Genomic DNA, 57,671 nt, shown 5'->3' with positions numbered 1-57,671 from the left:
GTTGAGGAGAAGATCGCTCTGGCCCTGCATCTGGAATCTGACATGCTGGCCATGCCCGATGTGAGCGGCGCCCCCTACAACAGCTTCTTCGAAGGGGAGAGCCAGCTCTGGCTCGCCAACAGTCAGGGCACCCTCTGCCAGCACGGCGAGTTCAGCGTCGGCTGCTACACCTCGGCGCTGGTGGAACGGGATGGCCGCCAGTCGATGCACTCGCAGGGGCAGTATGGCCGTCGCTTCGACGAGCTGGACAGTCAGGCCCTGATCGAGCAAATCTACGCCATCGCCGATGGTCTGCTGCCCGGTGAAGCGGTGCCGAGCGGTCGCTACAGCGTCATCTTTAGCACCAACTGCTTCGCCAGCCTGTTTGGCTGCTTTCAGGGTGTGCTGTCGGGCAAGTGGGCCCAACAAGGGATCAACCCCTGGCGCAGCAAAGTCGGCCAGAGCGTAGCGTCACGCTGGCTTACTCTGGAAAGCCGGGTCTATATGCCGGGCGGCATGAACATCAAGGCGTTTGATGGCGAGGGGGCGGCCAGCTCGGATCTGCTGCTGATTGGCGAAGGGGAGCTGAAGACCCTGCTCCACAACAGCGCCACCGCCCGCCACTTTGGCGTCGCCAGCAACGGCTCGGCCGCTCGCGGTGCCCGCAGCGCCCTCGATGTGACCGCTCGCCATCTGGTGTTTGGCGCGGGCCCCCACTGCGAAGCGGAAGTGCAGAGCGGCGACTATCTGGAGCTGGTCAAGCTGGACGGCCTGCATTCGGGTGCCGATGCGGTGAGCGGTGACTTCTCCTTTGGCGCGTCGGGCTTCCTCTGCCGCGATGGAGTTCGCCTGCAGCCGGTGCGCGGCATCACGGTAGCAGGCAACTTCTACCGCCTGCTGGGTGAGCTGGAAGCGGTCGGTGACACCATGCACCACAACGACGGCAAGGGCTTCTACGCCCCGCAGATCCGTTTTGGCGGCCTCTCCGTCGCGGGCAAGTAAACGTCCCGACGAAACCTGCAAGTAAGAAAAAGGCGCCTGATGGCGCCTTTTTGCTCGTTGTCTCGTCCACATTGATGGCATGACTCAGGGCGAAAGCGGCTCGCGGTGATATTCGGCGCAGCCGCACTCGGGGCAAGTATCGAGCTGCTGGGGATGCAGCACGGTATGGCGCCAGCCACACTGGTCGCACACCATGACCCCGAGCCCTACCCAGTCACCCGCTTCGTAAACCCCCTTGTGCTCCAACTCGTCGGCCAGCTCCCGCCACTCCACCTGGGCGCGGTCGGTCACATCCGCCAGCCAGGACCAGGCGGTGTCTTTGAGGGCCAACATAAAGGCAGACTCTTCCACCTGCGCACTATCGTCATGGCGCCCCTCGTCATAGTTGCCCAGATCCCGCTTCACGTACTCGGCGATGAGCGCCAGTTCGTCTTGGGTCAGGTCGCTGGCAGCCTCCAGATAGGCCTGCACCTTGGCAATCATCCGGTTGAGGCGCTCCCCCTGGAACTCTTCAGTCTCTTGCCACTGTTTTTGCAGCTCGGCAATGAAGGCTTCGTACCCTTTTTGACGTTTGTCCATGGCTCTAACTCCTCTACTAAACCCTGATCTGGCCCGGCTTAAGGCCCAAGGGACGCTGGCGGTTGTTGCCGCCGCAGGATATGGGTATTCTATTGCGATTTCCCAGCTGATTTATCTATTCATTTCACAGATCCGGATGTCACCAATGCAAGAGCAATACGTTCCCCAATCAATCGAACCAGCAGTGCAAAAGCACTGGGATGCCAAGAAAACCTTCAAGGCCGTGGAGAAGGTAGACAAGGAGAAGTTCTACTGCCTGTCCATGTTCCCCTATCCGTCTGGTCGACTACACATGGGGCACGTTCGTAACTACACCATAGGTGATGTGATCTCCCGTTATCAACGCCTCAATGGCAAGAACGTGCTGCAACCCATAGGTTGGGATGCATTCGGTCTGCCGGCCGAGAACGCAGCGATCAAAAACAATACCGCGCCGGCGCCCTGGACCTACGAAAACATCGAATACATGAAGAACCAGCTGAAGATGCTGGGTCTGGGTTATGACTGGGATCGTGAAATCGCCACCTGCAAACCGGATTACTACCGCTGGGAGCAGTGGTTCTTCACCAAGCTCTACGAGAAGGGTCTGGTCTACAAGAAGACCTCCTCCGTCAACTGGTGCCCGAACGACATGACAGTGCTGGCCAACGAACAGGTGGTCGACAACTGCTGCTGGCGCTGTGACACCCCGGTGGAACAGAAAGAGATCCCCCAGTGGTTCATCAAGATCACTGACTACGCCGAAGAGCTGCTCAGCGACATCGACAATCTGGAAGGCTGGCCAGAGATGGTCAAGACCATGCAGCGCAACTGGATTGGCCGCTCCGAAGGGGTCAACATCAGCTTTGCCATCGAGGGTCAGGCTGATCAGCTGGAGGTCTACACCACCCGTCCGGACACCTTCATGGGCGTCACCTATGTCGGTATCGCTGCCGGTCACCCGCTGGCGCTGCAAGCAGCCCAGAACAATCCGGAGCTGGCCGCCTTCATCGAAGAGTGCAAGAACACCAAGGTAGCCGAAGCAGAACTGGCCACCATGGAGAAGAAGGGCATGGCCACCGGCCTCTATGCCATTCACCCGCTGGATGGCCGCAAGGTACCGGTCTGGGTCGCCAACTTTGTGCTGATGAACTACGGCACCGGCGCCGTAATGGCAGTTCCGGCCCACGATCAGCGTGACTTCGAATTCGCCACCAAATATGGCCTCGACATCAAGGCGGTGATCAAGCCGGTTGATGGCGACGTCGACGTGAGCGAAGCCGCGTACACCGAGAAGGGCGTGCTGTTCAACTCCGGCGAGTTTGATGGTCTCGACTTCCAGGGTGCCTTTGATGCCATCGCCAACAAGCTGGAAACACTGGGCAAGGGCAAGCGCACCGTCAACTTCCGTCTGCGCGACTGGGGTGTCTCCCGTCAGCGCTACTGGGGTGCTCCCATCCCGATGCTGACTCTGGCTGACGGTACCGTGGTGCCGACGCCGGAAGACCAGCTGCCGGTGCTGCTGCCGGAAGATGTGGTGATGGACGGTATCCAGAGCCCGATCAAGGCCGACGCCGAGTGGGCCAAGACCACCTACAACGGTCAGGAAGCGTTCCGCGAGACCGATACCTTCGACACCTTTATGGAGTCCTCCTGGTACTACGCGCGCTACTGCTCCCCGGACTACGACAAGGGCATGCTGGATCCGGCGGCTGCCAACCACTGGCTGCCGGTGGATCAGTACATCGGCGGTATCGAACACGCCTGTATGCACCTGCTCTATGCCCGCTTCTTCCACAAGCTGCTGCGTGATGCAGGCCTCGTGAACAGCGACGAGCCGTTCAAGCGCCTGCTCTGCCAGGGCATGGTGCTGGCTGACGCCTTCTACTACAAAGACGAGAAGGGCGGCAACGTCTGGGTCAGCCCGACCGACGTCAAGGTAGAGCGTGACGAGAAGGGTCGCATCACCAAGGCCATCGACAACGAAGGCCGTGAGGTAATGCACTCCGGCATGACCAAGATGTCCAAGTCCAAGAACAACGGCATCGACCCGCAGCTGATGGTCGAGCGTTACGGCGCCGATACCGTCCGTCTGTTCATGATGTTCGCCTCTCCGGCCGAGATGACCCTGGAGTGGTCCGACTCCGGCGTAGAGGGGGCCCAGCGCTTCCTGCGTCGCCTGTGGCGCGTCACCTTCGAACACGTTTCCGGTGGCGCCGTTGCCGCTCTGGATGTGGCTGCTCTCACCAACGAGCAAAAAGCGGTACGCCGTGAACTGCACAAGACCATCGCCAAGGTGAGTGATGACGTGGGTCGCCGTCAGACCTTCAACACCGCCATCGCCGCCATCATGGAGCTGATGAACAATCTCTCCAAGCTGGGTTCAGAAGAGCAAGACCGCGCCCTAATGCAGGAAGCGCTGGAAGCCGTGGTAGTCATGCTCTACCCCATCACCCCGCACATCGGCTTCGAGCTGTGGAAGATGCTGGGCAAAGGCGACGACATCGATCACGCAGCCTGGCCGGTGGCCGATGAAGCGGCCATGGTCGAGACCGAGAAGCTGGTGGTGGTGCAGATCAACGGCAAGATGCGCGGCAAGCTGACCGTGCCGGCCGAGATCAGCCAGGCCGATGTCGAGAAGCTGGCAATGGCCGATGCTTCCGTGCAGAAGTTCACCGACGGGCTGACCGTGCGCAAGGTGATCTATGTACCTGGCAAGCTGCTCAATATTGTCGCTAACTGATCGGTTGCCAACTGATCATTGCCAATCTGTGACAGCAAACGGATGATAACGGCGGGCCCTGCGCCCGCCGCTTTCCCTTAATGCAAAGAGGATTTTCTATGGGCACCATCTTCACCCGCTGGATGGCCATCGTGCTGGCAGGTCTGCTGCTGCAAGGCTGCGGCTTTCACATGCGCGGCAACGGCATTCCGAGCGAGCTGATGACCATGAAGGTCGTGGGCGACAACAAGAGCGACTTCTACCGGATGGTCACCACCCGTCTGAAGGCCTCTGGCGTGACCCTGGCCGACAAGGAGGGCATTCCGGTGCTCACTCTGGGCGGCGTAGGCAGCACCAGTCAGGTCGCCTCGGTCAACGCGCTGGGGACGGACACCGAATATGTGCTGGGCTTTGGTACCCAGTTCACCATCTCGGTACCGGGCAAGCCAACTCAGGTCTTCCCCATCAACTTCAACCGCAGCTTCCTCAACAAGCCGGATGCAGCGCTCGCCTCCTCCCGTGAGCAGGAGCAGCTCAACCGCGAAATGCAGGAGCAGGCGGCCAATCAGGTGATCCGGCAGTTGAGTCAGGTCAGCTTCTGATGCGGATTTACCCGGAACAATTTGGTGACCACCTCAAAGCAGGGCTTCGGCCCTGCTATCTCGTTTTTGGCGACGAGCCCCTGCTGCGACTGGAAGCCATCGATGCCATTCGTCAGATCGCCCGCAAGCAGGGTTTCGATGAACGCCACACCTTCGTGGTAGAACAGGGGCTGGACTGGAATCAGGTCTACGATGCCTGTCAGGCCATGAGCCTCTTCTCAGCCCGCCAGATCATCGAGCTGGAGCTGCCCGCCAAGGTGGACAAGGATCTGGCCGCCCGTATCAGCGAAATCGGCAAGCAGCTTCATCCCGACCTGCTGCTGGTGTTGAGTGGCGGTCGCCTCAACCAGACCCAGATGAAGGCAGCCTGGTTCGACAAGCTCTACCAGATTGGCACCTATGTGCCGGTCAACCATCCGGAGCCCAAGTTTTTCCCCCGCTGGATGAGCGCCCGTTTTGCGCGTTTCGGCCTCAAGGCGCTGCCGGATGCCATCAACTTCATGTGCCACTCCTACGAGGGCAACCTGCTGGCCGCCAGCCAGGAGATCGAGAAGCTGACCCTGCTCTCGCCGCCCCAGCCCATCAGCGTCACCTATCTGCAAGAGACCATTATCCGCCACGCCCACTTCACCCCGTTCCAGCTGGTCGATACCCTGCTGGAGGGCAAGGTGAACCGGGCCCAGCGCATTCTGGCCGCTCTGCGGGCCGAAGGTACCGAGCCAGGGATGCTGGCCTGGACCCTCTGCCGCGAGCTGGAGCAGCTGACCGAACTGTCGCTGGCGATGCGCAACGGCCAGCCGCTGGGTGAGCACTTCAGCCGCCTGCGCATCTGGCAGAGCCGCCAGCAGCTCATTCAGCAAGCACTGACCCGACTGCCGTTTGCCAAGTTGCAGCAACTGTGGCAACTGATGGCCCAGCTGGACGATGCCCAGCGCCGCTTCGATACCGAGCAGACGTGGCTGATGCTGCAGACCATTGCCCTCGGCTTTCGTGATGGCACCCCGCTGCCGCTGGTGATGGAGAGCAGCCCGTGCTGAAGGCGCCTGTCGGTTTGCTTGGCGGCACCTTCGACCCCATCCATATCGGTCATCTGCGCCCGGCCATCGAGGCGCGCGATGCCCTCGGGCTGGCCGAAATGCGGCTGATCCCGAACCATATCCCGCCCCACCGCGCCAATCCGTTCTGCTCCAGCGAACAGCGCCTCGCCATGGTCAAGCTGGCGGCGGCGGAGAACCACCACTTTGTGGTGGATGAGCGGGAGCTGAAGCGGGATAAACCCTCTTACACCATCGATACCCTGATCGAGCTGCGTCGTGAACTGCCCGATACGCCGCTCTGTTTTCTGATGGGGATGGATTCCCTGCTGAGCCTGCCAAGCTGGCACCGCTGGCAGGAGTTGCTCGACTATGCCCATCTGGTGGTGAGCGTGCGGCCGGGCTGGCAACCGGATTATCCGACCGAGGTGGCGCAGCTGTTGGCGCGCCATCACACCACAGATGCCAACGCGCTGCATCAGCGTCTGGCCGGTCATATCTGGCTGGCGGACAACCAGCCCATCGAACTGTCAGCCACCCGACTGCGAGCCTTGCTGGATGCGGGACAAGACACCCGCTACCTCTTGCCCGAGTCGGTTGCGCACTATATTGATCAACAGGGGCTCTACCGCGCCAACCGCCGCTAGCCCCTGTCGTAATCCCGCCCCACCCGATGGGAAACGGGAGTGACCATGATATAATCCGCCGCCCTGACGCAAACGCTGCGCGCCGGAATACAGGAGAGACTCATTGCAAGGCCAAGAATTGCATGCCTTTATCATCGACAAGATCGATGACATGAAAGGCCGCGACATCATCACCCTCGATGTACGCGGCAAATCCAGCATTACTGACACCATGATCATCTGTTCCGGCAACTCCAGTCGTCACGTCAGCGCCATTGCCCACCATCTGGCCAGCGAGGCCCGCCACGCGGGTCTGGATCTGCTGAGCGTGGAAGGACAACTGAGCGGTGAATGGGTGCTGGTAGATATGGGCTCGGTGATCGTGCATGTGATGCAGGATGAACACCGTGACTTCTACCAACTGGAAAAGCTGTGGAGCGGTGCCGCTCAAATGAATACGCAATAAGAGCACAAGTGTAACGACCATGAAGATCCAGTTGATTGCGGTGGGCACCAAGATGCCCGCCTGGGTAGAGCATGGCTTCGAAGAGTATCGTCGCCGCTTCCCCAAAGACATGCCGTTTGAACTCGTCGAGATCGGCGCAGGCAAACGGGGCAAAAATGCCGACATTCCCCGCATCCTGCAGAAGGAAGGGGAAGCCATGCTGGCGGCTGCGGGGCGCTCGCGCATCGTCACCCTCGACATTCCGGGCAAGCCCTGGACCACGGAGCAGCTGGCCACCCAGCTGGAGGCATGGAAACTCGATGGCCGCGATGTTGCCCTGCTGGTAGGCGGGCCGGAAGGCTTGTCCCCCGAGTGCAAGGCTGCCGCCGAACAGAGCTGGTCACTGTCACCGCTCACCCTGCCCCATCCGCTGGTGCGGGTACTGGTGGCCGAGAGCCTCTATCGGGCCTGGAGCATCACCACCAATCATCCGTATCATAGAGAGTGAGCCATGCGTCTCTGGAGTCTCACCGCTCATATTCACCCCTATCACAGAGAGTGAACAATGCAGTTCCTGCTCTTATTGCCCCCAAGGGTCTTGAGGTAAAGGCATGCTGAAACAACGCATCGAAATGCGCGATCACAGTGCCGAGGGCAATCTGTTCTTCCGGCGCACCCTGGTAGCCTACATCGGCATCGTCGTGCTGATGCTGGTGCTGCTGGGCAATCTCTATTATCTGCAGGTCGAGTCCTACGACACCTACCAGACTCGCTCCAACTCCAACCGCATCCGCGTGGTGCCGGTGGCGCCGCCACGGGGTCTCATCTATGACGCCAACGGCGTGCTGCTGGCGGAAAACCGCCCGGTCTACAGTCTGGAAATCGTGCCGGAAGAGACCAAAGATCTCGAAAAAACCGCCGACCAGCTGATCACCCTGCTGGGTCTGCCGGAGGGCACCAAGGAGAAGTTCCTCGCCGAAGTGAAGCGCCAGCGCCGCTTCAAGCCGGTCCCCCTCTACGAGAAACTGACCGAATATCAGGTAGCCCTCTTCTCGGTCAATCAGCATAACTACCCGGGCGCCAGCATCGAGGCCTACCTCAAGCGCTACTACCCGTTTGGTGACACCCTCACCCACGCTTTGGGCTATGTGGCCAAGATCAATACCCGTGACGTGGAGCGCCTCGAGAAGGAAGAAAAACTCGCCAACTATGCGGCCACCAAGGATATCGGCAAGCAGGGGGTGGAGAAGTATTACGAGGATGAGCTGCACGGTGTGGCGGGCTATCAGGAGGTCGAGGTGAACAACCGCGGCCGGATTGTCCGTACCCTCAAGTTCCAGCCGCCTATTCCCGGCAAGGATATCTACCTCAATATCGACGTCCGGATGCAGCTCAAGGCCCAGCAACTGCTGGCCGGCCAGCGCGGCGCCATCGTGATGATGGATCCGAGAACCGGCGCCATCATCGCCATGGAGTCGAGCCCGAGCTATGACCCCAACCTGTTCGTGACCGGCATCTCCAGCGCCAACTACTCGGCGCTCCTCAACGATCCGGCGCGGCCGCTGGTGAACCGCACCACTCAGGGCATCTATGCCCCCGCCTCCACCGTCAAACCCATGATGTCAGTAATGGGGCTCAACGAGGGGGCCATTACCCCAGGCTACCGCTATTTCGGCGGCCCCAGCTTCTCCATTCCCGGTACCACCAAGAAGTTTCGCGACTGGCGCCGCTGGGGACACGGCTGGCTCGATGTCTATCGCGCCATCGAGGTCTCGGCAGATACCTATTTCTACGATCTCGCCTATCGGGTCGGCATCGACAAGATCCACAGCTACATGACCAAGTTCGGCTTCGGTCAGTACAGTGGCGTCGACCTCTATGAAGAGACCAAGGGAGTCATGCCATCCCGTGACTGGAAAATGGCCCGCTGGCGTCAGCCCTGGTATCAGGGGGACACCATCTCCATCGGTATCGGTCAGGGTTACTGGAGCGCCACGCCAATCCAGCTGGCCAAGGCGATCAGCATCCTGACCCAGAATGGCCACGATGTGACCCCGCACCTGCTCAAGAGCACCGCCTCCCAAGCGGGAGTGGTCGATGCTCCGATCAACCCGAACATGGCGCTCAAAACCAAGAGCGACAGCTACTGGCAGGTGGCGCGGGAGGGGATGTGGCGAGTGATCAACGGCCACGAAGGTACCGGCCGTCGCGCTTTTGCCAACACCCCCTATGTGGCGGCAGGCAAGTCCGGCACCGCCCAGGTGGTCAACATGAAAGAGAATCAGGTCTACAACGCCAAAACCATGAAAGTGGAGCATCGCGACAATGCCCTGTTTGTCGCCTTTGCCCCCTATGAAACACCCAAGGCAGTCGTGGCGCTGGTGCTGGAGAACGCCGGTGGTGGCAGTACCAATGCGGCCCCCGTTGCTCGCCAGATGCTGGATGCCTATCTGCTGCCCCCTGATCCGCAACTGCCACCGGCACCGGAAAAGCCGTCCCAACCGAGTGAGGTCGCTCCCAATGAGTAATTCTGCCCGCCAGCAGAGCATCTGGTACAAGCTGCATATCGACTTGCCCCTGCTGCTCGGTCTGCTGGCCGTGATGACCCTCTCCATGGTGGTGCTCTACTCCGCCTCCGGTCAGGATATGGACTCCATCGTGCGCCAGCTGGTGCGCGGCGGTCTCGCCTTTGCCCTGATGATCGGCCTGGCCCAGCTGCCCCCCTCCCTCTACGCCCGCTGGTCGGTGCCGCTGTTCGCCGTGGTGGTGCTGATGCTGATTGCGGTGGACGTGTTCGGCCACATCGGCAAGGGGGCCCAGCGCTGGCTCGATCTGGGCTTTATGAAGTTCCAGCCCTCCGAGGTGATGAAGCTCTCCATGCCGATCATGGTGGCCGCCTGGCTCAGTCGCCACTCGCTGCCACCCAAGTTCAGCCATGTGGTGATCGCCCTCATCATGGTGCTGCTGCCCACCCTGCTGATCGCCGCCCAGCCTGACCTTGGCACCTCCATTCTGGTGGCCGCCTCCGGCTTCTTCGTCATCTTCCTGGCGGGGCTCAGCTGGTGGCTGATCGGCTTGGCGGTCCTGCTGATGCTGGCCTTTATGCCGGTGCTCTGGTTCTTCCTGATGCACGACTACCAGCGCCAGCGGGTGCTGATGCTGCTCGACCCGGAGAAAGACCCGCTCGGCCGCGGCTATCACATCATCCAGTCCAAGATTGCCATCGGCTCCGGCGGCGTCTTCGGCAAGGGGTGGCTGCAAGGGACCCAGTCCCAGCTGGAATTCCTGCCCGAGCGCCATACTGACTTCATCTTCGCGGTATTTAGCGAAGAGTTCGGTCTGGTGGGGGTTGCCCTGCTGCTGGTGCTCTACCTCTACGTCATCAGCCGCTGCCTCTTTATCTCGATGCAGGCCCAGAACAGCTTCGAGCGACTGCTGGGTGGTGCCATCACCCTCACCTTCTTCGTCTATGTGTTCGTCAACATGGGCATGGTAAGCGGCATCCTGCCGGTGGTAGGTGTGCCCCTGCCGCTGGTGAGCTATGGCGGCACCTCCATGGTGACCCTGATGGCCGGATTCGGTATCCTGATGTCCATCCAGACTCATAGAAGACTGCTTGCCTGATGAGACGGGTTGGATTGCTGCTCTCTCTCGTCACAACTATGGCAACCGCCGCCGTGGCGCCGGATCGGTTGGCCCTGCTCGCCGAACAGCAGCAAGTGCCGCTGGCCGAGTTGCAGGCGGCGGTGGCCAGCGCCCGGCTAAGGCAGGAGGTGCTCGACACCATCAGCAAGCCGTGGGAGGCCAAGCCCTGGCATCGCTACCGGCCGCTGTTCGTTACCCCGGATCGGATCCGTGATGGCCAGCAGTTCTGGCAGCAACATGCCGAAACGCTGGCCCGCGCGGAGCAGACCTATCGGGTGCCCGCCTCGCTCATCGTGGCCATCATCGGAGTCGAGACCTTCTACGGTCGCCAGATGGGCCGCCATCCGGTGCTCGATAGCCTCTACACCCTGGGGTTTCACTACCCCAAGCGGGCCGACTTCTTTGCCAAGGAGTTTGCCCAGCTGGTGGTGCTGGCCAAAGAGGAAGGGTGGCAACTCGATGCCCTCAAGGGCTCCTATGCCGGCGCCATGGGGATGGGGCAGTTCATGCCCTCCAGCTACCGCCACTACGCCGTCGATTTTGACGGGGATGGCAAGCGGGATCTGTTTGCCAACCCGGTCGATGCCATCGGCAGCGTGGCCAACTATTTTGCCAGCCACCAGTGGCGCTGGGGCGAATCCGTGGTGGAACCGGCCCAGATCGGGTTGATGGCAGTCGAACCTCTACTCAGGCCTGAGCCCGAGTTAACACAACAGTGGTCAGAACTGGCGGCGGCAGGGATTGAGCTCGCCACGCCGCTGGCCCCACAGACGCCGGTCAAGTTACTGGCGTTTGCCCAAGCCGATGGACCGGAATACTGGGTCGCACGGCATAACTTTTATGTGATCACCCGTTACAATCGCAGCCCACTCTATGCGATGGCGGTGTATCAACTTAGCCAAGCCATTCAGGAAGCGTATGCATCTTCGTCACAAACTCCTCCCGCTCAGCCTGAGCTTGTTGCTGGCCGCCTGTAGCAGCCAGCCGGAACAGAGCGCCCCCGTCGAGCCGCAAGCACCGGTCAGCAAGCCACCCGTTATCGAGATCCCGCAAGCCACCGGCGCCATTCCGCGCCCCGAGCCCCTGAGTGCCAGCGGCAACCGGGACTACTGGATCGGCAAGCAAAAGCACGAGGTGTGGCGCGACATCAAACACTACAGCGAAGAGGGCACCGCCAGCTGGCTGTCGCCGGATCTGGACGGCCAGAAGACCGCCAACGGCGATGTGCTGGACAGCAAGCTGTTCAGTGCCGCCCACCGCAACCTGCCCATCCCGAGCTATGTGCGGGTCACCAATCTGGACAACGGGCTGGAGACCATAGTGCGGGTCAACGATCGCGGTCCATTCAACAGCCCGCGCCTGATCGACCTCTCCTACGCAGCGGCCAAGCAGCTGGAGATGGTCGATAGCGGTGAGGCCCGAGTACGGCTGGAGCTGATCAGCGACACTCCGGATCAGATGGTGATCATGGAGCCGATGAAGCCCATCGAAATGACTCCGACCACTCCGGCTGCGGCCTCCAACACGCTGTCGCAAGATGGCTTCCTGGGTGAACCGACCGCACTGGCGATGGCTACACCCGCTGCCGACCCCGCTCCCGTCAAGGCGCCCGCCGCCAAGCCAGCCAAAGCGGCACCTGTCAAATCAACGACAGCCAAGGCCGCAGCGCCCGCCAGCAGTGGTGACGGCAAGATGATCCAGGTACTGGCCAGCGGCTCCCGGGATCGGGCCGAGGCGATGGGCAAGGTGATGACCCAGCGTTATGGCGTGCCCTACCGAATCGATGCTCATGGCGCCATTTTCCGGGTGCTGATTGGCCCGGTCGCCGCCGACCAGCAGGCAAGTGTGCTGGAAAAAGTACGTCAGGGCGGGCTGGAACAGGCCTTTATCGTGCCCTGATCGCCCCCTTTTGCCGCGGATGTGACTAACCGCTTACTCACTGTCATCACGTCGTTTTATGGCGTGATGACAGGGAGTGATGGATAAAAAACCAGTTCTGATTGCCATCTCGGGCTATAACCTGCGGGCGCATCTGGTATAGTTAGGCCCGCATTTTATCCCCATCTGGCTCGCAGGAATTTCAAGATGTCCAAATTTGCCCGTTCAGTTCTTCTGGCCTCACTGATCAGCGTAACCGCCCAGGCCAATACGCCGGTGCCGACACCGACCCCGAATGCCATGCCCATGGTGGTTCCCGCCGCGCCGGAGATCTCCGCCAAGGCCCATATTCTGATCGACTACTACTCAGGTCAGGTGCTGGCCGAGCAGAACGCCGAAGAGCGTCTGCCGCCCGCCAGTCTGACCAAGATGATGACCTCCTACATCATCGGCCAGGAGCTGCTGAAGGGGAACATCAAGCGCACCGACATGGTGACCATCAGCCAGAACGCCTGGTCCAAGAACTACTCCGACTCTTCCAAGATGTTTATCGAGGTGGGCAAGCAAGTCTCCGTCGATGACCTGAACAAGGGCATCATCATCCAGTCCGGCAACGACGCCTGCGTCGCCATGGCCGAGTTCCTTGCAGGCAGCACCGACTCCTTCGCCAGCCTGATGAACAGCTGGGCCGCCAAGCTCGGCATGAATGACAGCCACTTCATGAACCCGCACGGTCTGGATGCGGAAGGTCACTACAGTACCGCTCACGATATGGCCCGTCTGGGTCAGGCGCTGATCCGCGACCTGCCGGAGGAGTACAAGATCTACTCCCAGAAATCCTTCGTCTTCAACGGCATCACCCAGCACAACCGCAACCGCCTGCTGTGGGATCAATCCCTGCAGGTGGATGGCATCAAGACCGGCCACGTCAGTCAGGTCGGCTATAACCTGGTCTCCTCTGCCACCAACAACGAAGGCATGCGCCTGATCGCCGTGGTACTGGGCGCCAGCAGCGAGGCCTCCCGCGCCGCCGAGAGCAAAAAACTGCTCACCTACGGCTTTCGCTTCTTCCAAAGCCTGACCCCGTACAAGGCGGGCACCGAGCTGGTCACCCAGAAGATCTGGATGGGCGACAAACCGGAAGTGAAACTGGGCGTCGACAAAGATGTCTCCGTGCTGGTCACCCGCGGTCAGGGCAACAACCTGAAGGCTGACTTCCAGCTCGACAGCGAGCTGAAAGCGCCGCTGGCCAAAGGTCAGCGCGTCGGTACCGTGTTCCTGAAACAGGGTGACAAAGAGATCAAGCAGGTGCCGCTGGTCGCCCTGGAAGGGGTGCAGGAAGGTGGCTTGATGAGCCGTCTGTGGGACTACCTGGTACTGCTGGTCACCAGCTGGTTCAAGTAATCCAACGCACAATCCTCACCAAACAGCGGCGCCAACAGGCGCCGCTGCTGTCTGTGACCGGCAAAGGCAGTGAATAACCCTGTAAACTGCAGGTTCCGCCTTACCCTGATTTGTGGTAAAAAGCAGCACTTCCATCCTTGTCTGACCGATCCTGGCCTTGATCCCGGTCCGGGCAGCGCCCATATAGTTATGAGCCGTGCCCATATAGACTTGAAATGGCGGCCTCCACGGGCCATCGGCCACTAGCCATCCAAGATGAAGTCATCCCGGTGATGACGCAAAAGGTGAGTAAATGAATACCAAGTTTGATGAACTGCTGGAGTTTCCCTGCAAATTCCCGTTCAAGGTACTCGGCGTTGCCGACCCGGCACTGCCGGAAATGGTGGTTGAAGTGCTGCAGCAGCACGCCCCCGGCACCTACAGCCCGACAGTCCAGCCCAGCTCCAAGGGCAACTACCACTCGGTCCGCGTGACCGTGACTGCCCAGAGCAAAGAGCACATCGAAGCGATGTACCACGCCCTTGGCAAGATCGAGCTGGTGAAATACGTACTGTAATTTCTCTCTCGCCCCGTTCTGCGGGGCGACTGTTTTTGGCCGCAGCACGCCGCGAGGACGCCATGTCATCCCAGATCCCCGCCCAGTCCAGTCTGATTGTCAGGCAGCTGGGTCGCCGCCCCTACCAGCCGGTATGGGACGCCATGAAAGCCTTCACCGACAACCGCACCAGCGACACCCCAGACGAGTTCTGGGTGGTCGAGCACGATCCCGTCTACACCCAGGGCCAGGCCGGCAAGGCCGAACACCTGCTCAATCCGGGCAATATCCCGGTGGTGCAGAGCGATCGCGGCGGTCAGGTGACCTATCACGGCCCGGGCCAGCTGGTGCTCTACGTACTGGTGGATGTCCGCCGCTGCAAATTCTCGGTTCGCGAGCTGGTGACCGCGCTGGAGACAGCCATCATCAACACCCTCGCCAAAAGCGATATCCAGGCCTATGCCAAGGCCGATGCCCCTGGGGTCTATGTGAAAAATGACCTTGGCATGGAGGCAAAACTGGCCTCGCTGGGTCTGCGCATCCGCAAGGGGTGCTCGTTCCACGGGCTGGCCCTCAACATCAACATGGACATGACCCCCTTCCTGCACATCAATCCGTGCGGCTATGCGGGCATGGCCATGACCCAGACCAGCGCCCTGGGCGGCCCGCAAAGCGTGGCCGAGGCGCAATCCATTCTGGTGGCCGAACTGGCCAACCTGATTGGCTACCAAACAATAACAAACACCGAGAGTGAATCATGAGCAAACCCGTTCGTATGGAGCCGGGCGTCAAGCTGCGCGATGGCGACAAGATGGCCCTGATCCCGGTGAAATTCATGCCGGATCCCAACGAAGAACTCCTTCGCAAGCCGGACTGGATGCGGATCAAGCTGCCCCCCTCCAGCCAGAAGATCGAACACATCAAGAGCACCCTGCGCAAGAACAAGCTGCACTCGGTCTGTGAAGAGGCCTCCTGCCCCAATCTGGCGGAGTGCTTCAACCACGGCACCGCCACCTTCATGATCATGGGCGCCATCTGCACCCGTCGCTGCCCCTTCTGCGACGTGGCCCACGGCCGCCCGCTGGCACTCGATCCGGAAGAGCCGAAGAAGCTGGCGCTGACCATCAAGGAGATGAACCTCAAGTATGTGGTGATCACCTCGGTGGACCGCGACGATCTGCGCGACGGCGGTGCCCAGCACTTCGCCGACTGCATCCGCGAGATCCGCGAGCACAGCCCGCAGACCCGCATCGAGATCCTGACTCCGGACTTCCGTGGCCGGATGGAGCAAGCGCTGGAGGTGTTCCGCGAGACCCCGCCGGACGTCTTCAACCACAACCTGGAAACCGCGCCGCGCATGTATCGCGTCGCCCGCCCGGGTGCCGACTACAAGTGGTCGCTGGAGCTGCTGCGCCGCATCAAGGAGATGCACCCTCACGTACCGACCAAATCCGGTCTGATGATGGGTCTTGGCGAGACCAACGAAGAGATCGTCGAGGTACTCAAGGATCTGCGCGCCCACGGCGTCAACATGCTGACCCTGGGTCAGTATCTGCAGCCAAGCCGCCACCACCTGCCGGTGAAACGCTACGTGCCGCCAGCAGAGTTTGACGAGCTGAAAGATGTCGCCATGGAGCTGGGCTTTACCCACGCCGCCTGCGGTCCTTTCGTTCGCTCTTCCTACCATGCTGATCTGCAAGCCAAGGGCGAAGAGGTCAAATGATCTCGTACGACAGGGAGGCCAAATAACTTCCTCCCTCGCAATGGAAAAGAGCGCCTATTGGCGCTCTTTTTGTTGGTATCACTGACAGTTGCAGCTTGATGTACTCATCAGCCGTGGTCGAAGATCCCCTGCTGATGCCAGCGTTGCAGCTGGGCCAGCACCCGGGTCTCCCGCGCCGTCCACTGGGGACAGGGCCCCGCCAGCTGGGTCTTGTTGGTCTGCAGCGCTTCGTCGAGGGCAAACCAGCCGGGCACGAAGCCAAGGCGGATCTCGTAGGGCTGCGGCTGCGGGGCCACCAGCTGATCGCCAATCCGGCACAAGTAGTAGAGCGAGCGGATGCAGTAGGCATCGAACCCCGGCTCGCGGGCGGCGCGATATTCACGGGTCTCGCCAAGCAGGCCCCCCACTTCCCGCAGCTCGGCACCACACTCCTCCAGCAGCTCACGAGCGAGCGCCACATGGTGGCTCTCCCCCGCTTCAATACCGCCCCCGGGGAACATCAGATCGCCGTTGACCCGGGAGTGAACGAGCAGCAGCTCGTCGCCACGGGGCACCACGGCTCGCACCGTGAGGCGCTCAAGCGTGCGGCCATCGGTACGTACCTCGCCATGAATGAAAGAGAGATCGAACGGATTGGGCCAGCAGCTGGCCGGAGAGAACGTCGTCATCACTGCCTCAGGGCCGGTAATTGCCATGCTTGAGCTGCTCGACAATTTCGGCCGCCCGCACATCGTAGCCATCCTGCTCTGTCTTGCTCAGGGTGTGGTAGATGCCAAAACGCTTGGCTGAGACCTCGGGGCTATCCTGAAACGACTCGCTCACCTTGCCCCACAGATAGGCCAGCCCGTACTGTTTCTGGCCCATATAGAGGGTGCTGAGGGAGGTGAATATGCGGCTGTTCACCTTATCTCCCTCCTGATAGAGGGAGAGGCCGTGCTGCAGGGTGGCGATGGCCTTTTCGGGGTCGCTCTTGGCGTAGATACCGCCGAGCGCCAGTTGCAGCTCGGGTTCATCCAGCGCCTTGGTGCCTTCCAGCGCCATAAACTGCTGACGAGCCAACTCGTTGGTGTTGTTGGTCCAGTGCCAGAGCAGCAGGTAGGGATCTTGCGAATTGCGGGTCGCGGCATCGAGCTGAGCCAACTGCTCCCCGGCCGCCAGCATGCCCTCGACCCGTGGACTCTTCTGCTCGCGGGCATTCTTGTATTCAATGCTGGTGGAGCGCTCGGCGCATTTGAGATAGCGCTCAAGGTTGCGCATCAGCTCGTACTTGCGCCGATCCGTCCCCTCCTCATTGAGATAGAAGCGACTGCGGATCACATCGGTACGCTCGTAGCGACACCAGCCATCGTCCACCAGATCCTGGCAGAGCTCGGGATGATTGCCACAGATGTTGTGGATCCGATCGTCATTGCAGCCAGCCACGGCAAGGCCGACTGAAAGCATGATGAAGGTCTGTCGCAGGGGGAAATTGGCCATGGTTCACATCTTGTTGGTAACGCGGGTTGGTAACAACTGGCGCCTTTACGGGCCACCTCCGGCTAGCAAACCGGTTACATATCCATTACAATGCGCGCGCCATATAAGGCCGCGATTGCAGAATAATATAACGAAATATACACCCCTACACTGATCTGCATTCGACGAATTTTCTATTTACACCAACAACGTGAAATAAAGGATCTGGTCAATGACCCACGAGCACTACTTGCAAGCGTGGCAGGAGAGCCAGGAGCTCGCCGAAGCCATGCAGCCCTTGATTGGTCGCCTCTACCGACAACAAGGGGTCGAGATCACCCTCTACGGCCGCCCGCTGCAAAACGCCTCCACCATCGATATCCTCAAGGCCCACCGGGTCGTCCGCCGCCACCAGGGCGCTCCCCTCCCCATCCAGCAAAGCTTCCCCCTGCTTCAGGCCATCGTTGCCCTCAAACCCACCGCCGCCGAGGTTGACCTTGGCAAGCTGGCAGTCGGCTACTGGCAGGATCATCAGGATGAAGCGGGGATCGAGGACTATCTGCAAGCGCGACTGGCACCGGCCCTTGGCCGCAGCCAGATGCCGCAGCCGACCGACGTGGTGCTCTACGGCTTTGGCCGCATCGGCCGCCTGCTGGCCCGCCTGCTGATCGAGCGCACCGGCGCTGCCAATCCGCTGCGTCTGCGCGCCATCGTGGTACGCGGTGGTCGCGACGGGGATCTGGAGAAACGCGCCAGCCTGCTGCGCCGCGACTCGGTGCATGGCCCCTTCAACGGCTCCATCGAGGTGGATGTGGAACGCAGCGCCATCATCGCCAACGGCACCTTCATTCAGGTGATCTACGCCAATAGCCCGGCCGACATCGACTACACCGCCTACGGCATTCACGATGCGCTGATCGTCGACAACACCGGCGTCTGGCGTGACGAGGCAGGCCTCTCCGAGCACTTGAAGGCGCGCGGTACCGGCAAGGTGCTGCTGACCGCCCCCGGCAAAGGGGAGATGAAAAACGTGGTGTTCGGGGTCAACCATGAGGTGATAGGCCCGGGTGACAGGATCATCTCCGCCGCCTCCTGTACCACCAACGCCATCACCCCGGTGCTCAAGGTGATGCAGGAGCGGTTCGGCATCCGCCACGGCCACGTGGAGACGGTCCACTCCTACACCAACGATCAGAACCTCATCGACAACTATCACAAAGGCGAGCGCCGCGGTCGCAGCGCAGCTCTCAATATGGTGATGACCAGCACCGGCGCCGCCAAGGCGGTGGCCAAGGCGCTGCCCGAGCTCAAGGGCAAGCTGACCGGCAACGCCATCCGGGTGCCGACCCCCAATGTGTCGCTGGCGATTATCAATCTGTCGCTGGAGCAGGCCACCGATCGGGAGAGCCTCAACGCCTATCTGCAGCAGATGGCGTTAAGCTCGGCCCTGCACCGCCAGATTGACTTCAGCGCCAGCACCGAGCTGGTCTCCTCCGACATGGTGGGTTCCCGTTATGCGGGCATCGTTGACTCCCAGGCGACCATCGCCGAGGGGGATCACTGCGTGCTCTACGTATGGTATGACAACGAGTTCGGGTACAGTTGTCAGGTAGTGAGGGTGATGGAGCAGATGGCTGGCGTAGTCCGCCAGGATCTACCGGCATAGCCCGCCAGGAGCTGCCGGGCTGACCCCGAAGTTTATGGCTCAATAGTTCAAGGAGAAGGCCGGATGTCGTTTCAACAGGGTGAGTTTTTACAAGCAATCAGGCAGATGCCCGCAGAGGTGTACGAGCGGCTCAAGACCGCAGTCGAGCTGGGCAAGTGGCCCGATGGCAAGCCCCTGACCGACGAGCAGAAGGCCACGTCGCTGCAAGCCGTGATGGCCTGGCAGGCGATGCATCTCGACAACCCCGAGCACATGAACATAGGTCGTGACGGCGAGATCGTGATGAAGAGCAAGAGCGAGCTCAAGCGTCAGTATCGCGACGAGGAAGAGATAGTACGGGTCGACCTCAACCACTGAACCTGACCCGGCAGGCCGCTCGCGGCGGCCACAACAGAGAGGGGAGCCATGATGGCTCCCCTCTTTTTTCCTATCGATGCCGAGTGACTCATCCCCCTCATCCCCAACCCTTCTCCCGCTAGGGGGAGAAGGGAGCAGGCTCGCACCTGCGAACAGTGAACGGGCCACCTGCCAACGCTCTTCATGGCAAGCCTCGAGGCCAACCGCACCTCGCTCTATCCCCTCTCCCGCCGGGAGAGGGTTAGGGTGAGGGGGAAACCAGTCAGGGGGTCAGCTCCCCACGCAGGGACTGCTGCATCAGCTCGCGAATGCGGTGGGAGGGCAAGTCCTGGCTCAGCAGGAAGTGCAGCTTGGTGAGCGCCGCTTCGGCGGTCATGTCAAAGCCCGAGATCACCCCGGCCCGCGACAGGGCGTTGCCGGTGGCATAACCCCCCATATTGACCTTGCCATGCAGGCACTGGCTCAGGTTGACGATGATGACGCCGCGAGCGGAAGCCTCGGAGAGCAGCGCCAGCATGGCCGGGTTTTGCGGCGCATTGCCGACCCCGAACGACAGCAGGATCAGCGCCTTCACCGGCTGTTGCAGGATGTTGGCGATCACCTCACTGGAGATACCCGGATAGAGGGTCACCACGCCGATGGGCTGGGGAGTGATGTCGTGCAGCACCAGCGGCCGAGCGGAGGGCACACCCAGCTCACCCGCTTCCAGCGAGATGGCGATCCCGGCGTTGAGCAACGGCGGATAGTTGGGGGAGTCGAAGGCGTGGAAGCCGTCGGCGTGCACCTTCTTGCTACGGTTGCCGCGATAGAGCTGATTGTTGAAGAACAGCGTCACCTCGTGGATCGGGTAGTTGGCCGCAATATAGAGGGCGTTGAGCAGGTTCTGCTGACCGTCGGAGCGCAGCTCGGCCAGCGGGATCTGGGAGCCGGTGATGATGACCGGCTTGTGCAGATCTTCCAGCATGAAGGAGAGCGCCGAGGCGGTGAACGACATGGTGTCGGTACCATGCAGGATCACAAAACCATCGTATTTCTCGTAGTTGTCGCGAATATCCTCGGCGATGCGCTGCCAATCCGCCGGGGTCATGTCGGAGGAGTCGATGAGGGGCGCATACTCGTGGATATGGTAATCCGGCATCTCGGGGCGGTGGAACTCGGGCATCCGCGCCAGACAGTCTTCCATAAAGCCCGCCATCGGCACGTAGCCGTGATCGGAACGCTGCATCCCAATGGTGCCGCCTGTGTAGGCAATGTAGATAGACTTCTTCACACCCTCTCCTCTTGATGAAGTGAACACCGCCGGAACATGAACCATGTCGGGGTGAACCACAATGTCAACGCCCGCCAGCGCCTCTGCGTGCAGCGGAAACCGGCGAATTATAGAGACTGGCGCCCCAAATGACAGCCGTTCCATGCACCCTTTTCGGCTTTTCTGCCCTCTACCTACATAGTGTTAAATATCACAATAAACCACTAAAACGAGCATTAATACGACAAAGATGGAATTAAACGATGCTTTTTGCTACAATCCACCGGATTTTACTAAAATCCCATCTGGATGCCTGAGCATTTCAGGCCCGCACAAGCCCCATCTTTCCTGGGGCGGGGAGATGTTTCCCCTTCTTTGCTGGCACATAAGCCACACTGTTTTCATCCCGGCTGAATCTGTAAGTCTTTTGCTATGAAAGACACAGCCAATCAACATGGGAGTACTGAATGTTACAACTTGATTCCTACGCAACGCTGGTCGCTGCCACTCTGGTATTGCTGCTTGGCCGGGTGTTGGTTACCCGAGTCGGGCTGCTGCGTACCTTCAACATCCCCAAACCGGTAGCAGGCGGCCTGGTGGTCGCGCTGGTACTGCTGCTGCTGCGCTCCACCCTGCAAATGGAGCTGCAATTTGATACCAGTCTGCAAACCCCGCTGATGTTGGCCTTCTTCGCCTCCATCGGTCTCTCCGCCGATCTCGCCAGCCTGAAACGCGGCGGCAAGGCGGTGGTTACCTTCCTGATGGTGGTCACCGGCCTGCTGCTGGTGCAGAACAGTCTGGGTGTCGGTCTGGCGACCCTGCTCGGTCTGGATCCCCACATGGGGCTGCTGGCAGGCTCCATCACTCTCTCCGGCGGCCACGGCACCGGGGCGGCCTGGAGCGCTACCTTCTCCGAGAAATACGGCGTGCAATCCGCCGCTGAGCTCGCCATCGCCTGTGCCACCTTCGGTCTGGTGCTGGGCGGCCTGATCGGTGGTCCCGTCGCTCGCTATCTGGTGAAGAAAGTGCAGGTGCCCGGTGAGGAGCACAATCAGGATGAGGCCCCACAGGGCTTCGAAATGCCCGACATGGAGCGCCCCCTCACCACTTTCAGCGTTATCGAGACGCTGGCGCTGATCGCCATCAGCCTCAAGGGAGGCGAGCTGCTCTCCGCCTCGCTCAAAGGGGGCGCCTTCGAGCTGCCGATCTTTGTCTGCGTGCTGTTTGTCGGCGTGCTGCTGCGCAACGTCCTGACCCTGCTGAACTGGCATGAGGTGAGCGATCGCGAGGTCTCCCTGCTAGGCAACGTCAGCCTGTCGCTGTTTCTCGCCATGGCACTGATGAGCCTGAAACTGTGGGATCTGGCCAGCCTGGCGCTGCCCATCTTCATTTTGCTGGCCGCACAGACCGTGGCGATGGCGCTCTACGCCATCTTCGTCACCTTCCGGGTGATGGGTAAAAATTACGATGCAGCCGTGCTGGCGGCGGGTCACTGTGGCTTTGGCCTGGGGGCCACCCCGACAGCCATCGCCAACATGCAAGCCATTACCCAGCGCTTCGGTCCCTCCCACCTGGCGTTTCTGGTGGTGCCCATGGTGGGCGCCTTCTTTATCGACATCATCAACGCCATGGTGATCAAGCTGTTTATGGCGATGCCGTTCCTGTAATTCCCTTTCCGTCAGACGTATATGATCAGAGCCCACCTTTCGGTGGGCTCTTTGTTTGTTATGGACTCGCCAGCTGACGCAGGCAGAACCGGGGCTCGTATCCGCCACCAGAGTGACCCGCGAGCAACCTAGACAGCCCGAAATCACCAAGCCCGCACACCCTCCGAACAACAAAAAGCCCCGCACTCGACAGAGGACGGGGCTTGTTTATCTCAGCCGGAACAGACCGTGAGTTGCACCTTACAGGATAAAGGTCGACACCTGCTGGTTAAGGTCAGCTGCACGCCCTTTGAGGCTGTGGGCCTGATCCAGATCGCGCATGGCGGCGGCGGTGATCTCGTCACTCACATCCTTGATGGCGGTGGTGTTCTGGGTGATCTCGCCGGTCACCTGGGTCTGCTCCTCGGCGGCAGTGGCGATCTGACCCGCCATGTCGGAGATGAGGGAGATGGCGCTGGTGATCTCTTCCAGTGCGCGCACCGCCTGATCCGCATCCTGCACGCTGTTGTCCGCCAGCCCCTGACTGGTCTGCATCAGGCTCACCGCACGGGCGGTAGTCTGTTGCAGGGTCTCGATGGTGGACTGGATCTGCTGGGTGGAGTCCTGGGTACGGCGCGACAGTACCCGCACCTCATCAGCCACCACCGCAAAACCACGCCCCTGCTCACCGGCACGGGCCGCTTCAATGGCTGCGTTCAGCGCCAGCAGGTTGGTCTGCTCGGCAATCCCCTGAATGGTGGAGAGAATGCTGGTGATCGCCTGCGCGTGACGGCTCAGCTCGCCGATCACCTCGGTCGCCTGCCCCACCTCTTCAGCCAGACCATTGATGGACTGGCGGGTCTTGTTGACCAGCATCTTGCCCTGCTCACTGCTCTGGGCAGATTGCTGGGCAGCGGCGGCGGTATTCTCGGCGTTGCCGGCGATCTCCATGGTAGCGCTCGCCATCTCGGTGACCGCAGTGGCGACCATGGTCACCTCTTGCTGCTGACGCTGCAGCTCGTCCACCGCGGCCTGGTTGGTCACCAGACTGCGCTCGGCATCGGCGTTCAACTCGTTGGCCAGCTGACGGATATTGCCGATCAGCTGATGCTGGCTGCCGACGAAACGGTTGAAGCTGTTGGCCAGTTGGCCCACTTCGTCGTTGGCGTCGATCTTGATGCGCTGGGTCAGATCGCCGTTACCATCGGCAATGCGGGCCAACGCCTGGGAGACCTTGGTGAGCGGGCCAAGCAGCATGCTGACCAGCCAGGAGATAGCGAGGATGCTACCCACCAGCACCAGTAGCGCCATCCCCAGCTGGGTCATCAGCAGGGAGGAGAGCGGCGCTTCCAGCGCGGCCTTGTCAAGCACCAGCACCAGTTCCCAATCCGTGTCGGGGATATCAGCCGCCCACAGCAGCTTGTCGCGACCTTCGCTGTCGAAGTAGGCCGGAACCAGATCCTTGCTCGACTTGCTCTGCTCGATCAGCGCGTTGGTCAGATCGTTGTCGATCTCGCTGGCCGGTTTCATCGCCTTGGCTGCATCCTTGTAGGCGATGATGGTGCCATCCTTGTGCATCATGATGGCGAAACCATCGGCAGGCAGCTGCATCTTGGTCACGTCTTCCACCAGCGAGGCGATGGAGAGGTCACCACCGACGACCCCGCCAGAAACCGGCTGGGCCAGGGTCACCACCATGATGTTGTAAGCCACGTCGAGATAGGGTTTGGTGACAATCAGGCCACCTTTGCTCATCGCCTCCTGATACCAGCCGCGGGAGCGCGGGTCGTAGCCATCGCGGTTGATGGAGGGATCGGAGTCATTCATCTTGCCGCTGCTCTCACCGAAATAGGTGAGCTGGAAACGGCCGGAAACTTGTGCCTGTTGCAAGGCATTCAGGGGGTCGGCACCGGCCTTGTTGCCGAGCGCCTGGATCACGTCGCGACGGGCGGCGAGCCAGTCGCTGACACGCTCGGCCTGCTGGGTACCCAGCCGCTGCAACTGCTCCTGGCTGCCTTGCAGCAACAGGGACTTCTGGCTGCTATAGCTCTGCCAGGAGAGCAACAAAATCACCAACGAAAGGGCGATCACCACTGACAACAGTATCTTCTGCTTGAGTGACAGGTTTTTCATCATGTGTTCTTCTTATTGAGGTGAGGAGCGGGTTTTTCCCTAAATTGCACAACACTACACGTAGTCATTAGCGACCCGAATGGCCAAAACTGAACCTGAAAATGGGTCGGCGGGCGATATTTTCTACCGAGGTGGAGAAAAGTGCACCAGAAATTGACGGCATGAGCCGCACAAGCCAAGGCAACCCTGTTTATTCCTTCCACAATTGGCTAGAATATCCCGTTTTTAAATCACATCGACCCTGAGAGTTTTCACGATGTTCGAAGTTAATCCCGTATTAAATAAACTTAAGGAGCTGTCTGAGCGGACCGAGCTTCTTAGGGGGTACCTTTGACTATGACGCCAAGAAAGAGCGTCTAGAAGAGGTCAACGCCGAGCTGGAACAGCCGGACGTATGGAATGAACCCGAGCGCGCACAGGCGCTGGGCAAAGAGCGCGTTGCGCTGGAAAACGTGGTCGGCACCATCGACACCCTGACCCAGGGCGTGGATGACGTCGAGATGCTGGTGAGCCTGGCCGTGGAAGGGGAAGACGAAGAGACCTTCAACGAAGCCATCGCCGAATCCGAACAACTGGAAGCCAAGCTGGTGGATCTCGAGTTCCGCCGCATGTTCTCCGGCCAGCACGACGGCTCCGACTGCTATATCGATATTCAATCCGGCTCCGGTGGTACCGAAGCACAGGATTGGGCCAACATGGTACTGCGCATGTACCTGCGCTGGGGCGATGCCCACGGTTACAAGCCCGAGCTGATTGAATGCTCCGAAGGCGACGTGGCCGGTATCAAATCCGCCACCATCAAGTTCACCGGCGAATATGCGTTCGGCTGGCTGCGTACCGAAACCGGCGTACACCGTCTGGTTCGCAAGTCCCCGTTCGATTCCGGTGGCCGCCGTCACACCTCCTTCTGTTCTGTGTTCGTCTACCCCGAGATCGACGACGATATCGATATCGAGATCAACCCGGCAGATCTGCGGATCGACGTCTACCGCGCCTCCGGTGCCGGTGGTCAGCACGTTAACCGAACCGAATCCGCAGTGCGTATTACCCACGTTCCGACCGGTGTCGTGGTACAGTGCCAGAACGACCGTTCCCAGCACAAAAACAAAGACCAGTGTATGAAGCAGCTGAAAGCCAAGCTCTACGAGCTGGAAATTCAGAAGCAGAACGCTGAGAAACAAGCCCTGGAAGAGACCAAGTCTGATATCGGTTGGGGCAGCCAGATCCGTTCCTATGTGCTGGATGACTCCCGTATCAAGGATCTGCGCACCGGCGTCGAAACCCGTAATACCCAATCGGTGCTCGACGGTGACTTGGACAAGTTTATCGAAGCCAGCCTGAAATCAGGTCTGTAAACAAGCAGGAATCACCATGTCTGAACAAACCATCACTCCGGAAGTCGACCAAACTCTCGAACTCAACAACGAGATGACCGAGCGTCGTTCCAAGCTGGCCGCCCTGCGCGCCCAGGGTAATCCTTTCCCCAACGACTTCCGTCGCGACAGCCTCTCTGGCGATCTGCACGCAGAGTTCGACGACAAAAGCGCCGAGGAGCTGACGAGCCTGGGTAAACGGGTGAAGATTGCCGGTCGCATCATGACCCGCCGGATCATGGGCAAGGCTTCTTTCGCCACCCTGCAGGACATGGCCGGCAAGATCCAGGTCTACGTCACCCGTGACGACCTGCCGGAAGGTTTCTACAACGAGCAGTTCAAGAAGTGGGATCTGGGCGACATCGTGGGTGTCGAAGGTACCCTGTTCAAGACCCAGACCGGTGAGCTCTCCGTTCACGTTTCCGATATCCGCCTGCTGACCAAGGCGCTGCGTCCGCTGCCCGAGAAGCACAAAGGCCTGACCGACCAGGAAGCTCGCTGCCGCCAGCGCTACCTGGATCTGATCGCCAACGAAGAGTCCCGCAAGACCTTCATGATCCGCACCCAGGTGGTTGCCGGTATCCGCAAGTTCTTCAACGAAAAGCGCTTCATGGAAGTGGAAACCCCGATGATGCAAGTCATCCCGGGTGGTGCCTCCGCGCGTCCGTTCGTCACTCACCACAATGCGCTGGACATCGACATGTACCTGCGTATCGCTCCGGAGCTCTATCTGAAGCGTCTGGTGGTCGGTGGTTTCGAGCGTGTCTACGAGATCAACCGCAACTTCCGTAACGAAGGTATCTCGGTGCGTCACAACCCCGAGTTCACCATGATCGAGTTCTACATGGCCTACGCCGACTACATCGATCTGATGGACCTGACCGAAGAGCTGCTGCGCACCCTGGCGCAGGACATCCTGGGCGACACCAAGATCCGTTACGCCAAAGAGGGCGAAGAGGGCCTGACCATCGATTTCGGTCAGCCATTCCAGCGCCTCACCATGGTCGAGTCCATCCTGAAGTTCAACCCGGATGTAACTCTGGACGATCTGGCTACCCTCGAGAGCGCCAAGGCCGTTGCCAAGCGTCTGCACATCGAGCTGATGAAGGGTTGGGAGCTGGGCCACGTGATCACCGCGATCTTCGAAGAGACCGTGGAGCACATGCTGCTGCAACCGACCTTCATCACCGAGTACCCGGCCGCCGTTTCTCCGCTGGCTCGTCGCAACGACGTGAACCCGGATGTAACCGACCGCTTCGAATTCTTCATCGGTGGCCGCGAGCTGGCCAACGGCTTCTCCGAGCTGAACGATGCAGAAGACCAGGCCAAGCGCTTCCAGGATCAGGTTGATCAGAAAGAAGCAGGCGACGACGAAGCCATGTTCTACGACGCCGACTTTGTCACCGCACTGGAACATGGCCTGCCGCCGACTGCCGGTCAGGGTATCGGTATCGACCGTCTGGTGATGCTGTTCACCAACAGCCACACCATCCGTGACGTCATTCTGTTCCCGGCCCTGCGTCCGCAAAAGTAAGAGCCGCAGAAACAGGGCCACAGCAGCACAGCTGCCGTCCATGACAATCAAAACGCCCCGCAACCGCGGGGCGTTTTTTTTATGGCGGACACAAACCAGTGACGAACCTTTAATACGCCGCCGACTTGCCACTTGTCAGGCTGGCGGTAGCAGCCACTCTCCCTGCCACAAGGTGACGGCCTGACCGGCCATCAGTACCCGCGCCTCCTGCAGTTCAAGCCGCAACTCACCACCACGGGCCGAAATCTGACGGGCCCGCAGTTGCCGTTTACCAAGCCGTTCGGCCCAGAAGGGCACCAGAGCGCAGTGGTTGGAACCAGTAACCGGATCCTCATCGACGCCCACCCAAGGGGCGAAATAGCGGGAGACAAAGTCATGGTTCGGGTCGTTTGAGGGCGCCGTCACTATCACCCCCCGTCCCGGCAAAGCACGCAGAGCATGAAAATCAGGCGAAAGCGTACGGATCTCCTCTTCACTTGCCAGTTCCAGCAAAAACTTGGCCCCGACCGCCAGGGTCTGTCTTGGCTGGCAACCCAGCGCGGCAGCATAGGCGGGATCCAGCGTCAGTGGCGCCAACGCGATACGCGGAAAATCGAGCCAAATCCACTCCCCTTCGCGCCGGGCCAGCAGCTCACCACTACGGGTCTCGAAGCGGATAGTCTCGTGTGCAGCTACCGCCCCTGTCTGCCACAACACATGAGCAGCCGCCAAGGTGCCATGACCGCAGAGATCAACCTCGACTTTCGGCGTGAACCAGCGCAACTGATAATGGGCTCTGCCAAGTTGTACCAGAAAGGCTGTCTCGGAGAGGTTGAACTCGGCCGCCATCGCCAGCTGGCTGGCATCCGGCAGGGCGGGTCCCAATACAACCACTGCGGGATTGCCACCAAGGGGCTGCTGACTGAACGCATTGACATGAAACAATCGGATATTCGACATGGCACTTCCTGTGTTATCAAGTGGCTCTCATTTAACGCCCTTTATACCACGCCCCTCTTTTGCTGCGGGAACAGGTGTACCTCTGCCCCTTTAATGCATTAATAGAATAAAGAAGACATTTTTATTCTTTGTTGTTATCCAAAACGCCCTTTAATCTGGCCAAAAATCAGACCATGGAAGACGCGTGTGATGCAATTGAAGGATTCCCCATTCAACCTCTCCCCCCTCTCTGACGAGCAGCAACGTCAGTTGGGTCAGGTACTCTCGACCCTCAATACCCAGCAACTGGCCTGGGTGAGCGGATATCTCTACGGCCTCTCCCAGACCGGTCAGCAGAGCGTTGCAGCCAGCGCCGCCGTGGCTGCGCCCAGCGGCAGCCTGACCATTCTCTACGGCTCCCAGACCGGCAACGCCAAAGGGGTCGCCACTGCCATCAAGGCGCAGGCCGAGGCCCGCGGTCTACCGGTCACCCTAGCGTCGATGGCCGACTACAAACCCAAGCAGCTCAAGAAAGAGAGCCACCTGCTGGTGGTAGTGAGCACTTACGGGGAGGGTGAACCGCCGGAGAGCGCCGTCGATCTGTTCGAGCAGCTTAAAAAAGGCAAACTTGGCAAGCTGGCCGGGCTCAAGTTCGCGGTGCTGGGGCTGGGTGACAGCTCCTACGAATTTTTCTGCCAGACCGGCAAAGATTTTGACAGCTTCCTCGCCACCGCTGGGGCTGAGCGGATTTATGAGCTCGCGAGCCTTGATGTGGATTATCAGGATGCAGCCAAGGCGTGGGGCGAACAAGCACTCAATGTCATTGCAGCGACGCTCTCTATCGGTGCTGCCAGCAACAGCGTAGCCAGCGCGGTGCAGCAGGCGGTTGGCCACAGCCAGTACAGCAAGGAGAACCCCTTCCCTGCACGCCTGTCGGTCAATCAGAAGATCACCGGCCGAGATTCCACCAAGGATATCCGCCATATCGAGATCAGCCTCGAGTCCTCCGGACTCGCCTATCAGCCGGGGGATGCCCTCGGTGTCTGGTTCGACAATGACGCCGAACTGGTGGGCGAAGTGCTGGCCCTGACCGGCCTCTCTGGTGATGAAGCCACAGCCCACGGCACCTTGCGCACCGCACTGACCGGTCACTTCGAACTGACCCGGCTGCACGGCGGCTTTATCACAGGGCTCGCTGATATATCGGAGAACGCAGCGCTGAAAGATCTAGCTGGCGACAAGGCCCAGGTCAATGCACTGGTCGCCTCTGCTCAGGTGGTGGATGTGCTGAAACGCTTCCCGACCGCGCTCACGGCCGAGCAGCTGGTTGGCCTGCTGCGATCCCTCACCCCACGCCTCTACTCCATCGCCTCCGCCCAGAGCGAAGTGGAAGAGGAGGTGCACCTGACCGTCGGCGTGGTGCGCTACCCACAGGAAGATGGCACAGTGCGCTCTGGCGCAGCCTCCTCCTATCTTGCGGATCGGCTGATTGAGGATGGCGAGGTGCGGGTATTCATCGAGCACAACGACAACTTCCGCCTGCCGCAAAACCCCGACACCCCCGTCATCATGGTGGGCCCGGGCACCGGCATCGCCCCGTTCCGCGCCTTTATGCAGGAGCGGGAAGCGCAGGGGGCCGAGGGCAAGAACTGGCTCTTCTTCGGCAACCCCCACTTTACCCAGGATTTCCTCTATCAGGTGGAGTGGCAGCGTTATGTGAAATCTGGGCTGCTGTCGAAGATCTCCCTAGCCTTCAGCCGGGATCAGGCCAACAAGATCTATGTGCAGGACCGTCTGCGTGAAGCGGGCCAGGAGCTCTACCAGTGGCTGGAAGCAGGCGCTCACTTCTATGTGTGTGGTGACGCCAACAAGATGGCCAAGGATGTGCAGGAGGCCCTGCTGGATGTAATTGCCGAACACGGCCACAAGAGCCGTGAGGAAGCAGAAGAGTATTTGAGCGAATTGCGTCGTGCCAAACGTTATCAAAGGGATGTCTATTGATGAGCAAACAACCTCTTTCTCACCCAAAAGCGGGACCGGTCGAAGGGCCGCTGGCCGACAACGAGCGCCTCAAGCGCGAGAGCAACTTCCTGCGTGGCACCATTGAGCAAGATCTGCAGGATCCGCTCACCGGCGGCTTCAACGGCGACAACTTCCAGCTGATCCGCTTTCACGGCATGTACCAGCAGGATGACCGCGACATCCGCCCGGAGCGCGCCGCCCAGAAGCTGGAGCCGCTGCACAACGTCATGCTGCGCGCCCGCCTGCCGGGGGGGATCATCACCCCGGCCCAGTGGCAGATCATCGACAAGTTCGCCGAAGAGCACAGCCTGTACGGCAGCATTCGCCTGACCACCCGTCAGACCTTCCAGTTTCACGGGGTGCTCAAGCGCGACATCAAGCTGATGCATGAGACCCTCAACAGCACCGGCATCGACAGCATAGCCACAGCCGGCGACGTGAACCGCAACGTACTCTGCACCAGCAATCCGGTGGAGTCCGAGCTGCATCAGGAGGCCTACGAGTGGGCCAAGAAGATCTCCGAACACCTGCTACCCAAGACCCGCGCCTACGTGGAGATCTGGCTGGACGGTGAAAAACTGGGGCAGGACGAGGAGCCGATCCTGGGTTCCAACTACCTGCCGCGCAAATTCAAGACGACCGTGGTGATCCCGCCTCACAACGACGTGGATATCCACGCCAACGATCTCAACTTCGTGGCCATTGCCGAAGGTGGCAAGCTGGTAGGCTTCAACGTGCTGGTGGGCGGCGGGCTGGCCATGACCCACGGCGACACCAGCACCTATCCGCGCAAGGCGAGCGACTTTGGCTTTATTCCGCTCTCCCACGTGCTGGAGGTGGCGGCCGCCGTGGTCAGCACCCAGCGCGACTGGGGCAACCGGGTCAACCGCAAGAACGCCAAGACCAAGTACACCCTTGAACGGGTTGGCGTCGAAGCCTTCAAGGCCGAGGTGGAGAGCCGCGCTGGCATCCAGTTCGGACCGGTGCGCCCCTATGAGTTCACCAGCCGTGGCGATCGCTTCGGTTGGGTCGAGGGGATCGACGGCAAGCACCACCTCACCCTGTTTATCGAGAATGGCCGCCTGCTGGACTTCCCTGGCAAGCCCCTCAAAACCGGCATGCTGGAGATCGCCAAGGTGCATCAGGGGGATTTTCGCCTGACCGCCAACCAGAACCTGATCATCGCCGGGGTAGCTGCCAGCGAGAAGGCCCGCATCGAAGGGCTGGCGCGCCAATACGGCCTGCTGGATGACGGCGTGAGCGAGCAGCGCAAGCAGTCCATGGCTTGTGTGGCACTGCCTACCTGCCCGCTGGCGATGGCCGAGGCCGAGCGCATGCTGCCCGCCTTTGTCACCGACATCGAGGGCTTGCTAACCAAACATGGGCTGGCGGATGACGCCATCATCTTCCGGGTCACCGGCTGCCCCAACGGCTGCGGCCGCGCCATGCTGGCGGAAGTGGGTCTGGTGGGCAAGGCGCCCGGCCGCTACAACCTCCATCTGGGAGGCAACCTAGAGGGCACCCGCATTCCGCGCCTGCACCTGGAGAACATTACCGAGCCGCAGATCCTGGCCGAACTGGACGCGCTGATCGGCCGCTGGGCCACCGAGCGCAATCAGGGTGAGTGCTTCGGCGACTTCGTGATCCGGGTTGGGGTAATTGCCCCCGTTATCGATTCTGCGAGGGACTTCTATGCCGCTTAATCTGCCGCTTAATGTCACTGAAGATGGCCACCTTGACCTGCAGGCGCTGCTGGCCCTCGGCCGTGAAGAGCAAGTCGAGGCACTCGCGCCCCTCAACCGGGAGCTGGATACCATGAGTGCCCCCGAGCGGGTGCGCTGGGCCCTGGCCAATCTGCCGGGGGAGCATGTGCTCTCATCCAGCTTCGGCATTCAGGCGGCGCTGATGCTCCATCTGGTAAGCCGCGAGCGGGCCGACGTGCCGGTAGTGCTGACCGATACCGGTTATCTGTTCCCGGAGACCTACCGTTTCATCGACGAGCTGACCGAGCGCCTCGCACTCAACCTGAAGATATACAAGGCCGCGTTGTCACCGGCCTGGCAGGAGGCGCGATTTGGCCTCCTGTGGGAGCAGGGGGTGGAGGGGATCACCCGCTACAACCAGCTCAACAAGGTGGAGCCGATGGACCGCGCCCTGCGTGAGCTGGGGGCCCAGACCTGGTTCTCCGGCCTGCGCCGGGAGCAGTCCGGCAGCCGTGGCAAGCTGCCGGTGCTCGGCATCCAGCGCGGCCGCTTCAAGTTCCTGCCGGTGATCGACTGGAGCAACAAGGATGTCTTCTACTACTTCAAGGAGTTCGACCTCCCCTACCACCCGCTGTGGGAGCAGGGCTACCTGTCGGTGGGCGATGTCCACACCACCGCCAAGTGGGAGCCGGGCATGAGCGAGGAGCAGACCCGCTTCTTCGGCCTCAAGCGCGAGTGCGGTTTGCACGAGGAAAATGGCGAGAACGACGGCTCAGGCATCTAATCCCGTCTTGAAAACCCAACAGAACAACAAGGGCATCCGAAGATGCCCTTGTTGTTATTTGCCCATTAGCATTCGTCCGTCAGCGGCGCTGCCAGGTCTCGAAGCTATAGGGGTGCGGGTTCTTCTCATCGGCAGGGTGGCTCTCGCAATCAACGCGTTGCCACTGGCCATCGTCAAAAGCGGGGAAACGGGTATCTCCCTCCACCGCCAGATCGATTTGCGTCAGATAGAGGCAATCCGCGCTCGGCAACATCTCGGCATAGAGATGACCACCACCGATCACCATCAACTCCTCCACCGAGCTGCCTGCCAACAGCGCCAGCGCCGCCTCGACGGAGCCCACCACCTCAATGCCCTCAGCCTGATAATCGGGATTGCGGCTGATCACCAGATTGCGCCGTCCGGGCAGCGGTCGGCCGATGGATTCGAAGGTTTTGCGCCCCATCAATACCGGTTTACCGAGGGTGACACGCTTGAAGTGAGCCAGATCGGCAGGCAGATGCCAGGGCATCTGGTTGTCCTTGCCGATCACCCTGTCGTGGGCCATGGCGGCAATCATGGAAATCTTCATAGAGCCTCTCACCATCTGTCAGATTATGGGGCGGTTACGGTACACGACCAGAGAGGGGATCGCCAAACCGAAACTGAGGGCACCGACGATAAAGAGCGCCTTGAGGCCGTTCTCTACCGCACTCTGGATCAACTCCATGGTCACGCCGTTGATATTGAGCTCCACCACCGCAATCATGGTCTTGAACGCATAGCTGCCCGGGATCATCGGAATGATGGAGGCAACGCTGAACACCGGACGCGGCGCCAGCAGACGGCGAGACCAGTAGACGCAGACAAAGCCGACCGTGGTCGCCGCAGCCAGCGTCGCCCACTCGATGGGCATACCATAGTGGATCAGCAGGGTACGCAGGCTGTGGGCCAGCGCGCCGCCCATGGCACAATACTTCAGCATCCGTGGCGGCACGTTGAACAGCATGGCAAACCCCACCGCCGGAATGGAGGACCAGAAGGCATCCTTGGCCAGTAGCCAGAGCAAATCCATCATACTTTCCACCCCCAGATCCCCGTGACCGACATGGCCAAAATGATACCTATGGCGGCGCTGATGGTCAGCAGGGTCGCGGTCCCCCAGCGGGCCAGCCCCATGTTGAAGTAGCCCTTCACCATGTCGGAGACGGCATTGATCAGCGGAAAGCCCGGCACCAGCAGCAGCACGCTGGCCGCCATGGCGAGATAAGGCTGGTCACCCCAGTTGAAGAAGGTGGCGCTGGAGGAGAGCAAGGTAGCGATAAAGCCGGTGGCGGCAAAGTTGATGAGCGGGCTATGGTGATGGCGGGCCATCAGCTGGCGCACCCGCATCGCCACGGCAGACGAGAAGCAAGTCACCAGGAAGATGGGCCAGTCACCACCAAACAACAGGCTGAAGGCGCCGCAAGAGAGCCCCACCATGGGGACCACCAGCCAGGTGTGATAGTGGAAGGGGACGATGGCTTCGAGGCGCTGACGCACTTCACGGGCACCGATCAGCTCTTTCTCCGCCATGATGCAGATCCGCTGGATCTCGCACACCACCTGCATATTGATGCCATGTTCGCGCACCCGCCGGGTAGTGGTGACGCAACCCCCCTGATAGAGACTGGTGAGCACGATGGCACTGGAAGAGATGGCCATTTCGACACTCTCCAGCCCCAGCGCCACCCCCAGCCGCACCGTGGTCTGCTCGATGATCCGGCTCTCCGCCCCGAACTGGGCCAACATCTGACCCACCTTGACGATAATGCGGGTGATCTCTGTCTGTTGCTCCCGCGACAACACCCGTCTTGGTGTGATACTTCTCATAATCCCTTCGAGTCGTAGCAATAAAAATTTCGGCCATATTAGCCTAACTTTTACTGTTATTCATCCACCCCTATCACAACCTGACTAATTAGTTATTACAAGAAGGAGAAAAGAAATTACATCACAAATACATTACGACTAACATTAAAAACCATAACAATCAGGTCGCCAGCAATTCCCTTTATTATGGCCTCACCGATTTGGCTGAAATATCAACCAAGGGGGTTATTGCAGATTATTTACGACGTCGATAGTCCGCCAGACGGATTATTTTACCACTGCCATCGCTTTCAGGCGGAGGGTCCCCCTCTTCTCTGAACTGGCTCATTTCGCTGCGCATCAAATAAAAAGATTCCCGCATCATGTTGGTAATCCGGATACAGCTATCAAGATTGTTTTTCGCCAGACGGCGCTGACCATCAATCTTGAACTGTAACCCGCGCAGACGGCGCTGCTGATCGGGGCTCGCTCGGGCCATCAACTGGTCGATCTGCTGCTCCAGAATCGCATCCAGCCGGGAGGGCTCACTCGCAGCCAACTCCTTCAGGGTGTCAAAATCAGGCAACTCCATATGCCCTCCTTGGCGACTATTGCTGGCAACACACTGCGGTACCACACCATCACGTCCCAGCCATATAAATCTGTATATACGACGCAGCTAAAAAGGGTTCAATCCATCCACTGGGGACCAAACCGGACAATGGTCACTACGAGGGTGTCTATCTATTTTAATTGTGTTTGGAAACAAGCGATTGTTTTTAATTCAGGCGAGATAAAACACTTATACATTTTAGGTTGTGATTTTCTGTTTTTTATTGCAAATAAAAATCCGGGTGGCCTTATTTTGCTTCATTCGACACTTTATTCTTCCCTCACCGACCCGCGTCATCTCCTGACGGTTTAACATATCCCACTGATTATGTTATTTTAATTGCCACTTTTATCGGACATTCAAGAGCAGACCATGAGCAAGGCAAAAATCGGTATCGTCACCGTCAGCGATCGCGCCAGCGCGGGCATCTATGAAGACCTCTCCGGCAAGGCCATCATCGACACCCTGAACGCCTATCTGACCTCGGAGTGGGAACCTGTCTATCAGGTGATCCCCGATGAGCAGGAGCAGATTGAAGCGACCCTGATCCGGCTGGCGGATGAGGAGCAGTGTTGTCTCATCGTCACCACCGGCGGCACCGGTCCGGCCAAGCGGGATGTCACGCCGGAAGCGACCGAGGCGGTATGTGATCGCATGATGCCTGGCTTTGGCGAGCTGATGCGGGCCGAATCCCTCAAGTTTGTGCCGACTGCCATTTTATCGCGCCAGACTGCCGGGCTGCGCGACGATACCCTGATCGTCAATCTGCCGGGCAAGCCCAAATCAATCCGCGAATGTCTGGATGCAGTCTTCCCCGCCATCCCCTACTGTATCGATTTGATGGAAGGGCCGTATCTCGAGTGCGATGAAACTGTCATCAAGCCGTTTCGGCCAAAAAAATAGCGAACCCGACCATAAAAAATAATGGCGAGCCACGGCTCGCCATTATTTTTAACTCATCTGTCTGCGCAGAAAAACCGCATCAATTATTTGCGGCCGAATACTTTTACGCCCGCTTTGCTGCGCTCTGAATTACCGTACACTTCGATTTTTTTCACACAACGGCGCGAGCCCAGTGATTTCCACTCGGTCTCTTTATCGCTGCTCATTTCCCGATCGAAACGAATGGTCTTGGTACGATCACCACCATAGGTCACCACCACCCGATCCAGGGTCAAATCACGCTCCGCCTTCACCTTGATATATTTGGTCTGACGGCAAACCACCAAAGGAATTGTCGCACCATGATCACCGGCTCCCAGTAAAATAGTCCGCCCCAGCGTGAACTGATCGTCACCGGCATGGCTGGCTGACGCCACCACCAGCAAGGCACCACCCAGCAAGCTGCGTGCAGAAAAACGGGAATTCCAGATAGACATCAAGGACATAACACCTCCAATAAAAAATGGAGTGTGATGATAAGGGTTAAACCATAACGGAAGCTGTATCACGGCTGAATTTGCTGCGAATGTGCGGGGATAAACAGAGAAAACAGCGCGACTTTTCGGCGAAAATGAGAAGGGCCGCAGATAGCGGCCCTTGCGGCAAGAGAGCGCTTAGCGCTCCATAATTTGGGTCACGTCATCTTTCTTGATCATCACCTCACGCCCTTCATGATCGTAATAGCGATACATACCGGTGCTCTCATCCAGCTTGGGCTTGCTTTCGGTAGTGATCATCTTGCCATCGGTCGTACTCATGATGTATTGGGAGCTGCATGCCGTCAGCCCCAGAGCACATACCACGATCATCATCAATTGTTTCATAGGCGCACTCTTCTCCTTTCACCCTCACCACGAGGGTTTCATATCCAGCCTACTCCAAGCCGGCAGGCAGTCGGAAACTTGCACAATAAAGTGAGATCACCATCATAAATCAGTTACTTGCGACCACCCGGTTTGCCACTGCTACCGGTACCGGAACCACAGCCAAGTGCCAGCCGATCTGCCGCGGATCTGGCCTGCACCAGACCATAGCCATAGCTGTTGTCCCGTCCGACAGCCCCCAAATCCTGGGCGCTGCTGCGCAAGGTCTGGCGCAGTTGATCATTGCTGCACTCCAGCCGCTGTGACCAGGCCAGGGTGGCGACCCCGACCACATGAGGGGTCGCCATCGAGGTACCGCTGTAGCTGGCGTAACCACTCGGCACAGTCGACAGTACAGCAACACCGGGGGCCGCCAGCTCCACCTGATCGTTGCGTTGCGAGAAATAAGCCAACTGCTTGCTGCTATCGATAGCAGCCACGCTCACCACACTGCTGTAAGAGGCGGGATAGGACTTGCTGGTGTTGCCCGCATTGCCCGCCGCCGCCACACTCAGCACATTCTGGCTGTAAGCCTGATTGAACGCCTGCTCTTCCGTCTTGCTGGGCACGCTGCCCCCCAGGCTCATATTGATGACCATACGGGTGAACCCCCGGTTGCTCATCCCCTGTTTGCAGGCATTGAGTGCCCCCACCAGATTGGAGGTATATGCCCAGCCGTTGGCACCGAATACCTTGATGATGTGCAGCGGGACACTCTGATTCGGCAAGACACCTACCACGCCCATGTCGTTCCCACCAACGGCGGCTATGGTGCCTGCCACGTGGGTGCCGTGACCGTTTTCGTCACTGCTCCAGCTGCCAGTACCTGCGTTGTCACTACCCTGCACCTGCGCCCCATGGGGCAGATCCGGGTGATTGCCGCTATAGCCAGAGTCAATGATGCACACCAGCACCTCTCCGGCCATACCATCGCTCAGTTGTGGCGCCTGTACCATGGGAATGCCATAAGGCAGGGTCTCGGCACTGGCATAACGCTTGGCATCCGGCTCCACCCACAGCACGTTGGGGTTGCGCGCCAACGCTGTCGCTGCAGCAGCTGGCAACCAGAGCGCTAAGGCATTTTGTTCTGACAATCGCAGAGCCAGCTCACCGCCCATCCCTTTGCTCTGGGCCAGCACAACCCCCTCAGCTCCCGGCTTCAGCTGCACCAGATAGCGAGCCCGTTCGGCAGCCACCACCCCCCGTGCCAGTACACCTGCCACCAGCAGACCTGTCCATATCAGTCTCATCAGTCACTCCTTACATCGATCTGATCACCACCAACAAAGTGTAGTAGCAGACTGACACTGGCCCGAGCGGATACTAAAAGGCCGGACATCTCTGTCCGGCCTCTTCTTTTCAGCGCCAGCGCGCAATCATGACTTGGCGGGCTGACGCTCACCGGTCACGGTCGGGTTCTTGGGATCGGAACTCCACTCGTACCAACCACCGTCGTAGACGCTGATCTGTTTCCAGTCCATCAGCCAGGCGTAGAAGAAGGCCTCGGAGGCCCGCCAGCCGGTACCGCAGTAGAACGCCGCCTGCTGGGTCGGCTCGATGTTCCACTGGTCCCACATGGCGAGGATCTCGCGGGCCGGCTTCATGGTGCCGTCAGGGTTGTGGAAATCACTCATGCTGTTGGCATCGACGCCGCCGTGACCCCACTTGGCTCCCGGGATATCGCCCTTCGGCTTGATATAGCTGTAACCTGAGGTGTTGCCGACAAACTCGTCCCAGGTGCGCACGCTGACCAGTGCGCTATCGGGCTGCTTGAGCAGCTCTTTCGCCTGACTTAGCGTGGTGTAGTACTCGGGGTGAGCGGGAATGGCCACGCCAAACTCCTTCACCGGCTCATATTTGTTGGGCAGACCGGTTTCGGTGCGCAGGTGCTGGATAAACCAGGCATCCAGGCCACCGTCCAGCAGGCGCACATCTTCCACCCCCGCATACATCATCAGGTGCGCGGCACGGGCGGCCGCCATGGTGTTGCGACCATAGAGGATGACGGTGGTGTCGTGACGGATGCCGTTATCCAGCAGCAGCTTCTTGAGCGCTTCGTCAGAGACCTTGTTCCACAGCGGCTCCTCTTCGAGGCTGTTGGTATCGATATAACCGGCCCCCGGGATGTGGCTGATGAGGTAGGCCTTGGGTGAACCCCAATCCACTTCAAACAGCTTCCAGTCTCCCTTGGGCGCCGCGGCAACCGGCTTGCCCTCTTGCAGATCCGCCAACCAGCGCGGATAGACCAGCTGCTGCCAGCGTGCCAGCGACTCGCGCGGTGCGGCTTGCCAACCTTGCAGCTCGAACAGCTGCTTGATCCCCTGCTTGCGCAGCAGACGGGCCACCTCGGCCACTTCGCGGGACGCACCGTAGAGGGCAACCGGACGATCAGCTTTCAGTCCCTTGATCTCGAGGGCCTTTGGCCACTCTTCATCGCTGTATTTCCACTCGGCAGAGAGGTTCTCGGCGCCCGCCACATGGCCGCCCTGCTTCTCCCCTTCCATCGGCCACCCCTGATAGAAGTAGCTGGCGCGGGTATCCAGGATGACAGCCTGTTTGGCCTTGGCATCGGCCAGCGAGAGCGGTGGCAACTCCCCTGCCACGGCGGGCAGGGCACACCAGAGCAGTAAGGTCGCCAGCGCGGCCTGCAGGAAGCGAAGATGTCGTTTCATGGTGATTTCTCGATTCATAGTGAACAAGGTTAAAAAATGGAGCGACCCAGCCGCTCGGCCAGCAGCTCCAGCGCCGCCGTGCCCGCCAGCGAGTTACCGGCTTTGTTGAGCTCGGGCGACCAGACACAGACGCAGAGCTCGCCCGGGATCAGGGCGATGATACCGCCGCCGACACCCGATTTGCCCGGCATGCCGACCCGATAGGCAAAATCGCCCGCCTCATCATAGAGACCGCAGGTGGCGAGCAGGGCGTTGACCTGCTTGGTGGTGCGGGCGGGCAGCAGCGGTACGCTCTCGCCCAGTGGCACACCACGGTTGGCCAGATAGATGAATGCCCGCGCCAGATCGACGCAGCTCATGCGAATGGCACAGGCATTGAAGTAGCTTTGCAGCACCTTGTCCACTTCGTTTTCGAAGTTGCCGTAGGCCTTCATCAGATAGGCGATGGCGGCGTTGCGGGCAGAGTGCTGATATTCGGAGCGGGCGACCACCTGATCCGCCATGATGGCCGGATTGCCGGAAAGGCGGCGCACCAGCTCGAGGGTACGCTGACGGGGGGCAGTGAGGCGGGTCTCCAGCAGATCGCTCACCACCAGCGCCCCGGCATTGATAAAGGGGTTGCGGGGGATCCCCTGCTCGAACTCGAGCTGAACCAGCGAGTTGAAGGGCTGACCGGAGGGCTCCTTGCCAACCCGGGCCCAGATCTCCTCCTCCTGATAGAGGGTGAGCGCCAGGGTCAGGCTCAGGGCCTTGGAGATACTCTGGATGGAGAAGGGTTCAAAAGCGTCACCGGCGGTGAACAGCTCCCCCTCGACGGCACAGACTGCGATACCGAGCCGATCGGCCGGTACCTGAGCCAGTGCCGGAATGTAGTCGGCCACCTTGCCTTGTCCCAGCAACGGGCGCACCTCTTCAAGGATGCTGGCCAGTAATTCGGATGACAACACCATAAGCAATAAGCGATTCCATGACTAAAACAGCGGTGGAGATCCCATCCCCACTGACAAAAATCCCGCCAGCGGCGGGATTTTTCAGTTACCCACAACAAGGCGCCAGATGCGGCAGCCTTGTATCAGGCCGGTTCACCGTACCAGAGGTCGAACAGCTCGGTAACGACCACTGCTTCCATCCCCTTGCCTTCCAGCCAGGATTTGACGGCAGCGCGGTCTTCTTCGGTGCACTTGCCCAGTTGCTGGGTGCAGATCATCCCTTCCCAGGCCAGGTGACCGGAGCCGGCAAAAGCCAGTTTACGGGGTTCAACAACCTCATCGATCATCGCATCGACTACCGTATCGATGGTCTCTTCGGCAGTGCCGACCGGGAAGTTGAAACTGATGTCGAAACCCATTTCCTGGAATTCATCGACGCGCAGTTTCTTGCGCAGGCGGCGGCTACGATTGGCCATGATAGCTCCTCAAGTTAGTTGATACGCTAGGTGTGTTGACGTGCCAGCTTAGCTGACACGCTTGAAAATCAGATCCCAAACCCCGTGGCCGAGACGGTGGCCACGTTGCTCGAATTTGGTCAGCGGACGCCAGTCCGGACGCGGCACCCAGTTGCCGGTGGCAGAGGTGTTCTCGTAACCCTCGGCGGCGCTCATCACTTCCAGCATGTGCTCGGCATAGTTTTCCCAGTCGGTCGCCATGTGGAACACGCCACCAATGGCCAGCTTCTGGCGAATATCCTGGGCAAACGCAGGCTGTACGATGCGGCGCTTGTGGTGACGGCTCTTGTGCCAGGGGTCCGGGAAGAAGAGCTGCAGGCAGGAGAGGGAACCGTTCGGGATCATGTGCTCCAGCACTTCCACCGCATCGTGGCAGATCACCTTCAGATTGGTGACACCCGCTTCCTGAGCGGTACCCAGACAGGCGCCCACGCCCGGGGAGTGCACTTCAATGCCGATGAAGTTCTTCTCGGGGGCATTCTTGGCCATCTCCACCAGAGAGGCGCCCATGCCAAAGCCGATCTCCAGCACCACAGGTGCCTCGCGGCCAAACAGTGCGACCAGATCGAGCTGCTTTGGCTCGAAATCGATGCCCATGACCGGCCAGAGCTCTTCCAGGGCCTTCTCCTGCCCTTTGGTCAGGCGGCCTTCGCGACGGACAAAGCTGCGGATCTTGCGCATGAATTTGCCGTCTTCGTTAAATACATCTTGGGTCACAGGCATAATGGTCTCGTTATTTCATCAATCCGGGTAATACATCTTGTGTCCGATCCCGAGCGGGACCGCTCGCGGCTCGGCATTCATCGACCCGCGAAAACAGGGGAGCGAATTATCCCAAGATAGGCCCAAGGCGCAAGTGTTTCGCGCAACAAATATTCCGGCCATCCACTTCCCTGCCCCCTCACTGGCATCACCATACCGACTAACCGTCCAATATAATCCGCAGCAGAGTCGTTCCAGCCCTTTTTTGGCGATTTTTGTGACAATCATTGCCTCATTTCTGAAATCTGATACAAACGGATAACCTGGCGGTCGAATGGAGCGACCGCCCACATGCCGAGAGAATTGTCTATGCAGCCGTTTTTTGCCCAGCGCTTCGAGAAGGTTGAACCTTCCTTTATCCGTGAAATCCTCAAAGTTGCCGCCAATCCGGAGATCATCTCCTTCGCCGGTGGCCTGCCCAATCCCCACCTGTTTCCGGTCAAGGCGATCGATCAGGCCTGTCAGGATGTGCTGCGCGAGCAAGGGGCTGCCGCCCTGCAATATGCGGCGACCGAAGGCTTCGCCCCGCTGCGCCAATATATTGCCGACCGCTATCTGGCCCGCCACGGCATGCAGGTCAATCCGGACAACATCCTCATCACCAGCGGCTCCCAGCAGGCGCTGGATCTGCTGGGCAAGGTGCTGATCGACGAGGGTCAGGATCTAATCATCGAAGAACCGGGTTACCTTGGCGCCATTCAGGCCTTTTCTGTCTACCAGCCCACCTTCAAGCCGATCACCCTTGAAGAAGAGGGACTGGATCTGGCGGCGCTGGATGCGCTGCTGGCAAGCGGATCCAATGCCAAGCTGCTCTACGGCGTGCCCAACTTCCAGAACCCGAGCGGTGTCTCCTATAGCCGTGCCAACCGCGAGGCACTGGCCGAGCGACTGGTTCGCCACGAGCTGTTGATGGTGGAAGATGATCCCTACGGCGAGCTGCGGTTCGAAGGGGAACATCTGCCCCCCATCGCCAAGCTGGCGCCAAACAATACCGTGCTACTCGGCTCCTTCTCGAAAACCGTGGTGCCCGCCTTCCGTCTGGGCTGGATGGTGATGCCGGACTGGCTGCGCAAGAAGGTGACCATCGCCAAGCAGGCGACCGATCTGCACAGCAACGCCTTCAGCCAGCAGGTGCTGCACCGCTTCCTGACCGACAACTCCCTCGACGCTCACTTGGAGAAGATCAAGGAGGTCTATGGCCGCCAGCGCGCCGCCATGGAGGCCGCGCTGGCCCGTCATTGCCCGCCCGGTGTCAGCTACACCCGACCGGAAGGAGGCATGTTCCTCTGGCTGACCCTGCCAGCCCACATCAGTGCCATGGCGCTGTTTGACGAGGCGATCAAGGAGAAGGTGGCCTTCGTACCCGGTGCCCCCTTCTACGTGCGCCCCGAGATCAAGAACACCCTGCGCCTGAGCTTCTCCTGCGTCGATGAAGCGACCATCGAGGAGGGGGTCAAACGCCTGGCCCGCGCCCTCCAGCGCATGCTCTGATCGCCCAAGCCAAACCGTACCAACAAAAAACCAGCGAGCGATCGCTGGTTTTTTTATGCTCCCCATTCAACCGTTCAGCCAAACAGGGTCTTGCAAAACTGTTTCATCGGAATGGGGCGGCTGTAACGATACCCTTGCAGATAGTCAACGTGGCGCGCCCGCAGGTAGTCCGCCTGCGACTGCTTCTCGACCCCCTCCGCGATCAGGATCAATTCAAGTCGCTTCGCCAGATCAATCACGTTTTCAACGATATGGCTGGAGAGTGCATCCGTGCCGATCATCTCCACAAAGCTCCGGTCAATCTTGAGTGCATCGACCTGAAACTGTTGCAGATAGGTGAGACTGGAGTGACCGGTGCCAAAGTCATCGATAGAGATCAACACGCCCAGTTTGCGCAACTCGGCAAACATCTGAGCGGTTGTCTCATCGGCCACCAGCAGTTCACGCTCAGTCAGCTCCAGCCCCAAATCAACGGGATTGTCTTTAAATGCGTCGAGAAACGCCTTGCAGTCAGCCAACAGGTCGAGATCCTGAAAGTGCTTGGCGCTGATATTGAAGCAAAAATGGAACTTTGCCGGCAGCTTGCGGGCATAAGGGGAGAAGTGGTCGCGCACCTGCGCCATCAACAGGCTGGTCATGGGCACGATCAACCCGCTATCTTCCGCCAGCGGAATAAAGCGATCCGGCGAGATCATCCCCTGCTTGGGATGCTGCCAGCGCATCAGCACCTCACAGCCACGCCACTGCTCATTCTCACCGGAGACCACCGGCTGCAGATAGGGGATAAACTCCTCCTCGATCAACGCCCGCTTGAGCTCTTCCGCTGGTGAGCTGCTACGCCCCATCAGCCTGAAGGTGCCGAATCCAATCAGCAGTGCCAGCAGCGGAGAGAGGAACAAGGTATATCTGGAGTAGCGCCATGCGTGGCTCCAATAGTCATGCACCGTGACCCGGGTGACGACCTGATAGGGGAAATCGGCCGAAGCGAGGGCAATATAACCCTCTTCTGTCGGAGAGGGCGCAGCCCCGACCTGACCTGAGCCAAACAGCGCCCTCTGCCCCACCACCAGAGCCATCGGGGAGTTCTTGCTGGAGATCTCGAGGGTATTGCGCAGGTAGTAGCCATCTACACCGATCAACACACTCCCCTTGTCCGTTTCATGACGCAGCACGATCAAGGGACGATCCGGCGTGACCTCATTGCCTGGCAGCAGTTGCAGCCTGCCATCCACATAGCGGTCGGGATTGAAGGGGCCATCGTAGTCACCATAGAGCGAGGTGCAGTAGATGTGGCTGCCTACAGCCAGATTGGCGGAACGGACATAAGGCACCGTGGCCACCTGTTCGCGCAGCAGTTGTGCCGCCTCCTTGCAGGAGTGACCAAGCATCCCCTTCACATTGATGGCCGCCTGCCGGGCATGGCCGATGGAGCGCTCAAACATCACACGGGCATGCTGCAACCGTGAATCGGCATCACGCTCTGTCTCCGTCACCGTCTGCCAGATAACGGCAACAACCCCCAGCAGCAGGATCCCGCCCCCCATAAGCAGCGCCAAGAGAATCCTCGAGTAAAGCTGGCGAAGTTTCAAACGACGAAATGGCATGGCGGCCTCTTTGATGCTCGGATAATGGGTGACAGCCTCGGTGGACAGGCGAAAAGGGTCGCCATAATAGCGATTGTTCAACAAATGTCCACCCAACAAAAATCAATCAATTCAAACTATTGTTCAACAATATGTCGTAAGAAGAGGATAGAGTTAACAAACGTCAAACAGAAAACTCCCGAAGCACGTCTCACTTGTTGAAGGGAAGCCACACCATTAAAGTTGAGCAAACGGCAGCAGGAGCATGCAGCGATGAAGATTCTTATTACCGGAGGGACCGGCTTTATCGGCCGCAAGCTGGTTGCCCATCTCAAGGTCAATCACGAGGTCGTGGTATTGAGCAGGCAGGGGAGCCGCGCTTACTCCCTGCTCGGCCACGATATCAAGGTATTGGATAACCTCGATCGGCTCGATGACCTCAATGACGTGGATGCAGTGATCAATCTGGCCGGTGAACCTATCGCCGCCGGACGCTGGAGCGAGTCGCGCAAACAGCTGCTCTGCGATAGCCGCTGGCTACTGACCGAGCAGCTGGTGGATCTCATCAAGCTATCCAGCACGCCGCCCAAGGTGCTGATCAACGCCTCCGCCATCGGCTGGTATGGCAGACAGGGCACCGAAACCCTCGATGAGCAGTGCCGCTCTCCCAACGACGAATTTACCCACCAGCTCTGCCAGCAGTGGGAGACCCTGGCGCAGGAGGCCCAGAGCCGCCAGACCCGGGTCTGTATCGTGCGGATCGGGCTGGTGCTCGGCATGGATGGGGGGGCGCTACCCAAAATGCTCCCTCCCTACCGACTCGGACTCGGTGGCCCTATGGGGTCAGGCAACCAGATGATGAGCTGGATCCATGTGCAGGATCTGGTGCGCGCAATGCTCTTTCTGCTGGAGCACGAAGAGTGCAGCGGCATCTTCAACGGCACTGCGCCCCATCCGGTCAGCAACCGGGATTTCAGCCAGACCCTTGCCACCACGTTGCACCGCCCGCACCTCTTTTTCGTGCCCGCCCCCCTGCTGCAACTGGTGATGGGTGAAGCGGCCGATCTGCTGCTGACCGGACAAAAGGTGATACCAGCACGACTGCAACAGGCCGGTTTTCACTTCAGCTATCCCGAGCTGCCGAGCGCCCTCACCAATCTTCTGCGTGAGCCCCGCTAAATCACACCTGCTCGCTGCGTCCACTCGTCAGCACCTCATATAGCAAGCAGCCCGGCCAATGGCCGGGCTGCTTGCTTATTGTGGCTGCGCTATTGCGCCTTGTGTGCATCGGCTCGCGCTGGCGGGATTACAACAACCCCTGACCCAGCCCTCGCAGCCGATCGCTCAGGGTGCCAGCCAGCAGCTGACGCTGCATCCCCTGCCCCGCCAGCGTCACCAGCAGTGCCCCCAGTGTCGGCAGGCCGAGCCAGATAGCCCAGTGGAACTGCCACTGCCCCTCGAACCACCACCACTGAAGGCCAAAAGAGCAGAGCTCCACCACCATGGCGGCACAGAACCCCGCCAGCGCACCACTGGCCACCAGCTCCCAGCGCAGCATCTTCCTGAGCAGATCGCTGCTGGCACCCAGAGTGCGCATCAGCAGCAGCTCGCGCCGACGCTGGGCCATGCTGGCCTGAGTCTGGGTCAGCAGCACCAAGAGCGCCGCCACTGTCACCAGCCCCAGCATCAGCGCCAGCGCCCGGCTCACCTGCTCCGATACCTGAGTGAGCCGCGCAATCAGGTCATCCACATCGATAAGACTCACCGTGGGGTGGCGGCGGATCAACTCCACCTCGGCAGTGCGCCCCGCCTCGGGCAGCCGGTAGCTGCCAAGCCAGGTTCGGGAGAAGGGTGCCAGCAGATCCTCGGAGAAGATCATGTAGAAGTTGGGACGCATATTGTCCCACTTGATGCTGCGCAGACTGGTGACCCTGGCGCCAAAGCTGCGCCCCTCGATGGTAAAGGCGAGCATGTCCCCCAGCTTGATATCGAGCCGCTTGGCCAGTTCGCTATCCACCGACACCTCGCCGGGGCCAGCGAGCCATTTACCGGCCACCAGCTTGTTGTCTATTGGCAGGGTTGTTGTGGTAGTGAAGTTGAGCTCCCGATCGACCCCTTCACGACCACTGCTGGCCCCCTCGCCCACCGCCTCACCGGCGATATGGGTCAGCCTGCCACGCACCATGGGATAGAAATCGGAAGTGGTGGCCCCGGCTGCCGCCAGCTCGCTCAGGATCCCCTCCCGCTCGTTCTCGGCCACATTGACCAGAAAACGGTTGGGCGCATCGACGGGGAGACGTGCCGAAAACTCATCCAGCAGATCGACCCGGGCCGCCCAGAGCAAGCCAAACAGCATCAGCGCCAACGCAAAGCCCGCCAGCTGAAACAGGCCACTGCTGCGCTCGCGCGACAGGTGGGCCAGCGCCAACCGCAAGGCATGAGGCCTGCTCACTCTTGCCCCCAGCCGCAACATCAGTGCAGCCAGCAGGGCCAGCAGGGCCATCAGCAAGCCCATGCCACCCACCAGACCCAGCGCCAGCCGTACATCGGCGGTAAAGCCCCAGACCAGCGCAAACAGCCCGAACAGGCCGACCGGCAGGGCCAGCCAGGGGGGAATCCCCGCCTCCAGCTCCCGGCGCAATACTCGCAGCGGCGGCACCTTCAGCAGCCGCAAGAAGGGCACAAAAGCGAGCAGCAGGGTGATAAAGAGCGCCACTGCCACGCCCAGCGCAAAGGGGCGCCAGGAGGGGGGCGGCAGATCCGGCGGCAGCAGGTCCCCCAGCAGTTGCAAGGTGAGCCACTGCATGGCTGTGCCCGCCACCAGACCCAGCAGCGCACCGATCAGCGTCAGCGACAGCAGCAGGGTTCCCATCAGTTGCCAGAGCGAGCGACGAGATGCCCCCAGGGTCTTGAGCAGCGCCACCATATTGGTCTGGCGCTCGGCAAAGTGGCGCACCGCAATCCCCATCGCCAACGCCCCCAGCAACACCCCGCTTAACGAGGCAAGCCGGAAGAAACGCTCGGCATTGGCCAGCGAGCGACCCACCTGGGATTCGCTGTCATCCGGTTTGATCCACTTCTGTCCGGCCTGCAATTGCGGCAACAACCATTGCTCGTAACGGGCCAGCGACTCTCGCGGCCCCTTGAACAGATAGCGCCACTGCTGGCGGCTGCCCGGGAGCAGGGCTCCAGTCGCCTCGATATCGGCACTGTGGATCAGCGCACGCGGCGCCAGCAGGAAGGGGCTGAAGCCCTGATCCGGCTCCTCGCCAAGCAGGCCTGCCACCTTGAGCACCGTATTACCCACCTCCAGCTCATCCCCCGTTTTGGCCTTGAGCAGCTGCATCACCCGGGCGGAGAGCCAGATCTCGCCGGGAGCTGGGGCGCGGGCAGGTTCCAGAGTGAGCTTGCCGTAAAAGGGAAAACCGTCGGGCACCGCCCGAATGGAGGCAAGCTGCAACGTATCACCGTGAAACAGCATGCTGTTGAAGCTGACGGTGGTCTGCACCGCCAAGCCATCCTGTTTAGCCCGGGCTAGCCAGCCATCCGGCAGGGCGGCGGCGGTGCGCAGCACCCGATCCGCTCCGATAAAGTCGCGGCCCGACGCCTTGAGTCCGGCATCGAGCCGATCCGCCACCAATGCCACACTCAAGACGCACGCAACGCTCAGGGCCAGCGCCAGCACAAACCAGCGCAGCTCGCCGCTGAAACCTTCCCGGCGCAGCAGTCGCCATCCCAATCGCCACTGCATCATCCCTTGTATCTCCCGCCTGACCCGCAGCTCACCCCGTTACACCACATCATGGGCCACCTCGCGATCCAGCCGCCCCGCCGTCATGACCACTTGCCGCTGGCAACGCTCGGCCAACTGATGGTCATGAGTCACTACCACTAGCGTGGTGCCATGCTTGCGATTGAGTTCAAACAGCAGCTCGATCACCTTCTCGCCGGTCTTGCTGTCGAGGTTGCCGGTCGGCTCGTCCGCCAGCAGCAGGCTTGGACGAGTCATAAAGGCGCGGGCGATGGCCACCCGCTGCTGCTCACCGCCGGAGAGCCGTGGCGGCAGATGGTGCAACCGCTCGCCAAGCCCGACCGCGGCCAGCAGCTCGCGAGCTCTTGGTTCGCAATCACGCTCCCCGCGCAGCTCGGCGGGCAGCATCACATTCTCCAGCGCCGTCATGGTCGGGAGCAGCAGGAACGACTGGAACACAAAGCCGATCTGTTCGGCGCGCAATCGGGCCCGCCCCTCCTCATCCAGCTCACCGAGAGATTTGCCGAGGATCTCGATCTCTCCCTGACTCGGCAGATCGAGCCCGGCCAGCAGCCCCAGCAGGGTGGACTTGCCGGAGCCGGAGGCACCGACCAGTGCCACCGTCTCGCCACTATTGACTTGCAGATTGATCCCTTCAAGGATGGTGAGGCTTTCCTGGCCGAGGCGAACCGATTTGCCGAGGCCCTTGACGACAATAATGGGGGTTGAACTCATGCTCTGTATCCTTTGTTCCAATCCCTTGATGACAATCCATAGCGGGAGTTGAATTGATGGTGCGTATTCTGTTTGCCTTGTTTGTTGGCCTCGGCAGCCTGCTCTCGTCGGCTCAGGCCCAGACCCTGCTGGTGCTGGGAGACAGCCTGAGCGCCGGCTATCAAATGCAGGTTGAGCAGAGCTGGCCTGCCCTGCTCAACCAGAAATGGCAGGAGGAGGGGGGAAAACACACCCTGCTCAATGCCAGCATCAGCGGTGAAACGACACAAGGGGCGCTGGCCCGTCTGCCCGCTCTGCTGAAGGAGCACAAACCGGATTGGCTGCTGATCGAACTGGGGGGCAACGATGGCCTGCGCGGCTTCGCACCGACCATTACCCGCCAGAATCTGGCCAGCATGATCGCGCTCGCCAAGGAGCAGCAGACCCGTGTGGTGTTGACCCAAATCCAGCTGCCCCGCAACTACGGTGCCCGCTATCTGCGCCAGTTCGAACAGATCTTTCCCGAGTTGGCCCAGGCTAACGATCTGCCGCTGCTGCCCTTCTTTATGGATGATATTGCGCTGCGCCCTGAACTTATGATGAACGATGGTATTCATCCCACCCCGGCGGCCCAGCCCCAAATCCGCGATAAAGTCGCCCGCTTTATGGAACCGCTGCTCAGCCAATAAACCCGCCGCCTATGACCAATATCCCATAACTAAACATCCCGCCAAAATCGGATGTTTTGGGCAGTAGACGATCTCTGCGTGGCACCTTGATTCAACCAATCCATCGCCAATACCCAATAACAACACATCCCGCCGAAGCGGGATGTGTTGTTATTGATTTAGCATAACCAGCAGGCAGCTTCTCAGCTTTCCAGTACCTGGCGCAGCCGCTCCTGCGCCACGCCGACCAGCAAGTCGGGCTGGAACTTGGAGATAAAGCGGTCACACCCCACCTTCTTGACCATGGCTTCGTTGAAGTTGCCGCTCAGGGAGGTGTTGAGGGTGATAAAGAGGTCAGACATGCGCGGATCGCTGCGCACCTCGTGGGTCAGGCGGTAGCCGTCCATCTCCGGCATTTCGGCATCGGTGATCATCAGCAGGATCTCGTCGGTCACCTTCTTGCCAGCATCGCACCACCCCTTGAGCAGGGTCAGTGCCTGCAAACCATCCTGACACTCGATCACCTCAAGCCCAAGCTGGCCCAGGGTCTCGCGCACCAGATTGCGGGCGGTGCTGGAGTCATCGACGATCAGCACTTTGCGGCCATGCATCTCGGGCAGGATCTCCCGGTCCAGCACCTCCTCGGAGATGCGGATGTCATAGGTGATGATCTCCGCCAGCACCTTCTCCACATCGATGATCTCGACGATCTGCTCCACTCCATCTTCGGGAATGCGGGTGATGGCAGTGAGGTAGTTGGCGCGCCCGGCGGAGCGCGGCGGCGGCAGTATATCCTTCCAGGTCATGTTGACGATGTTGGCCACCTGCCCCACCAGAAAGCCCTGAATGGTACGGTTGTACTCGGTGATGATGAGGTTGGATTCACTGTCGATGGGCATGGGACGCATGCCGATGGCGCTGCGCAGGTTGATCACCGGGATCGAGGTACCACGGATATTGGCCACCCCGCTGATATTGTGATGGGAGCCCGGCATCTTGCTCAGATGGGGCAACTTGACCACTTCCCGTACCTTGAAGACGTTGATGGCGAACATCTGACGGGTGCCGAGACGAAACATCAACAACTCGAGTCGGTTTTCACCCACCAGTTGAGTTCGTTGATCAACGGAATCCAATATACTCGCCATACGCTGATATCCATCTGATTATTAATCGACTCTATTATAGAGGCTGCCCGCCAGGAAAGGCAGGCGCATTTTCAACCAGAGCGACCAACCAGACAAAAAAAGTGAGGCCGAAGCCTCACTTATCTCATTGATTTTAAAATCAATAGCTACAGACAGACTTCCAGCTGCCATCGGTGGCCTTGGGCTCGCTGCTGGTCCACCAGTTCGCCTGCCACACTACCTTGTTATGGGTGATGCGATCGCCGCCATTGGCATGATCCCCCTGCGGCCAGCTCGGATAGGCCTTGTAGGCCGCCGGATTGACGTTCTGGCTGCTGCAGCTGGTGCCCGGATTCTCGCCGCCACCCGAACCCAGCACGGCCTCCGGCAGGGTCGGGAACTCGGCCTTGAGACCAATGGTCTGGCTGCCGCTGATGATGCGCATACCGCTCGGCACGCCAGCGGCGGGCAGGTAGTAGGTCATGGCGACTTCAATCTCGGCCCCCGGTGCCAGGGTCTGCCATCCCGGCAGGTTCATGGCGACCTTGTGGAAGTCCTTCTCATTGGCAATGCCTTCCGAATTGTCGTTGCCACCGCTCTCCACCACCTTCAGGCCCATGCCACTCTGATCCGTGATGGTGTCAGAGGTGGAGGTGGGCACCAAAAACTCGATGCGCGCGCCGCCCGGAATAGTCTGGGTCGACTTGTTGACCAGCTTGAGTTTCGGGTTGATCGGATAGTTGGAGTCCCCTTCCTTGAAGCCGGAGAGGCTGACCTGGATGTCGAGCTGGGCGCTCGGCGCGGCCAGATCGTTTTGCTTGGTGTTGTACGGAGTTGCCTTGGCAAACTTCTCGTAAGCCAAGGTGGTCAGGGTGCTGCCCATGCCGTACTCGTTCTTGGCCGGATCGAAGGCGTAATCACCCGCCATCTCCCAGAACATCACGCCACCCAGACCACGCTTGATGATGTAGTCGAGCTTGTGGCCCATGGACTCTTCATCTTCTGTTGAGAGAAACACCTTCTTCTCTTCGTTCCACAGCCAGGGCGCGTGGGCCTTCTCATCGTAGTAACGCACATACTTGCCCTGCATCACGTGAGCCGGATTGTTGGGATCCAGACCCCAGGCAGTGCCATAACTCGGCAGCGTGGTGATGCCGAGGCTGGCTGCATTCTCCAGGTTCTTGGCATGCCACATGGGCACGGCGCCACCGCCGATCTCTTTGCCATTCTTGTCCAGATCATGCCAGATGTTGTCGATGCCGACCGCCCCGTTGCCGCACGGAATGGTGCTGCCACCTGTGCCCGGCTGACAATCACTTTGACTCGGCAGGGCTGCCTTACCACCCAACCCGTGACTGCCACCGCTCACCCCCTGCCAACCGCGGGTGTAATAGGGCACACCGACGTTGATCTTGCCAGCCGCCAGCGCACCGCGGAAGTAGTGGGCAGACCAGGCGGCGTTGAGGTAACCGATACCGCCAAACTGGGTCTGGGTATAGACGCCCCAATGGGAGAGCTCGGGGTCGGCATTGTTGTCGAACAGGGCCGCGTTGTGACCGACAAAGTGGTTCCAGGCACCGTGGAAGTCATAGGTCATCAGGTTGACGTAGTCGAGGTACTGGGTGACCTGGAAGTTCTCCATCCCGCGCAGCAGATAGGCCGAGGCCGGTGAGGCGATGGTCAGCATATACTTGCGGCCATCTTCGTTACCGGCGTTGTCGAGCCGCGCCCGCAAGGTCTTCATCAGCACCTCGTAATTGGCAAACAGCTTGGCCCGGCACTGGTTGGAGAGCGGGAAATCGTTGGGGTTGCCCGCATCCTTCATCGAGGTTGGGTATTCGTAGTCGATATCGACCCCGTCAAAACCGTACTGGCGGATAAAGCTCACCGCAGAGTCAGCCAAGGTGTTGATACCGGCAGTATTGACCGAGCAGTCACCCTTGGTAGTGGCGGTGTAGAAGCCGCGTGTATCGGCCCAGCCGCCGACCGAGATGAGGGTCTTCACATCCGAATACTGCTTCTTGTACTTCGACAGCAGGTTGAAGTGGCCCTTGTAGGCAAATTCAGGATCCATCTCGGCACCCGGCACGCCATCCCAGGTCATCTTGGTGGCTGCATCGTCCACCTTGATGGTGTGGCTCTGCTCATCCACCGCCGCGAAGGCGTAGTTGATGTGGGTGATCTTGTTCCAGGGGATGTCGCTCACCAGATAGGCGGGCAGGCCGTTCTTGCCGGTGCGCCAGGAGGTGAAGTAGCCGATGACCCGGCGGGCATGGTCATCCCCCATGCACTCGTAGCCATCCGGGCGATAGACCTGGCGAATGTCACAAGAGAGGTTGCCACCGGTGGGCGGCAGCGCGGCCTCCTCGACATTGACGGTCACCGCCGCCGACTCACCGCTCAGATTGGTCTTGTCAGTGGCCACCAGCTTGAGGGCGGCACGGCCTTTGGCATCCGGTGTCCAGTTCACCTGCCAGGGGGCAGTGGTATCTTCGCCCACCTTCTTGCCGTCGACATAGAGCTCGACTTTGGCCACATCGTTGTTGGCATCTGTGACGTTGCCGCTCACCGCCACACTGCGACCCAGCGTCACCTTGGCGCCGCTGGCCGGGCTGCTAATGCTCACCTTGGGCGCCTCTGGCGCGACCACGGCGGCGACGTTGAAGCTCGAATCCGCCTCGCTCAGCACCTTGCCATCTTTATCCAGCGCGCGAGCCTTGAGGGTATGGGCCCCCACTCCGGCGGCGCTCCAGCTGGCACTCCATGGCGAGGCGCTCGCCGTGGCCACCAGCTTGCCATCGACAAGATATTCCACCCGGGCCAAGGCCGTCACTGGACCACTCAGGGTCACTGCCAGCGCCACGCTGGCTCCTTCGTTGAAGCTGGCACCGGCAGCCGGTGAGCTGACTGCCACACCGAGCGCAGGAGGAGGCACCTCGCCACCATAGGGTTTCCAGGCATCTGCCCAGACCACCCCGACACCCGGCTCATAGTGATAGGGGGATGCCCCGCACCAGCCTGAATAGGGGAATTCTTTGCACTCGTAGAGGGCACCGACGTTGCTGACGATATCGCCAGCCTTGTAGGCAGTACCGGATTTATAGGCGGGATAAGCGGCCTGAGCCCACGCGGGCGCAGCCGCAAGGGCGACCAGCATGGCAAGCCTGCTGGGTCTGAAGAGCTGTTGCATATTGTTATCTTCCTTGTTTTGTCTTGGCATTGGTCACCAAGGCAAAGAACAATCGCAACCTGCATGATGGGCGCAGACAACTGGCAATGGACCTGCCACAAAAACCACCCCTCACCCAGGGAAACCCCACTATCTGGATCCACGATCGAGACCGGAAGCATTGCGCCCCGACATCACTGCCGGTTTGCCCTTTACCTGGGTTCCGTGAGGAACGAACCCAGTATAGGAAGGCGACAAGATCCCCTCAATCTTTATTCTCAAAGAGAATTATCCCCTGCCACGAAAGCGTCATGATCACAGGGTTAAAATTGATTGAATTATCAAAAAAATCATACTGTTACTGGGATCATAAAAACGCTTTCCCGCACCTTCCCAGATTCATTTAATGTGCGTTGGCTCACTGGTATGACATGCCAGAAATGTGACAATGCGCGCCCTTGGTCAACGAGCCAAGGCTATGGAATCACTGGCAAAAATAAAAAAGGAACACCTATGAAAGGTACTCGTACCCTGCTGTCGCTGGCCGTGGGGCTGGCACTTGCATCCTCAGGCGCCCATGCGGCATTTGTCTGCCCGTCCGATCCGGCTCAACTCACCCCCATCCCGACCATTCAAGGTACAGGCTCCGCCAGCGCGCTGGCTACCCAGACCGTGACCGACAAGAACGGTAACGTGACCGGCAAAATCAGCCCGGGTACCTTCAACGTTCGCGGTATCGTGACGACGCTTGGCCAAAGTCTGACCAAGGGTTTCTATCTGACCGACCCGGTGGGCGATGGCAATCCGGCCACCTCTGATGGCATCTTTGTCTATCTGAACGACAAGGACTTCGCGACCAAATATAAAGACGTCAAACCGGGGAGCGAAGTCTGTCTGGAAGCACAGGTGCAAGAGTTTTACGGCGGCACCCAGCTGACCCCGTTAGTCGACAAGGCCACCAAAAAAGCCCACTTGCAAGTCACCGCACAAGGGCTAAATGTGCCGACCAGCGTACTGCAGGTCAATGAAGGGGAGACGCTGGCGCAAGCGCTCAATCGCCACGAAGGGATGCGGGTACGTCTCGACAGCAGCAGTGACCTGCACCTGACCCGCAACTACGGCTTCGACTACAAGGTCTATCGCAACAACGTAGAGTTGGCCCACAAAACCCCGCTGATCAAACCGACCCAACTTCATGTTGCCAACAGTGCGGACGCAATCGCACTAGCCACCAAAAATGGCAGCAACCGTCTGGTAGTCGAGTCTGATTACAAAGCGCCGGATGGCGTACTGCCCTGGTTCCCGAGCTGGGATGCCGATCAGGGATATCTGCGCATCGGTGATCAACTGACCGGGCTGGAGGGGGTGATCGTATACAACAAGGATGCCTTCCGTCTGGTGGTACCGAGCGATGTCACCCTGACTGCCGGCGCCCTGCTGCGCAGCCCTGAAGAGGACCGTCAAGACGCGCCGGCTCGCCTCGCTGGCAGCGATCTGCGGATCGGCAGCTTCAACGTACTCAACTACTTCACCAGCCACTCCAGCATTGGCGGCGCACTCAATATCCTGTGCAAGGATCAGGCGGATGCCGACAACGCCAAAGGTTGCAACCGGGGAGCCAAGAGCCAGCCCGAGTTCGAGAAACAGCGCACCAAGATCGTCAATGCCATCACCGCAATGGATGCCGATCTGCTCGGCCTGATGGAGATGGAGAACAACGGCTTCGAGGATAACTCGGCCCTCCACAATCTGGTGACCCGCCTCAACGAACAGCAGAAGGATGCGAGCAAACACTACGCCTATGTGCGTCTGCCGGTAACTGCACTTACCGATGGCAAGTTCTTCGGCGGCGACGCCATCATGGTGGCGATGATCTACCGCCCTGCCCTGCTCACCCCCAGCGGAGATGCCAGCGTCATCAAGCTGCCGGAGCAGCGCTACACCACTGGTGGTGTGGCCAAGACAGCCGGTCAGCGCGATTCTCTGGTTCAGACCTTCACCCTCGCCAAGAGCAAGGAGCCTCTGACGCTGGTGGTCAACCACCTCAAATCCAAGGGGTCAGGCTGCTACGAAAATGGCGATGGCAAGACAGAACCGGCCGACCTGCAGGGCAAGTGCACCGAGTTCCGGGTCTCTGCCGCCAAGGTGCTGGGTGAGGCAGTCAGCAAACTGCCGGGCCAGGTGCTGCTGGTGGGCGACTTCAACTCCTACGCCAAGGAAGATCCGATCCGGGTACTGACCGACTACAACCCGGCCACCAGCGAGCGGAAGATCGTATCGGCCTCCCACACCTTTATCGGTGAGCAGTCCTATGAACAGCTCGGTCGCGAAGTGACCCGCAGCTACGGCCTGATCGATCTCAACGTCAAATTCAACAAGGAGAAAGCCATCTCCTACAGCTACGACGGGGAGCTGGGCACCCTGGACTATGCCCTCGCCAACCCGGCGCTGGCCAGCAAGGTGGCAGGTGTCGCCGACTGGCACATCAACTCCTTCGAGAGCTCCCTGTTCGAATACGGCAGCCAGTACACCGGCGCCCTGCTCAAGTCTGACAACCCCTTCAGTGCCTCCGACCATGATCCCATCATCGTCGACCTGAGACTGGAGAGCGATGCCACCAAACCGGACACCTCCTCAGGCGGTGGTGCACTGGGACTCGGCCTGCTGGCACTGTTGCCACTGGCCTGGCGACGTCGCCGTTAATCACAAGCGCATCTGAATAGTGCAAGCAAAGCCCGCGAGTCTCGCGGGCTTTTTCATTCAGGTCATTGGATGTACAAATGAAAGGCGCGGACGTATGGAGAAAATAAATGATGGAGAAAACAAAAAGGCCACCGCGATGCGGTGGCCTTTTTGCTTCTTGTAACAAGAATTTGGTGGAGCTACGCGGGATCGAACCGCGGACCTCTTGCATGCCATGCAAGCGCTCTCCCAGCTGAGCTATAACCCCTTTGATTCCAGATTGTTCGAGGAGAATTTGGTGGAGCTACGCGGGATCGAACCGCGGACCTCTTGCATGCCATGCAAGCGCTCTCCCAGCTGAGCTATA

50 protein-coding genes, 1 tRNA gene and 1 riboswitch (1 of these 52 only partly in view) are annotated in these 57,671 nt (G+C 59.9%); of the genes, 28 read left to right on the top strand and 23 right to left on the bottom strand.

Annotation, left to right across the window (positions count from 1 at the left end; all coding sequences use genetic code 11):
• Positions 1-981, top strand: partial view of a TldD/PmbA family protein gene (locus OKC43_RS07300; RefSeq protein WP_236271569.1) — the 3' portion only. 360 nt of this gene lie to the left of the window's left edge; 981 of the gene's 1,341 nt are visible here — the last part of the coding sequence; the start codon falls outside the window, past its left edge; its stop codon occupies positions 979-981.
• 84 nt (positions 982-1,065) lie between these two features.
• On the opposite strand, the gene OKC43_RS07295 is transcribed toward OKC43_RS07300, so the two are convergent.
• On the bottom strand, positions 1,066-1,560 hold the full coding sequence (locus OKC43_RS07295; RefSeq protein WP_005335155.1) for a zinc ribbon-containing protein: 495 nt from the start codon (positions 1,558-1,560) through the stop codon (positions 1,066-1,068).
• A 145-nt stretch (positions 1,561-1,705) separates the two neighbouring features.
• Here OKC43_RS07295 and leuS point away from each other — a divergent pair, with 145 nt between their 5' ends.
• The 14 genes from leuS to lipA all read left to right on the top strand — a co-directional run bounded on the left by leuS (position 1,706) and on the right by lipA (position 16,153).
• Positions 1,706-4,282 (top strand): leucine--tRNA ligase, encoded by a 2,577-nt coding sequence (gene leuS / locus OKC43_RS07290; protein WP_236271568.1) that lies wholly within the window; start codon positions 1,706-1,708, stop codon positions 4,280-4,282.
• A gap of 98 nt (positions 4,283-4,380) precedes the next feature.
• Positions 4,381-4,863, top strand: a complete 483-nt coding sequence (locus OKC43_RS07285; protein ID WP_005335160.1) for an LPS-assembly lipoprotein LptE — start codon at positions 4,381-4,383, stop codon at positions 4,861-4,863.
• Positions 4,863-5,900 (top strand): DNA polymerase III subunit delta, encoded by a 1,038-nt coding sequence (gene holA, locus OKC43_RS07280; RefSeq protein ID WP_236271567.1) that lies wholly within the window; start codon positions 4,863-4,865, stop codon positions 5,898-5,900. The genes OKC43_RS07285 and holA overlap by 1 nt, the downstream gene beginning before the upstream one ends.
• Positions 5,894-6,544 (top strand): nicotinate-nucleotide adenylyltransferase, encoded by a 651-nt coding sequence (gene nadD, locus OKC43_RS07275; RefSeq protein WP_236271566.1) that lies wholly within the window; start codon positions 5,894-5,896, stop codon positions 6,542-6,544. Before holA ends, nadD begins: the two co-directional genes overlap by 7 nt.
• Before the next feature lie 103 nt (positions 6,545-6,647).
• Complete coding sequence (rsfS, locus tag OKC43_RS07270) at positions 6,648-6,989, top strand: ribosome silencing factor (RefSeq protein WP_005335165.1); 342 nt, start codon at positions 6,648-6,650, stop codon at positions 6,987-6,989.
• A gap of 19 nt (positions 6,990-7,008) precedes the next feature.
• On the top strand, positions 7,009-7,476 hold the full coding sequence (gene rlmH, locus OKC43_RS07265; RefSeq protein WP_005335166.1) for a 23S rRNA (pseudouridine(1915)-N(3))-methyltransferase RlmH: 468 nt from the start codon (positions 7,009-7,011) through the stop codon (positions 7,474-7,476).
• 103 nt (positions 7,477-7,579) lie between these two features.
• On the top strand, positions 7,580-9,496 hold the full coding sequence (gene mrdA / locus OKC43_RS07260) for a penicillin-binding protein 2 (protein WP_040066816.1): 1,917 nt from the start codon (positions 7,580-7,582) through the stop codon (positions 9,494-9,496).
• Positions 9,489-10,592, top strand: a complete 1,104-nt coding sequence (gene rodA, locus OKC43_RS07255) for a rod shape-determining protein RodA (RefSeq protein WP_005335170.1) — start codon at positions 9,489-9,491, stop codon at positions 10,590-10,592. The genes mrdA and rodA overlap by 8 nt, the downstream gene beginning before the upstream one ends.
• Positions 10,592-11,590 (top strand): lytic murein transglycosylase B, encoded by a 999-nt coding sequence (mltB, locus tag OKC43_RS07250; protein ID WP_236271565.1) that lies wholly within the window; start codon positions 10,592-10,594, stop codon positions 11,588-11,590. Before rodA ends, mltB begins: the two co-directional genes overlap by 1 nt.
• Positions 11,532-12,512 carry a septal ring lytic transglycosylase RlpA family protein gene (locus tag OKC43_RS07245; protein WP_236271564.1) on the top strand — a complete coding sequence of 327 codons (981 nt, stop codon included), beginning with the start codon at positions 11,532-11,534 and terminating at the stop codon, positions 12,510-12,512. The genes mltB and OKC43_RS07245 overlap by 59 nt, the downstream gene beginning before the upstream one ends.
• A gap of 186 nt (positions 12,513-12,698) precedes the next feature.
• A complete protein-coding gene (locus OKC43_RS07240) occupies positions 12,699-13,895 on the top strand; it encodes a D-alanyl-D-alanine carboxypeptidase family protein (protein ID WP_236271563.1) in 1,197 nt (398 codons plus the stop codon).
• Positions 13,896-14,187: 292 nt separating this feature from the next.
• A complete protein-coding gene (gene ybeD / locus OKC43_RS07235) occupies positions 14,188-14,451 on the top strand; it encodes a DUF493 family protein YbeD (protein WP_005335178.1) in 264 nt (87 codons plus the stop codon).
• Positions 14,452-14,513: 62 nt separating this feature from the next.
• Positions 14,514-15,191 (top strand): lipoyl(octanoyl) transferase LipB, encoded by a 678-nt coding sequence (gene lipB, locus OKC43_RS07230; protein WP_106842844.1) that lies wholly within the window; start codon positions 14,514-14,516, stop codon positions 15,189-15,191.
• On the top strand, positions 15,188-16,153 hold the full coding sequence (lipA, locus tag OKC43_RS07225) for a lipoyl synthase (protein ID WP_005335190.1): 966 nt from the start codon (positions 15,188-15,190) through the stop codon (positions 16,151-16,153). Before lipB ends, lipA begins: the two co-directional genes overlap by 4 nt.
• Before the next feature lie 107 nt (positions 16,154-16,260).
• Here the strand turns inward: lipA and OKC43_RS07220 are convergent, their stop codons facing one another.
• Together OKC43_RS07220 and OKC43_RS07215 are read right to left on the bottom strand one after the other, a co-directional pair.
• Complete coding sequence (locus OKC43_RS07220; protein WP_167565085.1) at positions 16,261-16,821, bottom strand: NUDIX domain-containing protein; 561 nt, start codon at positions 16,819-16,821, stop codon at positions 16,261-16,263.
• Positions 16,822-16,828: 7 nt separating this feature from the next.
• On the bottom strand, positions 16,829-17,629 hold the full coding sequence (locus tag OKC43_RS07215) for a DUF2989 domain-containing protein (protein ID WP_236271562.1): 801 nt from the start codon (positions 17,627-17,629) through the stop codon (positions 16,829-16,831).
• Positions 17,630-17,840: 211 nt separating this feature from the next.
• On the opposite strand from OKC43_RS07215, the gene OKC43_RS07210 reads away from it, so the two are divergent.
• Positions 17,841-19,274, top strand: a complete 1,434-nt coding sequence (locus tag OKC43_RS07210) for a glyceraldehyde-3-phosphate dehydrogenase (protein WP_236271561.1) — start codon at positions 17,841-17,843, stop codon at positions 19,272-19,274.
• 63 nt (positions 19,275-19,337) lie between these two features.
• Positions 19,338-19,631, top strand: coding sequence for a YeaC family protein (locus tag OKC43_RS07205; RefSeq protein ID WP_011707127.1), 294 nt, complete (start codon positions 19,338-19,340; stop codon positions 19,629-19,631).
• A gap of 262 nt (positions 19,632-19,893) precedes the next feature.
• On the opposite strand, the gene ansA is transcribed toward OKC43_RS07205, so the two are convergent.
• The gene (ansA, locus tag OKC43_RS07200; RefSeq protein ID WP_042054747.1) at positions 19,894-20,901 is read right to left on the bottom strand and encodes an asparaginase; all 1,008 of its coding nucleotides are present in this window, start codon (positions 20,899-20,901) and stop codon (positions 19,894-19,896) included.
• 446 nt (positions 20,902-21,347) lie between these two features.
• Here ansA and gltS point away from each other — a divergent pair, with 446 nt between their 5' ends.
• Positions 21,348-22,547: a sodium/glutamate symporter gene (gltS, locus tag OKC43_RS07195; RefSeq protein WP_005348115.1), complete on the top strand. Its 1,200-nt coding sequence runs from the start codon at positions 21,348-21,350 to the stop codon at positions 22,545-22,547.
• 240 nt (positions 22,548-22,787) lie between these two features.
• Here gltS and OKC43_RS07190 read toward each other — a convergent pair whose 3' ends face one another.
• On the bottom strand, positions 22,788-24,659 hold the full coding sequence (locus OKC43_RS07190; protein WP_108588445.1) for a methyl-accepting chemotaxis protein: 1,872 nt from the start codon (positions 24,657-24,659) through the stop codon (positions 22,788-22,790).
• Between the two features lie 256 nt (positions 24,660-24,915).
• Here OKC43_RS07190 and prfB point away from each other — a divergent pair.
• Positions 24,916-26,014, top strand: a protein-coding gene (prfB, locus tag OKC43_RS07185; protein WP_100645262.1) for a peptide chain release factor 2 whose coding sequence is annotated in 2 segments (ribosomal slippage) — positions 24,916-24,990 and positions 24,992-26,014 — 1,098 coding nt in all. Because the reading frame shifts where the segments join, the coding sequence is not laid out codon by codon here.
• A 16-nt stretch (positions 26,015-26,030) separates the two neighbouring features.
• Entirely contained in the window at positions 26,031-27,566 is a 1,536-nt protein-coding gene (gene lysS / locus OKC43_RS07180) for a lysine--tRNA ligase (protein ID WP_005335201.1), read from the top strand.
• 135 nt (positions 27,567-27,701) lie between these two features.
• On the opposite strand, the gene OKC43_RS07175 is transcribed toward lysS, so the two are convergent.
• The gene (locus OKC43_RS07175; protein WP_236271560.1) at positions 27,702-28,505 is read right to left on the bottom strand and encodes a PhzF family phenazine biosynthesis protein; all 804 of its coding nucleotides are present in this window, start codon (positions 28,503-28,505) and stop codon (positions 27,702-27,704) included.
• 189 nt (positions 28,506-28,694) lie between these two features.
• Between OKC43_RS07175 and OKC43_RS07170 the strand changes: the two genes are divergently transcribed.
• From OKC43_RS07170 to OKC43_RS07160, 3 genes are read left to right on the top strand one after another with little or no spacing between them, the layout of a single operon-like run.
• Positions 28,695-30,485 (top strand): assimilatory sulfite reductase (NADPH) flavoprotein subunit, encoded by a 1,791-nt coding sequence (locus tag OKC43_RS07170; protein WP_236271559.1) that lies wholly within the window; start codon positions 28,695-28,697, stop codon positions 30,483-30,485.
• A complete protein-coding gene (cysI, locus tag OKC43_RS07165) occupies positions 30,485-32,209 on the top strand; it encodes an assimilatory sulfite reductase (NADPH) hemoprotein subunit (RefSeq protein WP_236271558.1) in 1,725 nt (574 codons plus the stop codon). Before OKC43_RS07170 ends, cysI begins: the two co-directional genes overlap by 1 nt.
• Positions 32,199-32,993 carry a phosphoadenylyl-sulfate reductase gene (locus OKC43_RS07160; RefSeq protein WP_236271557.1) on the top strand — a complete coding sequence of 265 codons (795 nt, stop codon included), beginning with the start codon at positions 32,199-32,201 and terminating at the stop codon, positions 32,991-32,993. Before cysI ends, OKC43_RS07160 begins: the two co-directional genes overlap by 11 nt.
• 79 nt (positions 32,994-33,072) lie before the next feature.
• Here the strand turns inward: OKC43_RS07160 and folA are convergent, their stop codons facing one another.
• The 4 genes from folA to OKC43_RS07140 form a co-directional block, all read right to left on the bottom strand.
• A complete protein-coding gene (gene folA, locus OKC43_RS07155; protein WP_139473628.1) occupies positions 33,073-33,564 on the bottom strand; it encodes a type 3 dihydrofolate reductase in 492 nt (163 codons plus the stop codon).
• An 18-nt stretch (positions 33,565-33,582) separates the two neighbouring features.
• Complete coding sequence (locus tag OKC43_RS07150; protein WP_026035076.1) at positions 33,583-34,050, bottom strand: threonine/serine exporter family protein; 468 nt, start codon at positions 34,048-34,050, stop codon at positions 33,583-33,585.
• Complete coding sequence (locus tag OKC43_RS07145; RefSeq protein ID WP_204380136.1) at positions 34,047-34,844, bottom strand: threonine/serine exporter family protein; 798 nt, start codon at positions 34,842-34,844, stop codon at positions 34,047-34,049. The genes OKC43_RS07150 and OKC43_RS07145 overlap by 4 nt, the downstream gene beginning before the upstream one ends.
• Positions 34,845-35,079: 235 nt before the next feature.
• Positions 35,080-35,415, bottom strand: a complete 336-nt coding sequence (locus tag OKC43_RS07140; RefSeq protein ID WP_005348142.1) for a DUF3135 domain-containing protein — start codon at positions 35,413-35,415, stop codon at positions 35,080-35,082.
• 393 nt (positions 35,416-35,808) lie between these two features.
• Here OKC43_RS07140 and mog point away from each other — a divergent pair, with 393 nt between their 5' ends.
• Positions 35,809-36,339 (top strand): molybdopterin adenylyltransferase, encoded by a 531-nt coding sequence (mog, locus tag OKC43_RS07135; RefSeq protein ID WP_005348144.1) that lies wholly within the window; start codon positions 35,809-35,811, stop codon positions 36,337-36,339.
• Positions 36,340-36,422: 83 nt separating this feature from the next.
• On the opposite strand, the gene OKC43_RS07130 is transcribed toward mog, so the two are convergent.
• From OKC43_RS07130 to trmB, 7 genes are all read right to left on the bottom strand, one after another.
• Entirely contained in the window at positions 36,423-36,824 is a 402-nt protein-coding gene (locus OKC43_RS07130; RefSeq protein WP_005335217.1) for a DUF2541 family protein, read from the bottom strand.
• Between the two features lie 168 nt (positions 36,825-36,992).
• Positions 36,993-37,202, bottom strand: coding sequence for a YgdI/YgdR family lipoprotein (locus OKC43_RS07125; RefSeq protein WP_236271556.1), 210 nt, complete (start codon positions 37,200-37,202; stop codon positions 36,993-36,995).
• A gap of 113 nt (positions 37,203-37,315) precedes the next feature.
• Positions 37,316-38,491 (bottom strand): S8 family peptidase, encoded by a 1,176-nt coding sequence (locus OKC43_RS07120; RefSeq protein WP_236271555.1) that lies wholly within the window; start codon positions 38,489-38,491, stop codon positions 37,316-37,318.
• A 126-nt stretch (positions 38,492-38,617) separates the two neighbouring features.
• Positions 38,618-39,913, bottom strand: coding sequence for a sulfurtransferase (locus tag OKC43_RS07115; RefSeq protein WP_005335221.1), 1,296 nt, complete (start codon positions 39,911-39,913; stop codon positions 38,618-38,620).
• A 29-nt stretch (positions 39,914-39,942) separates the two neighbouring features.
• The gene (gene glsB / locus OKC43_RS07110) at positions 39,943-40,863 is read right to left on the bottom strand and encodes a glutaminase B (protein WP_236271554.1); all 921 of its coding nucleotides are present in this window, start codon (positions 40,861-40,863) and stop codon (positions 39,943-39,945) included.
• A 122-nt stretch (positions 40,864-40,985) separates the two neighbouring features.
• Positions 40,986-41,318 (bottom strand): YggL family protein, encoded by a 333-nt coding sequence (locus tag OKC43_RS07105; protein WP_005335225.1) that lies wholly within the window; start codon positions 41,316-41,318, stop codon positions 40,986-40,988.
• A 48-nt stretch (positions 41,319-41,366) separates the two neighbouring features.
• Entirely contained in the window at positions 41,367-42,080 is a 714-nt protein-coding gene (trmB, locus tag OKC43_RS07100) for a tRNA (guanosine(46)-N7)-methyltransferase TrmB (RefSeq protein WP_005335228.1), read from the bottom strand.
• A gap of 348 nt (positions 42,081-42,428) precedes the next feature.
• On the opposite strand from trmB, the gene OKC43_RS07095 reads away from it, so the two are divergent.
• Entirely contained in the window at positions 42,429-43,610 is a 1,182-nt protein-coding gene (locus OKC43_RS07095; protein ID WP_064335632.1) for an aminotransferase-like domain-containing protein, read from the top strand.
• A 74-nt stretch (positions 43,611-43,684) separates the two neighbouring features.
• Here the strand turns inward: OKC43_RS07095 and OKC43_RS07090 are convergent, their stop codons facing one another.
• Positions 43,685-45,214: an EAL domain-containing protein gene (locus OKC43_RS07090; RefSeq protein WP_322112495.1), complete on the bottom strand. Its 1,530-nt coding sequence runs from the start codon at positions 45,212-45,214 to the stop codon at positions 43,685-43,687.
• Between the two features lie 252 nt (positions 45,215-45,466).
• On the opposite strand from OKC43_RS07090, the gene OKC43_RS07085 reads away from it, so the two are divergent.
• Positions 45,467-46,372, top strand: coding sequence for a TIGR01777 family oxidoreductase (locus OKC43_RS07085; RefSeq protein WP_123172482.1), 906 nt, complete (start codon positions 45,467-45,469; stop codon positions 46,370-46,372).
• A gap of 127 nt (positions 46,373-46,499) precedes the next feature.
• Here the strand turns inward: OKC43_RS07085 and OKC43_RS07080 are convergent, their stop codons facing one another.
• Positions 46,500-48,947, bottom strand: a complete 2,448-nt coding sequence (locus tag OKC43_RS07080; RefSeq protein WP_236271552.1) for an ABC transporter permease — start codon at positions 48,945-48,947, stop codon at positions 46,500-46,502.
• A gap of 36 nt (positions 48,948-48,983) precedes the next feature.
• Complete coding sequence (locus OKC43_RS07075) at positions 48,984-49,679, bottom strand: ABC transporter ATP-binding protein (protein WP_236271551.1); 696 nt, start codon at positions 49,677-49,679, stop codon at positions 48,984-48,986.
• A gap of 56 nt (positions 49,680-49,735) precedes the next feature.
• Here OKC43_RS07075 and OKC43_RS07070 point away from each other — a divergent pair, with 56 nt between their 5' ends.
• Positions 49,736-50,347 (top strand): arylesterase, encoded by a 612-nt coding sequence (locus OKC43_RS07070; protein WP_005335237.1) that lies wholly within the window; start codon positions 49,736-49,738, stop codon positions 50,345-50,347.
• A gap of 182 nt (positions 50,348-50,529) precedes the next feature.
• Here the strand turns inward: OKC43_RS07070 and OKC43_RS07065 are convergent, their stop codons facing one another.
• Both OKC43_RS07065 and OKC43_RS07060 read right to left on the bottom strand, forming a co-directional pair.
• Entirely contained in the window at positions 50,530-51,474 is a 945-nt protein-coding gene (locus OKC43_RS07065; protein WP_005362471.1) for a chemotaxis protein CheV, read from the bottom strand.
• Positions 51,475-51,613: 139 nt separating this feature from the next.
• Positions 51,614-54,643 carry a glycosyl hydrolase family 18 protein gene (locus OKC43_RS07060; protein ID WP_409010825.1) on the bottom strand — a complete coding sequence of 1,010 codons (3,030 nt, stop codon included), beginning with the start codon at positions 54,641-54,643 and terminating at the stop codon, positions 51,614-51,616.
• Positions 54,644-54,759: 116 nt separating this feature from the next.
• A riboswitch (cyclic di-GMP riboswitch) is annotated at positions 54,760-54,842 on the bottom strand.
• Between the two features lie 293 nt (positions 54,843-55,135).
• Between OKC43_RS07060 and OKC43_RS07055 the strand changes: the two genes are divergently transcribed.
• Positions 55,136-57,325, top strand: coding sequence for an ExeM/NucH family extracellular endonuclease (locus tag OKC43_RS07055; RefSeq protein ID WP_236271550.1), 2,190 nt, complete (start codon positions 55,136-55,138; stop codon positions 57,323-57,325).
• A 171-nt stretch (positions 57,326-57,496) separates the two neighbouring features.
• Here the strand turns inward: OKC43_RS07055 and OKC43_RS07050 are convergent.
• Positions 57,497-57,572 (bottom strand) — tRNA-Ala (locus OKC43_RS07050).
• Positions 57,573-57,671: the final 99 nt, after the last annotated feature.

The organism is Aeromonas sp. Y289-2, from assembly GCF_027705925.1.
Classification (GTDB): domain Bacteria; phylum Pseudomonadota; class Gammaproteobacteria; order Enterobacterales; family Aeromonadaceae; genus Aeromonas; species Aeromonas veronii.
This window is presented reverse-complemented; position numbering and strand designations above follow the sequence as displayed.

Bases quoted from the DNA above. Each gene is read 5' to 3' on its own strand.
- OKC43_RS07295 (WP_005335155.1), bottom strand. From the start codon at position 1,560: ATGGACAAACGTCAAAAAGGGTACGAAGCCTTCATTGCCGAGCTGCAA.
- leuS (WP_236271568.1), top strand. From the start codon at position 1,706: ATGCAAGAGCAATACGTTCCCCAATCAATCGAACCAGCAGTGCAAAAG.
- OKC43_RS07285 (WP_005335160.1), top strand. From the start codon at position 4,381: ATGGGCACCATCTTCACCCGCTGGATGGCCATCGTGCTGGCAGGTCTG.
- holA (WP_236271567.1), top strand. From the start codon at position 4,863: ATGCGGATTTACCCGGAACAATTTGGTGACCACCTCAAAGCAGGGCTT.
- rlmH (WP_005335166.1), top strand. From the start codon at position 7,009: ATGAAGATCCAGTTGATTGCGGTGGGCACCAAGATGCCCGCCTGGGTA.
- mrdA (WP_040066816.1), top strand. From the start codon at position 7,580: ATGCTGAAACAACGCATCGAAATGCGCGATCACAGTGCCGAGGGCAAT.
- rodA (WP_005335170.1), top strand. From the start codon at position 9,489: ATGAGTAATTCTGCCCGCCAGCAGAGCATCTGGTACAAGCTGCATATC.
- mltB (WP_236271565.1), top strand. From the start codon at position 10,592: ATGAGACGGGTTGGATTGCTGCTCTCTCTCGTCACAACTATGGCAACC.
- OKC43_RS07245 (WP_236271564.1), top strand. From the start codon at position 11,532: ATGCATCTTCGTCACAAACTCCTCCCGCTCAGCCTGAGCTTGTTGCTG.
- OKC43_RS07240 (WP_236271563.1), top strand. From the start codon at position 12,699: ATGTCCAAATTTGCCCGTTCAGTTCTTCTGGCCTCACTGATCAGCGTA.
- ybeD (WP_005335178.1), top strand. From the start codon at position 14,188: ATGAATACCAAGTTTGATGAACTGCTGGAGTTTCCCTGCAAATTCCCG.
- lipB (WP_106842844.1), top strand. From the start codon at position 14,514: ATGTCATCCCAGATCCCCGCCCAGTCCAGTCTGATTGTCAGGCAGCTG.
- lipA (WP_005335190.1), top strand. From the start codon at position 15,188: ATGAGCAAACCCGTTCGTATGGAGCCGGGCGTCAAGCTGCGCGATGGC.
- OKC43_RS07220 (WP_167565085.1), bottom strand. From the start codon at position 16,821: ATGACGACGTTCTCTCCGGCCAGCTGCTGGCCCAATCCGTTCGATCTC.
- OKC43_RS07215 (WP_236271562.1), bottom strand. From the start codon at position 17,629: ATGGCCAATTTCCCCCTGCGACAGACCTTCATCATGCTTTCAGTCGGC.
- OKC43_RS07210 (WP_236271561.1), top strand. From the start codon at position 17,841: ATGACCCACGAGCACTACTTGCAAGCGTGGCAGGAGAGCCAGGAGCTC.
- OKC43_RS07205 (WP_011707127.1), top strand. From the start codon at position 19,338: ATGTCGTTTCAACAGGGTGAGTTTTTACAAGCAATCAGGCAGATGCCC.
- gltS (WP_005348115.1), top strand. From the start codon at position 21,348: ATGTTACAACTTGATTCCTACGCAACGCTGGTCGCTGCCACTCTGGTA.
- OKC43_RS07190 (WP_108588445.1), bottom strand. From the start codon at position 24,659: ATGAAAAACCTGTCACTCAAGCAGAAGATACTGTTGTCAGTGGTGATC.
- lysS (WP_005335201.1), top strand. From the start codon at position 26,031: ATGTCTGAACAAACCATCACTCCGGAAGTCGACCAAACTCTCGAACTC.
- OKC43_RS07175 (WP_236271560.1), bottom strand. From the start codon at position 28,505: ATGTCGAATATCCGATTGTTTCATGTCAATGCGTTCAGTCAGCAGCCC.
- OKC43_RS07170 (WP_236271559.1), top strand. From the start codon at position 28,695: ATGCAATTGAAGGATTCCCCATTCAACCTCTCCCCCCTCTCTGACGAG.
- cysI (WP_236271558.1), top strand. From the start codon at position 30,485: ATGAGCAAACAACCTCTTTCTCACCCAAAAGCGGGACCGGTCGAAGGG.
- OKC43_RS07160 (WP_236271557.1), top strand. From the start codon at position 32,199: ATGCCGCTTAATCTGCCGCTTAATGTCACTGAAGATGGCCACCTTGAC.
- folA (WP_139473628.1), bottom strand. From the start codon at position 33,564: ATGAAGATTTCCATGATTGCCGCCATGGCCCACGACAGGGTGATCGGC.
- OKC43_RS07150 (WP_026035076.1), bottom strand. From the start codon at position 34,050: ATGATGGATTTGCTCTGGCTACTGGCCAAGGATGCCTTCTGGTCCTCC.
- OKC43_RS07145 (WP_204380136.1), bottom strand. From the start codon at position 34,844: ATGAGAAGTATCACACCAAGACGGGTGTTGTCGCGGGAGCAACAGACA.
- OKC43_RS07140 (WP_005348142.1), bottom strand. From the start codon at position 35,415: ATGGAGTTGCCTGATTTTGACACCCTGAAGGAGTTGGCTGCGAGTGAG.
- mog (WP_005348144.1), top strand. From the start codon at position 35,809: ATGAGCAAGGCAAAAATCGGTATCGTCACCGTCAGCGATCGCGCCAGC.
- OKC43_RS07130 (WP_005335217.1), bottom strand. From the start codon at position 36,824: ATGTCCTTGATGTCTATCTGGAATTCCCGTTTTTCTGCACGCAGCTTG.
- OKC43_RS07125 (WP_236271556.1), bottom strand. From the start codon at position 37,202: ATGAAACAATTGATGATGATCGTGGTATGTGCTCTGGGGCTGACGGCA.
- OKC43_RS07120 (WP_236271555.1), bottom strand. From the start codon at position 38,491: ATGAGACTGATATGGACAGGTCTGCTGGTGGCAGGTGTACTGGCACGG.
- OKC43_RS07115 (WP_005335221.1), bottom strand. From the start codon at position 39,913: ATGAAACGACATCTTCGCTTCCTGCAGGCCGCGCTGGCGACCTTACTG.
- glsB (WP_236271554.1), bottom strand. From the start codon at position 40,863: ATGGTGTTGTCATCCGAATTACTGGCCAGCATCCTTGAAGAGGTGCGC.
- OKC43_RS07105 (WP_005335225.1), bottom strand. From the start codon at position 41,318: ATGGCCAATCGTAGCCGCCGCCTGCGCAAGAAACTGCGCGTCGATGAA.
- trmB (WP_005335228.1), bottom strand. From the start codon at position 42,080: ATGCCTGTGACCCAAGATGTATTTAACGAAGACGGCAAATTCATGCGC.
- OKC43_RS07095 (WP_064335632.1), top strand. From the start codon at position 42,429: ATGCAGCCGTTTTTTGCCCAGCGCTTCGAGAAGGTTGAACCTTCCTTT.
- OKC43_RS07090 (WP_322112495.1), bottom strand. From the start codon at position 45,214: ATGCCATTTCGTCGTTTGAAACTTCGCCAGCTTTACTCGAGGATTCTC.
- OKC43_RS07085 (WP_123172482.1), top strand. From the start codon at position 45,467: ATGAAGATTCTTATTACCGGAGGGACCGGCTTTATCGGCCGCAAGCTG.
- OKC43_RS07080 (WP_236271552.1), bottom strand. From the start codon at position 48,947: ATGATGCAGTGGCGATTGGGATGGCGACTGCTGCGCCGGGAAGGTTTC.
- OKC43_RS07075 (WP_236271551.1), bottom strand. From the start codon at position 49,679: ATGAGTTCAACCCCCATTATTGTCGTCAAGGGCCTCGGCAAATCGGTT.
- OKC43_RS07070 (WP_005335237.1), top strand. From the start codon at position 49,736: ATGGTGCGTATTCTGTTTGCCTTGTTTGTTGGCCTCGGCAGCCTGCTC.
- OKC43_RS07065 (WP_005362471.1), bottom strand. From the start codon at position 51,474: ATGGCGAGTATATTGGATTCCGTTGATCAACGAACTCAACTGGTGGGT.
- OKC43_RS07060 (WP_409010825.1), bottom strand. From the start codon at position 54,643: ATGCAACAGCTCTTCAGACCCAGCAGGCTTGCCATGCTGGTCGCCCTT.
- OKC43_RS07055 (WP_236271550.1), top strand. From the start codon at position 55,136: ATGAAAGGTACTCGTACCCTGCTGTCGCTGGCCGTGGGGCTGGCACTT.